Below are 56,661 nucleotides of genomic sequence, written 5' to 3'. Positions count from 1 at the left end.
ATCGGTGCGGCTTCTCCCAGCAGCGCGACCCGCTCATGGGCTCGCGGTACCTCCCGGCGTAGTCGGTCACGATCGCGTTCGATGGAGCGTTGCTCGGCGAAGTGTGAGTCGGCCTCGGATTGGAGCTCTTGGAGTTGAGAGTCCAGTTCGATTTGCCGGATGTACCGATCATCGCCCGTGGCGAGGGCTTTGGTCATCGCCGAGTTCTCCGCGAGGGAGTCCGAGTCGAGGTCGACCACCCGGCGCATCGTGCGGTCGGCCTTCTTGAGCTGTTCGATGAAGTGCGCCTTGCGGTGCACCGTCTGCCACATGACGGTGTCGAACGTCTTCTCCGCGACGTAGTTGAACACCTTGACGTGGGCGTTCTGGTTGCCCTGCCGGATGATTCGACCTTCGCGCTGTTCCAGGTCCGCCGGTCGCCACGGCACGTCGACGTGGTGCAGCGCGACGGCGCGATCCTGAATGTTGGTGCCGGTCCCCATCTTCTCGGTGGACCCGAACACCACCGACACCCGCCCGGTGCGGCACATCTCGAACAGTCGCGCCTTCTCCGACGGCTTCGGGTAGTCGTGGACGTACGCGATTCCGGCGGGGTCCATGCCGCCGGCGATCAGCTCCTCGCGGATGCCGTCGTAGATCGACCAGGAACCGTCCGCTTTCGGGGTGGAGCGGTCGCAGAACACGATCTGCAACGCCCCCGGTGTCGGGTGCGGTTCCCCACCGGAGTCGAGGTAGGTGTTCTCACGGGTGTCGTTGTGCACGGCGAGGATCCGCTCGGCGACGATGTGGGCACGAGAATTGGCCGGGGGAGCAGCGTCCAGGTGCGCCACCCTGGGGTCGAGGGTGGCGTTGCGGCCGTCGTTGGCGACCTTGAGGGCGTTGTCGAGGTCAGGCCGTTTGACGTCGGCGTTGTCGGCGCGGTACCCGAGGTCGGCGATGAAGTCCTGCACTTCCAGGGCCGGGGTGAACGTGACGTCGGTGTTGCGGCCGCCGTCCTTGACCGGCAGGTTCGCCGGCACCTGATCGCGTGTCACGGCGTCGGTGTAGACGCTGGTCATGCCGATCAGATCGCCGACGTTGGTGAACTCACCGACCCGGGTGACGGCCCGCAGCCGCGATCCGGACGAGTTCAATTCGACGCGTTCGACAGTGTCGGTGAACGTCGATCCCCAGTCGTTGATCTGCCCGACACCGGCGTCGTCGAGCAGGTCCGGGCGCAGGTAGTGCTGCATCACCCACAGCTCGGCGAGGGAGTTCGCGACCGGGGTGCCGGTGGCGAATGTGGCCACGCGCTCGGTGTACTCCTCGGGCGGGATTCCTTTGGTGATTGCTTCCTCGCGCCGCATCGCCCGCAGGTAGTTGAGTTTGAGGTCCATGTCGGTGGCCCGGTGCGATCCCTCGTTCGCGAGCTCGGTCACTCCGGACGCGCGGGCGAGGTTCTTGAACTCGTGGGCCTCGTCGATGAACAGGTAGTCGCACCCCGACGCCTCGAACGTCAGTCCGCGGTCTTTCCCGGCTTGTTCGAGCGCGGTTTCGAGCTTTTCCTCGAGCTTGGCCTTCATCGCTTCGAGGCGTTTGCCGGTCTCGCGGCTGTCGACTTTCTCGAGCTCCGCGTCGAGTGCTGCGACCTGGGTACGCATGTACTCGGCTTTCGTGCCGGGATCGACGCCGATGGAGGAGAACGCCGAGCGGGGCACGATGACGCAATCCCAGTCCTGCGACGCGGACTGCGCGACGAGCAGCCGGCGGCCGTCGGCGTCGGTCGCCGCGGACCCGGAGAGGATCCGCGCACCGGGATACCACTGGCCGGCCTCGCGGACGACCTGGTCGATGATGTGGTTGGGCACCACGATCCACGGCTTGTCGGCCAACCCGAGGCGCTTGAGCTCCATCGCCCCCATGAGGATGGTGCCGGTCTTGCCGGCCCCGACCACATGATCGAGCAGCACCGTCGGCTCGGAGACGATCCGGGCGGCGGCGTTGCGCTGGTACGGATACGGCGCGTACTTCTCACCCAGGCCGGGGAAGCTCATGTGCTCACCCGAGTGGACGGGTGCGACGAGCGAGTTGAACTTGTCGTTGTAGATGTCGAGCAGCAGCTCGCGGCGTTCCTCGTCCGCGTGCAGCGCCCACTGACCGAACTCCTGCGCCACCCGTCGGGCCTTCGATTGCGCGGCGCGGGTCGCCGCATCATGGACCGCCGGTGCGCCGGCGGATTCCTTGAACTCCTTCGAGCTGGCGATCTCGACGGGGTCGTTGTTGAGCAGATCGGTCAGTAGTTCCGGCCAGTCGTAGTCGCCGGCGCGCATACCAGCGTTGCTGATGCCGCGGTCCTCGGCAGGGCGGTGCTCGAAGTTGAAGCTCGTCGACCACTGCCCTTTCTTGGGCACCAGCGCCCACTTCAGGTTCTGATCGCGCATCCCCTCGTAGCTGCCGACGGAAAGCGACCACCGTCCCGACGCCCGCTCGATCTTGACCTGCACGTTGTCGGGCACCTCGAAGGTCTCTCGGACGAACTGGGTGTAGACCTCGATCGGCACCCACGGGGCACCGAGGGAGACATCGACGTCGGTCTTGCGCGGCGGGATCACCGCGGTCAGCGCCTCGGCGTTGGCCTGATAGCGCGGGTCCAGCGCGGCGAGCTCCTCGGCGTCGGCGAGCTTGCGGCGCACGTTCCCCGAGAGGTAGCTCGACGCCGACACCCACCGCGTCGGGTCGCTGAGGGTGCGGAACGCGCGGCCCTCCATCGCGGTTTCGGCGTGCTCGGGGGTGGTCCCGAGCAGCTCGGCGATCCGTCCGACATCCAGGCGGGCCTGTTCGTCGAGGCTGATGGCCATCGCCTCGTCGACGGTGTCGGCGCGGCTGCGGAGCTCGCGCGAGTGCAGCACATCGGTGTGGAAGATCGCCGCCTTGCGAGCCGTCCGGGTCTCGTCGTCGAAGTGCTCCAACGCGAGGACGGGTGCGAATGTGGGATCGGTGCGCAGTGCCTTTCCGAGGTGGCTCTGGAGCTTCGTCGGCGACTTGGGGTTGATCCACGCGTCGTCGGAGAGTCTGTCGTAGACGTCTTCGGGTATCTCCCCGGCGTAGGGGTCGCCGGCGACGCCTTCATCCTTGCGCCAGGTGTCGACCAGCTTGTCCAGAGCCTTCTCATGCTGGGCGTCGGTGAGGTCTTTGGGCACAGTCATGGTGAAGCGGTTGATCGCGCCGTAGCGGGCGACGTAGGCGTCGTACTGCTCGCCCAGGATCTCCCGTAGCGCCTGTCGCTGACCGGTGCTGGTGCGGCCGTCGCGCTGAGCGGTGATGAGCGCGTGTGTCGTGTCCCGCAACGAGAGGAGCTGACCCCATTCGGCAACCTGCTTCGCACCGCGGGTGTTCACCGGCTCCCAGGTCAGCGAGTCCCAGCGTTCGATGATTCCGGCTTGTTCGTCGTGGCGCAGCGTCCCCACCGCCAGCTCGTCGTCCAGGGCGCGGCCGACCGCGAGGAGGCCACGCTCGAAGTCCTCGCGGGTGGGACCGAGGGTGTCCCGCCAGGAAGCGGTGTGACCGAGACCCGCGTCCTTCGCGGTGTCGACGATCGCGGCGAGGGTGTCCTCGACCAGCGTCGGCAGGTCGGCCCCGGCGCGGGCGGCGACGGACAGAGTGTCCTCGTTGTACATGCCGTGCCCGACCCGCAGCTCGCCGAGCACCCACTCGGGGTGGTCGGTGTAGACGGCGTTGATCGGCACGCCCTTGTCCTCGCCGGCGTCGTCGAGGGCGGTGGCGTTCTCGAGGCCGAGGAACCGGTCGGTCAGCGGAGCGGGTTTCTTGCCGTCCTCGCGGCGGCGAAGCACGAGAATGTCGGTGACGACCTCCGTCCCGGCGACTCGCCGGAACGCGTTCGACGGCAGCCGAACCGCGCCGACCAGGTCGCCGAGGGCGGCGATGTCGCGTCGCGCCCGCTGGTTCTGCGCGTCGAGGGTATAGCGGGAGGTCAGGACCGTGACGTACCCGCCGGGGGCGGTCAGTGCCAGCGATTTGACGATGAAGTGGTTGTGGATCGAGTGCTTGGCCTGGTTGTGGACCGGGTCGTAGAGCCGGTAGTCACCGAACGGCACGTTGCCGATCGCAGCGGTGAACGAGTTCTGCGGGACGTTGGTCTTCTCGAATCCTTCGGCGCGGATCTGCGCCGACGGGGACAGCGCCGCTGCGATCGAGGCGGTGGTGGCGTCGAGTTCGACGCCGACCATCTGCGCCGATGCCGGGGCGTGGGCGATGAACGTGCCCGCGCCGCAACCCGGTTCGAGCACCCGGCCGCCGGAGAACCCGGCGCGGATCGTGGCGTTCCACATCGCGGCCGCGATCGCCGGGTCGGTGTAGTGGGCGTTGAGGATGGTGCGTTGCGCCTGCCCCCACGCGGTGTCGTCGAGGAGGTCGCGAATCTGCTCGCGTTCGGTCGCCCAGTCGGGCCGTCGGGGGTCGAACACCTGCGGGGTCGCGCCCCAGCTCGACCAGCGTGCCAGCACCGCCTGTTCGGCCTCGGTGGCGTAGCGGTCCTGCGCGGTGATCGCGCCCAACGTGCGCAGAGCGTCGATGTTCGCCCGCACCCGCGCCTTCGTTCCGGACGGCACCAACACCTCGGTACCGGGTCGCAAGTCGACAGGCTCGACGTTCCACACCGCTGCGACCGGATCGGGCGCAGCGGTATCGGATTCGGTGGTGATCGGGCCGACGGTGGCGGTCTCCACTCTCTCAACCGGGGCGGCAACCGTCTCCTCAGCAAGGCTCGCAACCTGTTCCACCGCAACGGGTTCCGACGTAACCTGTTCGGGTGCGACCTCGACGCGCTGCGCCACCTGCGGCGGTGCGCTCAGGAGTTGATCGACGCGGCGGCCGTCGATGGACAGCAGGTGCCGGTTCTGGTTCCCGAACGTCACCGCGGCTGGGTGATCCTCGCGTTCGAGTGTTTTCTGGTTCTCCTCCGGGATCAGGGAGATGTCGCCGTCGCGGCGCATCCCGAGCAGCGCGTCGGTGATCTGGTCGTCGGTCAGGGTGCCGGCGAGGTCGGCGCGGATACGCACCAGCCGCACCGACGCCTCGTCCTCCCGCGCCAGTCGCCCGTAGGCGTCGCGTACCAGCTCGGCCGGTGTCGGCGCGGCGAGCGGTGTCGGGACAACGGCCGGAACCGGGGAAGGCGAGGCGGCGGCTTCGGCGATGAGCTCGGCGGGGTCGCGTGGGGTGGGTAGCGCTGACCCTCCGACGTCCGTGGATGCCGGGTCGATCGGTGCGGCCCCGTCGGCGTCGACCGCGAAGAGGTCCAGTTGGGCGTCGTTCTCGCTGCGGCGGTTTACTTTCCGCTTGCTGCGCGTTCGGCCACTCTCTCGTCGAGCAGGTTCGTGAACGATGGATACAGCGGGTGCTGACGGGACGTCGGGTACGGCTGGCTGTCCTCGATCCTCGCCGCGATCAGGTGCGCTGCGAAGTAGCGGAAGTGCATCGGCCTCTCCTCCCAAAGAAGCTCCGTCAGGTCGCCCGCTTCCTTGTCCGGGTCCGCGCAGTTCAGCGGATTCCGCCAGCGTTCCGGGTCGCTCCTGTGGACCTGAATCCGCGCTCGATCCCGCTCCGCTTCCGCTTCCGAGCTCTCCTGATCCGGTGGGTACGCCTCCATCTCCTCTGGGAGCTGGTTGTAGATCTCCTCGTTGATCACGAAGTCCGTCGCCTGCTGCCACGCCTGATTGATCAGACCCACCTGCTCCAGGTACGGAGCCGGGTGCCCGTTCTCCCGCACGTACCGCGTCAACACCTGGTCCTGCATGTGGACCTTCATGTTGTCGATCCGCTCCGCGATCCGCTCGCTCTCCCGCTCGAGAAACTCCTGCTGATCCTCCGGGCTCAACTCCGTCGGCAACCCCACGTGCTCCAGGTAGAGCTTCATCACGTCCTGCGTTATCGGGTCGATCATGGGTGTCACTGTCCTCTCCATCGGCGAACATATCGAGCTGGTTGTCATCGGATTTCTTGGCCACGAGATCGCGCTCCTAGTCGGCGGTACGTCACCGGCCGCAGCCACCGTGCACGGTGGGGGCCGTTATCGTCGTCGGCGGGCCGGAGCGCGATCTCCGGCCCGCTACAGCCCTGGTGGGTCTAGCCGGACCCACCAGGGCCCATGTGGTGCTTGTGTCAGGTATCGGGACGGGTCAGTCGAGACCGTCGAACCACCCCGGCGGCGGCGGGAGCAAGCTCGCTCTCAGCGGCCTGGTGTCGGTGTGTTTGTCCTTGCTGCACAGATACATCGGCCCGTTCTCCGGATCGAGCAGCACGCGCAGGTGCGGGTCGGCGTCGTGCACCCACCATGCCGACGGCGCACCAGGGTTCTCGCTCGCCTCGGCCCCTTCCCACGCCAGCCATAGGTCGCGCAGCCGTCGGACGACCTCGTCGTGCCGCCACCACTGTGGGCAGAAGATGCGTCCGCTCTTGCCGGCTGTCCCGGACAGTCGGCGGGCGATGGTGGGGGAGTACCAGCGGTCGAACCACTCGAACATCGAGGAGTACTTGCGTTCCGGCGGCTCGGCAGCGGCGGCCTCGTCGTCGGTGTTGTCGTCGACGCTCACAGAAACGCCCCCACGCCGTCGGTCTTCTCAGTGCCCGTGCCGACGGTGTCGTCCGAGTCGGTCCCGGTGTCGATGTCGGTGTCGGTGACGCCGAATCGGGCGAGGGATGCGCGGATGCCGTCGGCGTTGGGTCCGTCGGACCAGTAGACCTTTTCCACCAGCACCGGCCGGTTGCCCGAGATCTGTACCAGTGCTCGTGTTTTGGGGATCGCGGCGAGGTCGTCGACGGTGAGGATCGGTTCCTTCGACCAGGACTGCGACCGTGAGGTCGATCCGGAGGCGAACATGCCGCCGTTACGCGAGTTCGACCAGCGTTCGACGTCGTGGTCACCGACGAGCGCGGACAGCTCGGAGAGGGTGGTCTTGTCCTTGAGGCCGCCGCCGTACCAGAGGAAGTTGGCGGCATCGAGGAGCTGCTTGACTCCGTCTTGCCCCCACACCCGTTGGGCTTGAGAGAGGTTCTGCACCACCGTCATCACGCAGATGCCCTGCGATCCGAGGTGTGAGTACCAAGCGGGCAACTCCGGCAGGCGGCACACGTTCGCGGCCTCGTCGAGGACAGCAAGCATCGGCACCCGCAGCCGCCCGAACGGGCTCAGCCGGGCGGTGCGTTGGGCGGCGTCGATGATCGACCCGATCAGCGCGGTCGTCAGCGCGGAGGACGAGTCGGGGCCTTCCTTCGACAGTGCGTAGAGGGTGTCGGTGCCGGCGACGAAGTCCTCGACGACGAACTCGTCGAGGCTGTGCGGGTAGCGCACGGTGCGGCCGATGGCGGTGTCGATGTAGCCGCCGTGGGAAAGATCCACCCGTGTCGGGGGCAGCACGCTCATCGCGTAGGACTTCTCCTCCAACAGCCCGATGAAGCGGCGCGCCATGTCGTACAGGCCGTCGCGCTGGCGCGGGTTCAATCCGCGCACCGATTCCAGGCGCATCGCCACGATCTGATCCCCGTGCAGCTCCAAAAGTCGCTGGGGGAGTTCGTTCTCCTCGTCGGAGAGCCACCCGTAGACGTGCAGCAGGTCGCCGCCGCCGGATGCGGCGGCGAACATCATCTGCGCGAGCAGCTCCTGCGCGCCGCCGTCGAAGTAGGCGTCGACACGGGCGGAGTCGTCGCGGGACGCAGCGGCGAAGTAGGAGGCGAGCTTGCGGGCTTTGACGATGGAGTCGACCGAGCGCAGCGGATTCCACCAGAACCCGTCACCGCCGGTGGCCGGCCCCTCGGCGATCGCCTGGAGGTCGTAGCGCCACACCCGGCCCAGTTCCTCCCGGACTCCGCGGGTGTGGTCGTGGCCGTCGCGCTTGTTCGAGGTGAACAATGCCGCCCCGGGTGCCCCGCAGAGCGCGTCGATCGCCAACGCCGCCGTCTTGCCCATGCGGGGTCCGGCGAGGGCGAACAGCATGTCCTCCCAGGACATGAACACCTTCTCCCGGCCGCGCACGGTGCGACCCACCACGGCGCCGGTGTCGCTGTCGGACAGCGTCTTTCTTGCGGCGAGGTCGGGGCGGAGCTGGCGCGCGCGGGTGCGGGCCTGGTTGCCGGTGACGCCGGTTAGCTCCGACGGCGAGGCCATCAGCTTGGCCTTGCCGTCGACCGCCGTGGTCCCACGCCCACGGCGCAGCACCGCAACACCGAGCACCGCTGCGAATGCTGCCGCCGCGGCGAGGACCAGGACGACCGTGGACAGAGTCGGCCACGTGAGGGAACCGGCCGCGACCTCGATCAGCGCCTGGACCGGATTGCCCGGCACCAGTGCCCCGGTGCCGGCGGCGGCGTGACCTGCCCACAGTGACCCGTAGGACACCAACACGACGGCGATCAAAGCCAAGACTGCGACCAGCGGGATCATCGACGACTGCGTGCCCGCACCGCGGGCGGTCGCGGCGTTCTTGGCCATCACAGATCCACCCCATCGTCCAGGTTCAGGGACCAGGTGCGGCTGCGTTCGACGATGTCGGCGACGTCATCACCGTTGTCGAGGTACTGACCCGCCCCGGCCAAGCCGGTAGGCGGAGCCGCCAGCTCGGCGCGGGAAACCGGCTCCCATGTCGGTTCGACGACGGCGTCGAGGGCGTCCTCGGCGACGGTCTCGAACTCCGCCGCGAGCAGCATCTCGAGCGCGGCGCTGCCGTCGGGGTCCGGTGTGAAGGTGGTCGCGGAGTCGAAGTCCGCACGCAGGCCGTCGACGTCGACCCCGAAGTCGACGAGTCGCTCGTGCCAGGCCGACTCGTATGCGTCTGCACGCATCGACGCCATCAGCGCGTCCTCCGACGGTGCGGTGTCCATCTCTGCGCGGGCGGTCGCGGAGACCACAGCTGCGGCGCCGGCGCACGCGGCAAGCCTGCCGATCGAGACGTTCATGGCCGCCGGGGCGAGCGCGGACGCACCTGACCGTTCGCGCCGTTGCGAGCGCTCGGTGCGGGTGGTGCGTTCGTCGAGACCGCGACGGGTCACGGCCTCGACGGCTGCGGCGCGGGCACGCACGTACGCCTCGCGGGCGATCCGATTGTGGTTCGAGTTGCTACTGCGAATGTTCGACATGAGGGGCCTCACTGGGAGCGTCGGCCAGCTCACGATCCGGTCGTCCCGTGCGATGCAAACGCGCAGAAACGACGGTCGTGCTGGATGGACGCTCGACCGTGACCCTCATCGACGGTCGAACAGGAATCAGCATAGGGCACCCGACCCGCTGCCGTGAAGTGTTGCTGACCCGGCGCGGCTCAGTTTCATGTGTGGACGGGCCTTCGAGCGGATGCGACATCGCGCATCCGCTCGACTGTCCAACCGTCGCAGGGCTCCAAGGGTTCCTCGAACCGCCACATCTGGGACAAGGCCGTCAGCGTGTTCGGCAAGGAGAAGATCATCGAGGTGTTAATCAAGAAGTTGACCTGAGATTGTCGCGGCAGGCCGCTCCGCTTGGCGTCGTGAGGTCGGTGACCTGCGAATTCCGGTACCGATTCGGTAACGGCAATCTACTCGCTCAGCGTGTACATCGCTGGTGATCGCCAGCCGTTCCTGCCCGTGAGCCCCACCGTGGGCGATAAGTGATCCGTATCTGTCACCGTCGCGCCCTACGCTTTTGTTCAGCACCAGGTGAACCCAACCTCCAAGTCAGATCACCCGGTGCCGACCACACGAAGTCTCACGAAAGGAGACACATGGCAGAGGGTAGCGAGTTGCACCGACGCCCGGTAACCCCCGCAGGTCGATTGGTGATCGTTATGGCGCTGATCGCGGCCGTAGCGCTGGCTGTGCAGGTTCCCGGTATGACCACAGCGATCGTCGTGACCACGCTCGGGCTTGCCGGGGCGGTGATCAGCAGCCGATGAACGAAGCGCAGAAGCCCGCACCCTTGATGGATGCGGGCTTCTGTGTTCACTACAGGTCTGACACGAGGCGCCTATCAGGCATTATGTCATAATCTCAATTATCGGCAATGAATATCGTTGTCGGGTGCTGGTCGTACATGGACGCGGAAACTAACTCGACAGGGTTGCGCGGAGCGTTTCTAACTAGGCGTGGCCCGAACACGTACAACGTCTGTTCCAATAGGTACCTAAAGGTTCCTTCGCTGAGGTCGAGTAAAGCGAAAAAATGTAGTAGTCGCCGTCGGACACTAGGGGACTCCCCAAGTGCGGTCAGAGGCGGCCGCGTGTGCCGCGATGTCGAGGCGGTATCCCGGATGTTGCCGGTTCAGTACGACGAGTTCAGTGGCCTCGGCGACATCGAGGAAGCAGCGGACCGCTTCGGCGTTGACCGGGTCGAGCCTGGCCGTGGCCCGTGTCGGTGTGGTGACACCGGCACTCAGGTCGAAGGTGCTCGATACGGTGGGTTCGACGATGGTCGGCCAATCCGCAGTCGTGTGTCCGAAGAACCTGGTCACGATCGACCACTCCTTCGGAGTCGACGACCCGGCAGCGATCATGGCCAGCGACACCACCCTCACCAGCCTTGCACTACCCCGTCCCCGATTTCAGGCAGATGTGCGGGTACTTTCGACGCAACCGCTTGATCGAGGAGACCGCAAAACTGATGGCCACGACCAACGCAGCCCTGATCTGGAGCATCGCGAACTTGATGCGCGGACCGTTCCAACCGAACCAGTACGGGGACGTGATTCTGCCGCTGACGATCTTGCGCCGATTGGACTGCATCCTCGACCCGACCAAAGCGGAGGTGCTCACCGAGTTCGGTAGGCGTAAGCAGTCTGGTGTTGCGCTTAAGCCGTTCTTGACCGCGAAAACCGGTTATTCATTCTACAACACTTCCAGGTGGGACTTCCGAAAGCTGGTCGCAGACCCGGAAGGGTTGGCCGACAATCTGGTCGACTACATCGCGGGCTTCTCCTCAAACGTCGGGGATGTCTTCGACGGCTTCGGTATGGACTCGTTGATTGCGGATTTGGACAAGAAGAACCTTCTATTCTTGATTGTCAAAGAGTTCGCGAACGTCGACCTGCACCCCAACGTCGTCTCCGCCCACGACATGGGATACATCTTCGAGGAACTGATCCGTAGGTTCGCTGAGTCGAACAACGCGCAAGCCGGTGACCACTTCACCCCACGTGAGGTGATCCGGTTGATGGTCGAGCTGCTCTTTCAGAACGATGATGAAGTGCTAACCAAAGCTGGCATCGTCCGCACTATCTACGACCCCGCAGCCGGCACCGGCGGCATGCTTTCCGTCGCCGACGAGCACCTGCACGACATGAACCCCAAAGCCCGACTCGTCATGTACGGCCAAGAAATCAACGCCCGCTCCTACGCGATGTGCAAGTCCGATATGATCATCAAGGGCCAAGACATCGACAACATCTACCTCGGCAATACCCTCACCGACGATGCACACGGCGGCAACACCTTCGACTACCTACTTTCCAATCCACCCTTCGGCGTTGAATGGAAATCGGCACAAAAAGCAGTGACCAACGAGCATATCCAGCGAGGACATGCCGGACGCTTCGGGCCGGGCCTGCCCCGAGTGTCCGACGGATCTTTACTGTTCTTGATGCACCTGATCTCCAAGATGCGCGCACCTCGTGACGGCGGCAGCCGGTTGGCGATGGTCCTCAACGGTTCGCCATTGTTCTCAGGCGGGGCCGGGTCGGGAGAATCAAATATTCGCCGCTGGATCATTGAGAACGACTTGCTCGACGCGATCGTCGCGCTTCCGGTTGACATGTTTTTCAACACCCCTATCAGCACTTACATCTGGATCCTGGACAACGACAAACCCGCCGATCGCAAGGGCAAAGTCCAGTTGATCGATGGGGCGACAAAGTTTGGAAAAATGCGCAAATCGCTCGGCTCCAAGCGTAAAGAGCTTCGACCGGACGACATCGCAGCCATCGCCCAGCTGTACATCGACCAAGTCGATGAACAAGGAAGCGCCGATGCGCCGTCACTGTCCAAGGTGTTCAACGGTGCAGACTTCGGCTACTCGACCATCACGGTAGAACGCCCCCTGCAGCTGCGATTCGAAGTCACTGCGGGCAAGGTCGACGAAGTGCTCGCTCAAAAATCAATCGAAAAGCTGAGGGGCGAGGAACAGGCCGCGATTCGCGCAGCATTGACTTCGCTGATCGGTCGGGAGTGGAGCGACCGCGACGCTTTCGCGAACGAACTGAGGAACGTGCTTCGCAAGGCCGGCATTACAAAGCCCGGCGCACCGTTGGTCAAGACGGTCTGGTCGATAGTAGGCGAACACGACGGCAATGCGGTCGTCTGTACTGACTCCAAAGGCAGGCCCGAACCGGACCCGTCTCTCCGAGACACCGAAAACGTGCCGCTGACCGACGACGTCGAAGAGTACTTCGCCCGCGAGGTCCTGCCGCACGTGCCGGACGCGTGGATCGACCACGAGAAGACCAAAGTCGGCTACGAGATTCCCTTCACGCGCCACTTCTACCAGTACATCCCGCCCCGCGACCTGACCGACATTAAAGCGGACCTCCAAATTCTTGTGAAAGACATTACCGAACTGCTCGCCGAGGTCGGAAAGTGAACATGCCCGCCTATCCAGTCTATAAAGACTCAGGTGTGCGATGGCTCGGACGCGTTCCATCGAGTTGGTCCGTGCAGCCGATAAACCGTCGTTACCAAATTTCGCTCGGTAAGATGCTTAACGGCAACATTTCGGTGACTGACGGAGACATGTTCCCGTACCTCCGCGCGGGTAACGTACAGCCGCGCGGATTAGACTTGACAGAGGTAAAGCACATTCATCTAGACACGCTCGAACGGAAATCGTTTACCCTACTCCGAGGTGATCTTGTTGTGGTCGAGGGTGGCGCGGGGTACGGCCGATCCGCTGTGCTTACTGAGGATCTTACCGGTTGGGGATTTCAAAATCACATCATGAGAGTCCGACCGAGGGGCGGGGATTCAACCCGTTTTCTCGACTACGTGATAAAAACCCTAAGCGGAAATGGGCATATTTCGACGCTAAGCAATCATGCGACTATTCCCAGTCTGTCATCGGAACAACTTGGACGTATTGTTATCCCGTTGCCGGAGGAGGCTGAGCAGGACGCAATAGCCAACTTTCTGGACCGCGAAACCACCAAGATTCATGCTCTGATGGACAAGCAAAACCAGCTGATCGCCACCTTGCGCGAGGATCGCAGCGCCACCATTGCACACGCTGTCACCAAAGGTCTGAACCCTGAAACTGAAATGAAAGACTCCGGTGTCGAGTGGCTTGGAGCGGTTCCGGCTCATTGGATAACGTTGCCGCTAAAGCGACTCTTAGCTCAGCCAATCACAGATGGGCCACATGAAACGCCAGAGTTTTTAGATGAAGGAATCGAGTTCATCTCTGCAGAGGCGGTGTCGACAGGCAAAGTAATATTCGACAAGCGCCGTGGGTTCATCTCCCACTCAGACCACCTCAGATACTCGGCAAAGTATTCGCCCCGGTTGCACGATATTTTCGTAATCAAGTCAGGTGCAACTACAGGGGTTGCCGCGATCGTCACCGATGAGAAGGTCTTCGACATTTGGTCACCGCTTGCAGCAATTCGGCCCACCGATCAGCACGACCCATTCTTCGTACTCAACTTCATCAGATCCGACCCGTTTCAGCGGGCGATTGCCTTAAGCTGGACATACGGTACACAGCAGAATCTCGGTATGGGTACGCTCGGAAACTTGCATGTCGCTGTCCCGCCGTTTAACGAACAACGCCAGATTGCCTCATTGTTGGAGGTCGCAGTTGGCAAGATTGACGCGCTGATCGACAAGGCCACTGAGATGATCTCCACATTGCGCGAGTACCAGTCGGCGCTGATAAGCGCTGTGGTTACCGGCAAAATCGACGTTCGAGAGGCTGCGTAGTAAATGGCTCAGCACAATGAGATTGAGTTCGAGCGGGAGATCTGTGAGCATCTCGCCGCTCACGGTTGGTTGTATTCGACCAACGATTCGGGTTACGACCGCGAGCTGGCGTTGTTCCCCGACGATGTATTCGGCTGGCTCGCAGAAACCCAGCCTGAGCAGCTCGCAAAGCACCTCAAACCAGGTATGACTGCTTCGCAGCTGCAGACTGCAAAGCAGGGTGCGTTGAAGGCGTTGGCTAAGACTCTCGACGCTGATCCGGTCAAGGATGGCGGCACCCTGTCGGTGCTTCGGCGGGGGTTCAAGCACATCAATGCCCAGTTTTCGATGTGCCAGTTCTCACCGAACAGCGCACTGAACGCGACCGCTGCCGAGAAGTACGCAAAAGTGCGGCTGCGGGTGATGCGACAGGTGCACTACTCGACGAGCTGCAACAACAGCATCGATCTGGTGTTCTTCGTCAACGGACTGCCCGTCGCCACCGCAGAACTCAAAACCGACTTCACCCAGAACGTTACCGACGCGGTCCTGCAGTACAAACGCAACAGGTTGCCGAAGGGCGAGCCCCTCCTTGCCTTCGGATCACGCGCATTGGTGCACTTCGCGGTCTCCAACAGCGAGGTGGAGATGACCACCAAGCTCGCCGGGCCGAACACGGTGTTCCTGCCGTTCAACCGCGGCAACCAGCATCACAAAGGCAACCGGGCGAACCCCGAAGGCTCCCCCACCGCGTACCTGTGGGAGACAATTCTGCAGCGCGACACGTGGCTGGACATCCTCGGCCGGTTCATGCATTTGGAGATTCGCGACAGCGTCGACCCGATCACGGGAAAGAAGTCGCGCAAGAAGACGATGCTGTTTCCGCGGTATCACCAGTGGGAGGTCGTTACCCGCCTCGTCGAGGCCGCTCGCGCCGAGGGGCCGGGCCACAAGTATCTGATCCAGCATTCAGCAGGATCCGGCAAGACCAACTCCATATCGTGGCTGGCGCACCGGCTGTCGGGGCTGCACAACATTGCCGACGAGAAGGTGTTCGACTCGGTCATCGTCGTCACCGACCGCACCGTCCTCGACTCGCAGCTGCAGGAGGCGATCAAGCAGATCGACAAGGTGCACGGCGTCGTCGCCCACATCGACGGGCTCGGCGGCTCGAAATCGCAGCTGCTCGCCGATGCCCTCGCGGCACGGACACCGATCATCATCGTCACCATCCAGACATTCCCCTATGCGCTGGAGGCGATCGCCGACCGCGCCGAACTGGCATCACGGTCGTTCGCGATCATCGCCGACGAAGCGCACTCTTCCCAGGCCGGCGAAGCATCGAAGCGACTCAAGGACGTGCTCTCCCCGGGCGATCTGGCCGATCTGGCCGACGGCGGCAGCATCGATGCCGAGGACGTCATGGCTGCGCAGATGACCGCGAGGGCGTCGACACCCAACGTCTCGTTTTTCGCGTTCACGGCCACCCCGAAGGGCAAAACACTGGAGCTGTTCGGCCGGCCCGGCCCGGACGGGCTACCGACTCCGTTTCACTTGTACTCGATGCAGCAGGCTATCGAGGAGGGCTTCATCCTCGATGTGCTCACCAACTACACCCCATACAAGACTGCGTTCCGTCTCACCCACAACGGCCGGGCGTACGAGAGCGATACCGACCGCACAGGCGGGACCGTCGCGGTCAAGACCGACGGGCCGGCGGACCAGAACCTGGTCGACAAGTCCGCCGCGATCAGCTCGGTGATGAATTGGGTGAAGCTGCACCCGACCAACATCTCCCAGAAGGTACAGATCATCGTCGAGCACTTCCGGGCCAATATCGCCTGGCGTCTCGACGGTAAGGCCAAGGCGATGGTGGTCACTTCCTCCCGCAAAGCTGCTGTCCGGTACAAGGTTGCTTTCGACAAGTACGTCGCCGAGCACGGCTATACCGACGTGGCCGCACTGGTCGCCTTTTCCGGGGAGGTCATCGACGCCGAGTCCGGGCCGGACAAGCTGACCGAAACGTCGATGAACCCGGGGCTCAAGGGCCGGGATCTGCGCGACGCGTTCGACACCGATGACTACCAGGTGATGTTGGTGGCGAACAAGTTCCAGACCGGGTTCGATCAGCCGCTGCTGGTGGCGATGTACGTGGACAAGAAGCTCTCCGGTGTGGCGGCGGTGCAGACGCTGTCCCGGTTGAATCGAACACTGCCACCGAAAAAGGATCAGACGTTCGTCCTCGATTTCGCCAACGATCCGAAGGACATCGTCGACGCGTTCGAGCCGTACTACGAAGCCACCACCCTGTCCGGGGTGACCGACCCGAACATCATTCACACCCTGGCCAGCAAACTGGACATGGCCGCGATCTACGCCGACAGCGAGGTCACCGGCTTCGCGGATGCGTTCGTGGCAACTAAGGGAAACAATGCCTTGACCCGGTGGATCACCCCGGCCAAGCAACGGTTCCGCGACGGCGAGAATCAGGCAGCCGGCAACAACGATCAGACTGCACGCGACGAGCTGGACATGTTCCGCAAGGACGTCTCGACCTACATCAAGCTCTACGACTTCCTGTCCCAGATCGTCGATTACGAAGACCCTCAGCTCGAAGCCCGATCACGGTTCCTCAAGCATCTTGCCCCGACGATCACGAGCGAGCAGATCAACCACGAGATCGACCTGTCGACAGTCCAGTTCGATTACATCGACCAGCACAAACAAGCCACCGCCGCAGCGAAGCTGACCGGGGACGCCACTGTCGATCCGATGCGCGAGGCCGGCAGCGGCGTCGTGCGCGATCCCGAGCTGGTGCGGTTGGAGGAGATCATCGCCAAGATCAACGACCTCTTCTCCGGCGAGCACACCGAGGCGGACGCCAGAGCCGTGGTAACCCACATCCGGGACAAGCTGACCGAGAGCGAGACGCTGCAAGAACAGGCGCGGGCGAACTCGCTGGCGCAATTCTCGGCGAGCCCGGACATCAAGACCGTATTCACCGGCGCAGTGATCGAGTCCATGAAGGCTTCCGAGGATCTGTCGGGGCAGATCCTGTCGAGCGAGAGCATTGCTCAAGCTCTGCTCGACGGGCTGCTGCCCGAGATCTACCGTGCATTCCAGGGCGCGTCTCAGAGCAGTGATCGAGTTCAGGCGCCTCCGTTTTGACATCGAGAGCCCTTATCGGTCGAGTCCGAGTCAACCCGGGGTGGTCGTACCCGGCACCTACCGGGTGACCGTGATGCCCAGCTCGTGCCGCAGGTAATCTGCGGCACAGGCGACGTCGGAGCGAAGGTCTTGAGTGGCGGCGTCCGTGCCGACGCCAGGGCGTAGGACCCTTACCGCGGTGGTGGCGGCGGACTCGGTGATGTCGATCGACAGTGCGGCCTGTAGCTCACCGAGCGTGCGTTCCGCCGTGCTGCAGGTGGTGTCCGGGTGAAGCGGGCTCGGGTCGTCGCCGAGTTCGCGCCTACCGAGATTCGTCACGGCCACGGCCGCGGCGGCGTCCAGTAGCGTCCGCGTGTTTCCAGTTCGGGCCTCACCATCAGGATTGGGCGACATCACGGCCGGCTGGTTCCGGACAGGGGGAAGATGGTCGAACGCGATGTCGGCGAGCGGGATTCCGTAGTCCCAGCTTGCATCGCCCAGTGCATTCCACGCCTCGATCTCGGCGTGGGCCTGCTGCAGGTGGGTCTGAGTCGTGGGGGCGGTGGCGTAGAGCTGCAGGTGGTCGTTCATTTGGTCGGCGCTGCGCAGGACCGGCCATGCAGACATGATGCTGCCGCGGCCGTGCAGGTGCATCGCGTCGAGAACTGTGGTCAGCACCTGCTGTGTGCGGTACACGGCGACGGCAAGGAAGTACTCGTACCCGACGAACCAAGCCTCGTCGTCTCGGCCGGGCACGTCGGGCACGGCGTCGCGGCACTCGACGTCGAGGCGGGCGAGGACGGTCGATGCGAACGCCGACACCATCCGCGCCCGCATGAGATCGGAGCACTTCTCGCTCACAGGAAAGGCGCGGTGGTAGTCGCGGACGGCGGCAGCGATCGCGGGTCGGGTGGGCCTGAGGCCGGTCATTGCTCTCACCGCCCCTGACGTGGGGTGGTGCAGCGCAAGAAGTCGGCGCGGTCCAGATAGTGGCACCACAGGCCACGGTTCGGCACCCATGGGCCACCGCGTTGGCATTCCCATCGTGCCACCTCGGTGTGCGTCTGATCCTTGCGCTCAAGCGCCCACTCGAGCGCCGGTGTGAGGTCACTGTCCCCGGTAGCCAGCACGACGGCGTTGTTCTTGCCGGAGAGGTGCGCCTGCATGAAGTTCAGGGTGACCATGGTGTCGATGCCCTTCTCTTTGTTGGTTCCGGTGCGTGCGTCGTACCGAAGTGGGCGTGTGTCGACTCGGACCCGCCGATCTCGCCGCCACCGCGTGACCATCGCCATCTCCTGGTCGTGCCGGTAGCGGTCCACCGACCGGTCGCACACCCCGATCGCCACCGTGACACTCGTGAGAACCGAGGGGCGACGGCGCTTGCCGACAATGACCTCGGCCAGCCTCCCCACTTCGAGGTCGCGGGTGCTCTCGGCTCCCCACCCCTGCATTTCCTTCATCGAGTACAGGATGTTCGCCCCGTCGATGACCACATGGACCCTCTCGGGGGCAATCAAGTTCTCGGCGCGAACGCTGTGGCTCATAGGTGAAAGTGACATTGTTTCCTCCTGATAGGAATTGTAAATTGAATTACGGTAAACACGCTGAGTGTTCGTCGTGGCCATTGTCTACACCCGCACTGGGGGGATGTCAAGAACGAGTTTCGGGCACGGCGAATATGCACTCTGAGCTGCACATACGGTATTCGGTATCTATTGGTATTGCGAATTTTTATAATGGCAGCAATAACCTGCTAGCTAGACAAGAAATGAATACATCAATTACGTTGCGAGGCTATTTTATGTAGGTTTGACACAGCGACAACAAACCCTTGAGTAGGTTGCGTCGATAGGCGGGGCCGAGGAGGACACTGGAGACGAATGGCGGAGGGAGCGACGTCGAGGGCTCGCCTGAAAGCGGGCCGGAGGATATGGCAGTTGCTCGAACCCGGTCACACGTAGGTTGGCTGGATGGACCAGCGTCTCGACGATGACACATCGATGTCCCGTGTGCCGGCCGATCTGGACGACCTGCTTCACCGTCCATTCGCGCCGCAGAAAGCGTTCCGGTACCCCGCGGCGCGGTGGTCGAAATGGGTGGGCCACCTCGATGGAGTGTCCGACGTGCTGGAAACGCTCCCGTCGGAGCTCGATCGTGCCCTCGCTGCCCGGCGGATTGACGAGCTGCTCGCCGACAACGTCGCGGGAGCCTTTGTCGTCGCGATGATCTGGGGACACGGATCCTCCGGGTACGGGCCCTACCGCACAGCGCGCATCCTCACCGACTCCACCGCACCCGCCAGTTCGCCGCTCTCCGAAGGCGTAATCGAAAAGCTCACCCGATCCGTCAGCGTCGCGCAGGACGGTGATGCGGTGCTCGGCTACAGATTCCTGACCCATGCCTCGCCTGTCAGGGGCCTGGGCCCGGCGTTCTTCACGAAGTGGCTGTACTTCGTCACCGCACGAGGCAATCCGACATCCCCGCTCGCCGCACCCATCCTCGACGCCCTTGTCATCAACTGGATGCGCAAGCACGCAGGAGTCCGCATCCGGGCGGGATACACCATCGACTACCGCGTCTACCTGGATCACCTCACGGCGTGGGGCGCGGCGACCGATCACACACCAGTCGAAGTGGAAGAACGCATCTTTCGCTTGATGCGGGACGACGGAGCAGTCCCCGCCGACCCCTCCCCCGGTGTCGAACGGACGCACCCATGACCAATCCCGTGCAACTACGACCAATTCCACGACCAGGTGACATCCGGACCCGGTCGGCTCCCGCCGCGGTCAGGAACATCAACGAAACCGAGTGACGAGCGCCCTCGAACTCGACGTTCCCGCTAACGACGCGTGCGTTGTTGACCTCGCCTACCCACGGCTAGGTGAGACTCCCGAGGGCACAAGCTGTCCATATTCACTCAGTCACGCCTAAGGTTCAGACTGTGGCAAAACGCATGATTGTGGAACTGACCGACGACATCGACGGTAATGGCATCGCGGAGGGAACCGGGGAGACCATCGAATTCTCCGTCAACGGCGTCGACTACTCGATCGATCTCAAAGACAAGAACGCCAGCGAATTTCACCGCAAACTCGACTACTACATCGAACACGCGGAGCGTGTCGGCGGACGTAAGCGTCGTACCACTCCCAGCACTGAAATTTCAGCAGGTACGGAAACCGCGCCAGCGAGGCGAGACCCCGCACAAACCCGAGCAATCCGAGAATGGGCAAACTCGAACGGCCACGATGTCAGTGACCGAGGCCGGATACCCGCCTCCATCATCGCCGCATTCGACGCCGCCCACTAGCCCTCACAGGCTGCTGCTGGTGATCCGGTAGTTGCTGACCTTCCACTCGCCCGCGTCGTCGGTCAGGGTGATGGTGGCGGTGTAGGTGGTGTACGGGGTGGCCTGCCCGGACTGGTGCTGCACGGTTTGCGCAATGGTGATTGGCACTGTGGCGGTGTCGCCGTCGACGGCCGTGTCCCCGTCGGGCCGCACGACGGCGGTGAGGGTGTCGCCGCTGCGTGCCCACGCCGCCCACTCGGAGATGGGTTTCGGGGCCGGTGAGGGCGGTTGTGCGGCGGCGGTGGCTATCGGGCCGGTGAGGTGCCCGGTCTGGGTGTGCAGGGCGTCCCAGGTCGAGTCCTGCACTGCTGGTTGCCAGGTGAACACGCCGGCCATGACGACGGTGGCGACGTCGACCGGGTCGGTGCCGACGGGGTCGATGGTGAATCCGGCGTCGGTGCCACCGTCAGCGGGGGTGTCGTCGGCGTCGCCGGTGACCCACAGCGCGACGGCGGTGCCGACGGCGACGATCAGAACGACGGCCAGGGCGGCGAGCACGGTGGTGGCGATGGGGCCTCGGCGGTGGTGGGTGTCGAACACGGGTGCTCCTTGTCGGGTCATCGGGGTCGGGTCATCGGGCGAGGTCGTAGTCGCCGGCGGTGGCGGTGATGGTGGTGACGTAGTTCTGCGTTTCCGCGTACGGGGGGATGCCGCCGAACTGCTGGACGGCGCCGGGTCCGGCGTTGTACCCGGCGAGCATCAGTTCCACCGGATCACCGGTGATGGCACCGGATTCCATTCCCGGGCGCAGGTCGTCGAGGACGGCGCAGTTGTACCGTCCTTGCGCCATGACTGCATCCCCGACGTCGTCCGGGTCTCCGGCTCCGGCGGGTCCGGTGACCTCGCCGGTCTCGTCGTCGACGGGGAATCCGTAGGACGCCCAGGTGCCGGGCAGGAACTGGGTGTAGCCGCGTGCCCCGGCGGGGCTGGTCCGGCCGGCCTGGAACCCGGACTCCTGCTTGATCTGTGCGGCGAGGACGGCCGGGGAGAGTTCGCGGCACTGCGCGGCGGAGAGCGGCAGCCACTTCTCGAACTCCGGTGGGATCTGACCGGCAGCGAGGTCGGCGTGGTCGCCGATGCCCGCGCCGGGTGCGGTGGTGCAGGTGCCGTTCGCTTTCGGTGCCGATCCCGCTCCACCCGGTACCGCCCCGTATCTCTGGCCGGGTGCGGGCGGTCCGTGGCCGATGGTGGTGACGTGGACGTGGTCGAAGTGATTCTGGGTCGGTGATCCCCTGTCCTCCATGATGTTCGGCTCACCGTCGGCGGGGATGTACTGCTGTCGCCAGATCATGTACTCGATCTGCAACACCTCACGGTTGGCCCAGAGATAGTCCTTGACCTGATCGCCGAGTGCTGTGCCTTCCTCGGAAGACCAGTTGTCGATCATGATGTCCGCAGCCCGACCGGAGGGGTGGTCGTCGAAGCCGCCGCCGTCGGCTCGCCACCCTCCGATGGTCGTGATCTGCGGGAACTTGGCGTGGACGGCGCGGGCGACGCGGACGGTGTCGACCTGGAAGTGCTCCTCGGACCCGACCGATGCCGGGAGTGCTGCCATCTCCGCGCCGCTCGCCGAGACGGCGACGTCCGGCGCGGCCGGGACCGGCGATGTGGTCGACGGTGAGTTGCCCGGCGCTCCGGAACCGGTTGCCCCGGAACCGGGCTCGGCGGCCGCGGCGTAGAACGGTGCCGGGTCGACGGCGTTGCCGGGCGCCCACCCGCCGGGGTGGTACTCGAAGTGCAGGTGCGCTCCGGTGGTGTCGCCGTTATTACCCTCGTTCGCGATGTGCTGTCCGGCGGTGACCCGGTCCCCCACTTTCACGAGAACACCGTCGGGGAACATGTGCCCGTAGACGGTGGAGACGACCTGTCCGCCGATGTTGTGGTCGAGCACGATCCACTGCCCGAATCCCTGCGCGTCACCGGCCTTGGAGACGATGCCGTCGGCGTAGGCGTAGATGGGGGTGCCGATCGGTCCGGCGAGGTCGATGCCGTTGTGTTGTGTTCCCCACCGAGGGCCGAAGCCGCTGGTGAGCTGCGCTTCCCCGGTCTTCATGGGTTTGGCGAACGACCCGGCCGGGACGCCCCCGGCCGATGGCACGGAAGTGCCCGACGGCAAGCAGTCCTCGTCGTCACTGGGGCTCAGAGTGGTCACGAACAGGACCACGAACAGAGCCGCCGCGAGAACCGCGACGAGAGCGACGATCCCGCCCTTCTTCACCGCCGAGCCCCGCTCATGACCGACTCGGCGGCCACCGAGCGCGGTGCGGCGGCGGCGAGCCGGTCGGTGAGGGTCCGGTTGACGGCGAGCAGTCGCTCGATCTCGGCTTCGGCGGCCCGCAGCTTCGCCACGACCTCGTCGGCGGCAGGGGCGCGGGAGGGCCCGAACTCGGTCTTGATCCACCGGTTCACGGTGTTGACGTGCGCGCCGATCTGTTCGGCGATGGCGGTGACGCACTGGTCGCGGGAGGCGTAGTTGGGGCGCGAGGACCGGTAGGTGGTCAGCGCCCAGTTCCGGACGTCCGCCTCGTAGCGGGGTCGCATCAGAAGTCCCCTGTCCCGGTGTGGGCGGCGACGAGGTCGCTGCGGTTGCCTTGGAAGTACTCCGCGAAGCGGGCGTTGGTGTCGTGGACTCCGGTGTCGAGCTCGACGTCGGTGAACACCGTCTGGATGGGGACGCCCGGGGTGTTGTCCTTGGCGACCTTGATCAGAAACTTGCCTCGCCCGATGGGTGCGCGTGCGGTGCGCCGTTCCGCCGAGCGCAGCGGGGCCCCGCGGGACCAGGAGGTCACCATGCTCGCTTCGGCGGGGGTGAACTTGAGCTCGCCGGAGAGTCGTTCGACCTCGCCGATGGGCAGGCCGCCGCACACGACCATGCCGGCGCGGTCGATGAACCCTTTGGCGGTCTTGATGTCGGCTTCGGTGGGCAGGGTCTCGAGGTCGCGGCCGGTGTGGGTGATCATCAGCAGACCGGCACCGTCGGTGCGGTTGAGTCGGGAGATTTCGTTGACGCGGGCGACCATGCCGGGGCCGGCGCCGATGACCTGCCACAGCTCGTCGAGAGCGAGCAGGAACAGCCGTTGGCGGTCCAGTCCGGCGTCGGCGAGCAGGTGCGCGGCCTCGACGGTGCCGTAGGCGTCGGCCCAGCAGGAGAGCATCACGGCCGCTTTGAGGGTGGTGTCGCCGCGGTCGAGGGAGGAGACGTCGATGACGATCATCGGTGCGTCGAGGTCGAGCGGTTCGGAGGTGTGGTCGGCGAAGATGTCACCGAGCGGGCCGGAGATGAGCGCGCCGAGCGCCTGCATCAGTTCCGTGATCTGTTCCCTGTATCCCTCGCGCGTCGTCTGGTACGCCGCGCGCTGCATCGCCGCGGATCCGGCGTCGATGCGCTGGTACAGATCGACCAGCAGCGGTGGCCGGTCGTAGCTGAAACCGCCGTCGGAGTAGAGCTCGTCGAGGGCGGTGCCGATGAGGGAGTTCTCGAACGCCTTCACCGAGTGGGTGTCGTAGCGGATCAGCTCCACCAGGGCGCACACCGCGTTGACCTGCCGGGTCCGCACGGTCAGCTCCGCCGTGCCGATCAGGTCGTCGAGCTGGGCGACCCTGGCGCGGTCCCCGGTGCCCGCGGCGTCGACGCGGGCGCGGCGGATGCGGGCGACGGCTTGCCCGAGCGTGCCGGCGGCGAGTGGGTTGAGGTGCCCGCCGCCGTAGCCGAGGGTGACGACCTGGCCGCCGACGAGTCGAGCGAGCTTGACGTATTCGGCCTTGATGTCGCCGGCGACGATGGGCGTCTGCCCCCACGCGATCGCACCGAGCAGGATCTTGCGGATCAGCGAGGACTTGCCGAGCCCTGGCAGGGAGAGGACGAACATCGACGGGTTGGCGATGTGGTTGTCGCGGAAGTAGGCGAACGGGTCGCACGAGACGGCCTCGCCGGTGATGGCGTGCTGCCCGACGATGGTCCCCGAGGCCGGTGCTGCGGCGCCGATGGACCACGGGTTGAACCCGCACACCTGCACCGACGACGCCTCGTACTCGATGGGCGCGGGCACGGCGAGCATCCGGCCCCCGCCCGGGCCGGTGTAGCCGCGGGAGGCGGCCCGCTTGGCTCCGCGCCACCAGGGATCACCGGTCAGTTCCTCGGCCGCGTCGCCGTGAGTGTTGCGCCACCGGGCCAACCCGAGGCCGGTGCGGGTCCACCAAGCCGGGTCGTCCTCGTCGCCGTCGGCGATACGCTGCGCCAACTCCTCGTAGTCGACGTCGGCGATCAACCAGCGCACCCCGCGAGGGAGCATCTGCAGTTCGACCTCCGCACCGTCGTTCGGGTCGAGATCGTGGCGAGGACTGGTGGCGATGCTCATGGGGGACCTTCCGGTGGGACGGCGACGGGCGGGGCGGGGTCAGCGAGAGGTGGGTGGTGCGGCCGGCTCAGCTGTGCCGCACCAGCGCCGAGGTGGTGACGTGGTCGGGCAGCAGGAACCCGACGCCCAGGCCGGCGGCGAACGCGGCGTCCTGGAAGCCGTGGGCGCGGCGCAGTTTGAGAAGGGCGCGGGTGCCGAGCGATTCGATGACCGCGGCGGCGTCCGCGACGTTGGCGGGATCGGCGACGGTGATCGTCACGAGAGCCGAGTAGCGCAGTTGTCCGGCCCCGGCGACCATCTCCTTGCGGGTCTGCGAGGTGATCTCGAGGCGCTTGTCCGCTTCGGCCGAGCTGATCTTCGCTCCGCGGGAGTTGATGGCGTGCAGGGCGTCCCGGTGCTGCTTCTCGACCTTCCTGGTCGCGTCGCCGGCGGAGAACGGCCGGTAGGTCAGGGTGAGCCGCTTGCGGAGCAGGTCGTCGTGGGGCTGGAGCAGCGGCTTGAGGACGGTGTCGGTGAACACCGATTCCGGCGGCGCGGCCATCTCGTAGACGACGGAGACGACACCGTCGTGCCGGTACTGCCCCCACACCGAGGAGGCGCGGCCGGGACCGGCGTCCTCCCACGCCACCCCGTGATCGAGGTAGGCGATGTCGAGTTCCTCGAAGTCGTTCTCCGTCGACGGGTTGTACGAGCGGTGCACCGCGGCGGTGATCTCCGCGGCGGTCATCGGCTGCGCGTCGATGCCAGCCCCGGCGAGGTTGCCGTAGAGGTCCGGCAGTCGGCGGGCGATCTCGGCTGCCATCTCCTCCGGATCGTTCTGTCGTTCCTTGGTGGTGGCGCGGAAGGTGATCGACAACCGGGCCAGGGTGCGGTGTCGGCCGGACGGCATCCGCACCGACGACTGCCGCACGAACGCCGTGGACAGCTCCGGTGCGTGCGGGACGACCTCACGCTCGACCAGGCGTGAGAGGCGCAGCCCGGTCGCGGGGATGTTCTCCACGACCACCTCGGCGCCGACGATGTCGCCCGGCAGTCCGAGGTCGGCGAGGTAGACACCCCACTCGGCGGTGTAGAGGTCCTTCTCTCCGCGGGCGACGGCTTCGTCGCCGCCGGGGAGGCAGTCGATGACGACGGTGTATCGCTGCTTCTTGGGGTGGTGGATCATCCCGAACTCATTGCCGTGCCGGTCGATTCCGACGTAGAGCTTGGTGTGCGCCAACCATCCGGGCAGCCGGTAGCGGCCGCCGGGGATCCGCGAGTGCGGTCCGGCGTGGTACTCGGCGGAGCGGCTGACGCGGCTGCGGAAGAACTGCATTCTCAGGTGGCCTTTCTCGTAGAGGGAGCGCCCGCCCGGTGCGATCGCCAGCGGAGCGAGGAGGACTGCGCCGATCGCCATGAGAGCGAGGCCGGCGGGGACGTTGCCCCAGATCATGACTGTGAACGCGACCGCGAAGAAGCCGCTCGCGTAGGCGATGACCTTGTTGGACAGCCCGAACGCGAAGGTGCTTTTGGGGCGCGTTCCGGCGGAGTAGATCGCCGGTTCCTCGTGGACTGCCGCAGTGGAGGAGAACGCGTGTGCGGTCATCGCTGAATTCGTCCGTGGTAGTTGCCGACTGCGCCGTCGGCGGCGGCGCCGAGACTCCCTGCGATCTGCGCGGCCCCCCGGGCGCCGGATCCGGCGGTGCGCACAGCGCCTGCGGCGCCGGCCAGGGCGCCACCCGTCGCCCGTCGTCCTCCGGAGGCCGCTCTCGACAGCGCGCCCGTGGGTCCGGACCGTCCCGACGAGCTGGCCGAGGCCGACCCTCCCGTGTAGCGGCCCTGCATCCCGGGAACCGGTTTCGCGCCGGTACCCGCAGCGCCCATCCCGCCGCCTCCCCCGCCGGACGACGGCGGTGAGATGGTGCGGGCCTTACCGCCCAGGGCGCGAGCACCGGTCGCGGCGGCCCCGCCCGCCAACGCGCCACCGGCGGCGGCGAGGCCCGCGGCCTGCGCTCCGCCGGCGGCGATGGTCTCCGCGGCCGGGGCGATGATTCGCACCAGCGTGGGCAGGGCGAATCCGACGATCGCCAGCAGCACCGATCCGATGATGACGGAGGACACCGCGTCTCCGGACGTCGCGGACTGCGCCCAGAACGCGAACAGGTACAGCAGGGTCGCGACGGGCTTGAACAGCAACGCACCGATGGTGAAGGCGATCATCGACTTGTAGGACGAGCGGCCGGTGGCGGTCGCCGACGATGCTGCGGCGAGCGGGATGACGGCGACGACGACGCAGAGCACCGCCTCGCGGATGAGCAGGGCGATGAGCTGGGCGACGGAGCCGAGGAAGGCGAATCCGGCGCACGCGAGGGCGAACACCGGTCCCAGGCCGGTTTTTTCGTCGAACGCGGTGATGGCGGTGATCTTCTCGTTCAGGTCCGCCCCCACGAACTCCTTCAGTGCGAACGCCGATGCGGCATCCCCGCCTTGGTGGAGCATGAGCACCAGCACCGGCAGGAGTGAGACGGTGAAAACGGTGCGCACCAACATGTTCGCTGTCTCCGTCGCCCCTTCCATCACGGCTTGTTTGCGGGCGATCGCGAGTTTGGTCATGGCGATGACGATGGAGGCGAACAGCGCCGCGACGGTGAATCCCGAGACGATGTTGCGCAGTCCCGACATCGCCGTCTCGGCTCCGAGTCCCGGGATGCCGGTGGTCATCCAGAACGTCATCACGGTGCGGAACGCTTGAGCGTTGCCTTCCATGACGGCTTTGGCGAAGTCGCCGACGGAGTCGCCCCAGAACACCGAAGCGGCGGACGACACTGCGGTGGACACAGCCGCTCCGGGGTTGTCCTCGAACGCATTGAGCAGGCAAAAGGTTTCCGGTACGAGGTCTCCGGTTGCACCGTTGATCAGGTCACCGATCCAGGGTGCGTCGGTCTCTGCCAGGCACTCGCGCCGATCCTGCTGAAATGCGTTGCCCTCATCGGCGATCCCGGTGATCGGGGCGACCGGGGGCGGGGTGGTCTCTTGGGCGACCGCGGTGCCGGCGCCGAGACCGAGCAGGACCAGGAGCAGAATCACCGCCGCGGCGATGCGCTTCACGAGAGTGCCCACGGGGTGAATCCGGCGATGTTCGTGACGTCGGGTGTCGCGGAGACCGAACGGTTGTCGAGTCGAGCGCGCCATTCGCCGCTGTCGTGGAACAGCGCAGCTCGCATCACGGTCCAGACGGGTGTGGTGCGCCGCTGGCCGTTGTCGTCGATGGGAATGTTGATCGCGTACTCGACGGAGGCGAAGTCGTCGGTGCAACTGACGATCCGGAACGCGTCGGGCGCGGGAAACGAGGAACCGCTGAGTCCTTCACCGTCCCAGGACTGGCCGGCCGACTTCTGCGCCAGCTCGTCGGTGGCGACGGTCAGTTTCTCGTAGGCGTCCTTCGCCACCGGGCCGGGTCCGTACACGCGGCCGATCCAGTTCCACCCGGCCAATGCCGCGCCCTGTGGGGTGCGGGAGTACCCGGTGAGAATGTTGCCATCGACACGGGTGGGGCCGTCGCTGGTGGAGACCAGCGTCGGCAGTCCGACGGTCTGCTGGATCTGCACGCCCGTGGGCGACGAGAGCGGTCCGGCAGTGTCGCACCCGCTGCGGTCGCCTTCCGGTTCCTGCGGGAGTGGTGCTCCGACCGGGTTGTTCGGCACGGTGACCTTGCGGCCGAGGACGTCCACGACGGGGGTGCCGAACCCGGTGCGGCCGTTGTCGACCGATCCGGGAGCAGAGGGGGCCGGTGCCGGTGCGGACGTCGTCGACGGGTCGGCGGTATCGGTGGCCGCATCGTCGTCCCCGAGGTTCGGGACGACGAAGACCAGGCCGCCGATCACGGCCAGGACGACGAGGACGGCGGCCGCGATCAGCAGGCGGCGGACGAGGGTGCTCATGAGGCAGCTTTCAGTTCGGTGTAGCCGGCGAGGTCGTCGAGCTCGGCGGCGTCGATGTTCTCCTCGGGAGTGGGGAGCACGATCCGCCAGTCGTCGCCGACCCACTGCAGGGCGACGGGGTAGCTGTAGAGCTGGGAGTCCTCGCCGATTGTTTGTGCCACCGACACTGCGGCGGTCGCCGTGTCGGGCTCGTAGGCGGTGACGTCGAAGCCGACGAACCGCGGCGCGGACGTCTCCGGCACGGTCCCGGCGACGGTGACGGCGGCGCGGGCGACCGCGAACGCGTCGCGTCCGGGGCCCGGTGCGGTGACGGTGTTGACCACTTCGGGCCAGGTGCGGTCGTCGGCGACGGCGAGTGCGGTCTGCCCGTTGATCGCGGCCAGAACGGCTCCCTGCGGGCTCTTGTCGTAGCCGTGGCGGGTGACTCCGTTCCCCGTCGACGGTCCGGCACTGGGCGAGCTGGGCACGGTGACGCCCCCGACGGTGCGCCACTCGAGGTCGGCCGGTGCGGAGGCGGTGTCGATCTGCCCTTCGGCAGGGACGGCGGTGTCGCTCGACTCCGATCCGCAGGCTGCGGCGATCAGGACGACGGCGATAGCGGGGCCTAGATGTGCGGATCGGGACAGCGTCACCGGGAGTACACCTTTTGTTGGGGGAGCGCAGCAAGGGCTTTCACGCCATGACTGCTTGGGCGAGTCCCGACGAGGAACCGATGACGGTGGCGCAGAGGAGGATGCGAGCGAGGGTGGCAGTCTCGACGATCTGCACCCCGGTGGACTTGCGCTGGTTGACAAGGATTGCCCCGCAGGTGATCAGGGCGGCCACGCAGACGATGATGCCGATCCACAACAACCATGACAGCGCCGTCATCAACGGGTTCCAAACCTCGGCGGGGAACTCCACCGGCTCGGTCGGTGGCTGCGCAAGAATGCTCATGGCGCTGTGCCGGGGACGACGGTGTCGGGAATCAAAACGCGAGGCCGTTGATCAGACCCGATGCGGCGCCTACGACCACGGCGCCGATGAGGTTCCACAGGAGCGCCGATCCGCCGTCGGAGCCTCCGTGCTTTTTCGACACTCCGAGTGTCGCGGCGGCATAGACAAGTGCACCGACCAGGTAGATGATGGCGCCCCACATCAACCACCCGAGCAGCATGGACACTTTGTCGCCGATCTCGCCGGTGGGTACCTGCGGGGTGACGTCGCCGATGTTCTGGGAGAGGAACAGGGTCGCGGTGGTGGTGAGCATGAGGTCCTCCGATGTCGGTAGCGAAAGGTGTCAGTGCGCGGTGGCGGTGGCGGTGGCGGTGGCGAGTCGAGCGGCGGCGAAGGCGGTATGACCGACGGCGACGAGGTCGGGGTGCGGGGCGGCCGCGGAGGTCACCGTGCGCATCCGGCCGGGCGGTGGTGGGTCCGGTTCGGCCGGTGACCACACCGCCAGATCCGAATAGGTGTGCACGCGCAGATCCGGCACCCACGGCAGGTGCCACGCCGCGGGTGCCGCGGACGCGACGACTTCGGCGTTGCGCCGCAGCGTCTTCGGCAATTTGCCCGGTGCGTCCGGGACCAGTGCCAGACCGAGGACCGTGCATCCGCCGGTGAGACCGGCGGCCGACTGGAGCAGCAGGTCGTGGGCGGCGGCGAGGCCGGTGCGGTGGGTGCGGGCGACGATGATCACCGACCTGTATCGGTCGTGAGCCGGCCACCCTCCGCGCGCGTCGGCGGCGGGTGCCCAGATTCGAGAGAGGGTGGAAACGCCCGCTCCCCCGTGCGCGCCGAGCAGCCACATCACCGGCGGTCGCCCGACACCGGCGACCGGTTCGGTGTGGATCGGTGCCTGCCGCTCGACCGGTGGGATGCGCAGACCGGCTGGGACGACGGGGGCCGATCCCGAGGTGTCGTCGCTGTAGAGCTCGTGATTGTCGATCGGTTGTGCGGCCATGTCGACGTCTCCTTCTGCGGGCGAGTCGGTCACCTGGCGGCGGTCGGGGTAGCCCCGGCCGTCGTCGTAGCTGCGGACGTGGTGGCGCTGCCGGTGGTCGTGGCCCGGCTGCTGGTCGGTGCAGCGCCGACGGCGGTACGCGCACCCGCGGTGAGGATCTGGCCTGCGCTGCGGACGGTGTCGGGGGTGGCGAGGAGCTGGGCGCTGCGGCCGAGGACGGCTCCGACCTTGTCGGCGAGGGTGCTGTCGCCGGTGAGGTCGGCGGCGAGCGCGACGATCCACCGCACCGTCAACTGCACCGGTGTCTCGCCGCGGTTGCCGACCGGGACGCTGTCGTAGGAGCCGTGTTTGACGGCGGTGTTCCAGTACGAGGTGTCGGTGACGAGCTGCGCGAGACCGGCGTTGTCGTCGATGGTGCGGGTGACTTCCTCGAACGCGACGTTCACCGCGGAGTCGATCGTTGCCGGGGGCACGAGCTTGACCGCGGCGGTGCCGACCTTCGCGGCGAGGATGCCCAGTGCGGCAGGAGGGTTGGTCAAGCCGACAGCGGCGAGCTGGCCGATGGTCTCCGGGGTGATGACGTCCTTGGCGACGGTGATGGCAGCGCCGATCGCCATGCCGGCGATCTTGGTGACCGCGCTGACCGCTTCGTCGTCGTCGACGGCCGTCGGGTCGGAATACTTGGCCATCTTCCCGAGCACGGTGTCGGGGGCGCTGGTGACCTCGAACTGACCGCGGTCGGTGTCGAAGTCGAGGTTGTCGTTGACCACCGAGGCGCCGGTGAGCAGTGCCGAGCGTCCGACGGCGGTGGAGACGTCGGTGAGGATGCGCACCGGGTCGCGGGTGTCCATCGAGGACTGTCCGGCGATGTTGGCGACCATCTTCGCGGCAGGGGTGTTCGCGGGGGTGTCGCACGCGAGATCGCCTGCGGTGCAGTAGGAGGCGACACGGTCGGCGACTGCGCCGAAGTCTGCCTCGGCCGGGTCGGGTGCGATGCCGCCTCCGGCGGGTGGTGTCGAGGCGACGGCCGGTGCGAGCTGCACGGACTGCACCGCTGCGCCGTCGGTGCCCGGGGCCGGAGCTGGGGTGCTGTCGCCGCCGCCGAGGATCGGTTCGCCCTGTCCGCGGGTGGGGTCGGAGAACAGTGCGCCGCCGGCGAATCGGTCGGCGTCGATGGGCCCGTTGCCGGCGCCGATCTCGCGAATGACCTCGGAGGCGATCTGACCGCCCTGGGAGTACCCGGAAACGAATACTCGCGTGCCGGGGCACTTCGCCGCAATGTCGCCGATCATGGTGGTGGCGTTGTCGATACCGGTCTGCACGGACGTTGCGTAGGTGTCGGAGGACCGGTCGCCGGGCTTGCCGCCGAACGACGCCGGGTAGGGAACGTAGCTGCGGTCGAGGGCGGGTTCGGAGCCGGAGTTGGCGTCTCGCATCGCCGGGACGGTAAGCCGGGAGAAGAAGCCGGAATCGTCGTCGGGCGAGCTTTTCTCGTCGATCTCGGTGGTGCCGGGGACGACGACCAGGTGCAGCGGTGCGCACCCGTCGGCGGCGGCTGGTGTCGTTGTAGTCGGTGCGGCGTGTGCCGTGGCGGCGGCGAGGAGGGTCGCGGCGACGGCGGTGGCCGCGACGGCGGTGCGGGCGACGGTTCGCCGGTGATGGTGGTGTGCGGTGCTCATGGGTGGTGCCTCTCGTCGAGCTCGGATCAGCGGCGGGTGATGGCGGTGATGGAGGTGGTGCCGCCGGACTCGGCGGTGGTGAAGCGTTGAGAGGAGGTGCGGGGGTCGATGCCGGGTCCGCGTTCGAGAACGGTCACGTCGTAGATGCCGGGTGAGTCGGGGTCGGCGAGGACGCAGAACTCGACCGCGGGTTCGAGTGCGTCGATACCCAGACGCAGGCGCTCGGCCGAGGCCATGACGGCTTCCGGTGCACCGACGGCGCGGGCAGCGACCGGGTCTCGGTCGTAGTAGAACGCCTTTTCGAACCGCCAGATCGCGCTCAGGCCGGGATCGGTGTTGTCCTCGGTGACGGGCTCTCCCGCACCTTGTCCGATGCACCAGGTGAAGTCGGCAGCGGCAGCGCCGCCCGCGGCCGGTTTTGCCGCGACGGGCGGAGCCACACTTGTGGCCGGCAACAAGGGGGCCGAATCTGTGGTGACCGTATCCTCTGTCGCACCGGTGAGGAACAGAGCCGCCGCACCGACGGCGCCGAGCAGCACCAGAAGCGATGCGCCGACGGCGACGGCGGATCGATGTCGGTGCCACCAGGACCGCTGAACGGCCGGTTCTGCGGTACCGCTTCGCAACGTCCGGGTTTGGACGTCGAAGGACGGCGACGGGTCGCTCAGCCACCCGTCGTCGGTGTCGGGATTACGGTCCGCGAGAACAGTGAGACGCCGTTTGGATGTGGTGCTCGCTGATGTAGCCGAGGTGCAATCTTCGGCCGGGGCGGGCGAGCTGTCCCCCGTCGATAGTGTCGCGTCCGCGAACCAATCGTCGTCGGTCGCAGTGTCGTCGGGGTGAACCATAGCGAAATCTCCTCGGTCGGAAGGGGGCAGCGTCGGGTGCGAACGAGCGGTGCCGGCCGCACCCGACATCGGTCAGGCCGCGATGTTCAGTGCGGACAGTGCGCCGGTCAGGGCTGCGGCACCGTGATCGAGGTCGGGGGCGTTCTCGCCGATCGCGGTGTCGACAGCGGCCAGAACGTCCGCACCGCCGGGCAGGTTGGTGACCGCCTGGCGGGCTTGCTGGACAACGGCGGGAGCGGTGTCGGTGACCTGCTGCACGTCCTGCGGCGGCGCCCACACCGGCGCGGCCGGGGCTACCGGTGCCGCGGCGACCGGTGTCGGTGCGGGGACAGGCGCGGGCTCCTCGATGATCTGCTGTTCGCCGCCGAGGACGGTCGCGCCGAGGATGCCGCCGATAGTCGCGCCCGTGATGGTTAGACCGAGGACGATCGGTGCGGACAGGGCAGCGCCGGCGGCCCCACCTGCGAGTGCGGCCGCGCCGGGAATGAATACCCACCCGACGGGGCCGCCCCAGACGATCGCACCGCTGCCGGTGGTTGCTGCGACACCGAGCGCTCCGCCAAGGCCTGCTCCGGTGGCGGTGCTGACTGTCGCGGGGACGAGTGAGGTCAGGAACCCTGCGGTGCCGCCGGCGACGATGCCGGTGGCGACGCCTGCGGAGATGCGGTCGGCGCGGGGTGCGTCGGCGAATCTGTTGTCGACGAGTAAGTTTCCGCCGTCGGCTTGCAGTGCCTGACTGGTGTTGTTGAACTGTTCCACCAGGTTGCTGTCGACGAGGTTCTGGTCGTACGGCACGATTTCGCCGCCGACGCCAATGTATCCGTAGGGGATGTCGATGGGCGCGATGACCTTGCGTTGCACAGTCGGTGCGGGCGCTAGGGGTTGCGGGGCACTTTGCAGTGCGGGCGGTCCCTGCTGAGCGGGTGCCTGTTCGTAGTACGAGGACTGCTGGTTGCCGGACCGGTAGTCCTCGTAGCTGCGCCATTCGGTCTGTTGCACGCGGGGCGACGCCTGGTAGCCGGGAAGGAAATGGCGCTGCGCGGTGGGCGCCGGTGTCAACGGAGTCGTTCCGGTGGTTCCGGACTGGGCGGTGTCGGGGGCGGTGACGAAGTCCTGTGGCGCAGCATTCGCTAGTCCCTGACTGAACGTGAGCGCCAGCAGCAGAGGTATCGCAGTGCATGTGCCTGCACGGGGTCTATGAACGTTGTGTTTACCGGCCTTCTGCATCGCGAAGCTCCTTGCTTAGTTGGTTTGTGGCACAACCACATCGGCATACGAGCGTGCCCGCCCGGGTCTGAGGGTCGAACTCGGGACGACACGATGGCCTGCCGTTGTGTTCAGCGTTCGGTTGTTTCGATCGCGGCTCTCATCTCGCCGCGAGATCCGGCTCGCACAGGGTCAGGGGTCGTGGTGCGACCCACCGCGCGACGACGAGTCCGTCGTCCGACCACGATTCGTGCTCGCGGTCGAGGTGTTCGAGCAACGAGCAGCGGAAGCGGTCGCCCGTGACCACGTCGACGACAGTCTCCGAACATCCAGGCTTGGTCGCTGTATCGCTATCTGTTGCCATGTCGCTCGCCCCCGTCGTAGTAACTCGGCAAATATAGCAATAAAAACGCAAAGAAAACCATAGAAACGACACACTCAGTCCGGTAGAAGAGATCTTGTGAGATCTCCAGGCAGTGGGGTTGGTCTTGGTTTTTCTTGCCGGTGCAGGCTGAGACCCCCTACTGTTCTGGGCGTGGACGGTTATGGACGTTTGGCCGAGTACGCGTGGAAGCGCCGTACGCAGCTGGGTCTGTCGCGTCCGCAGGTTCGCGAGCGGGGCGGCCCATCAGTGCCGACTCTCAAGGACATCGAGGAGGGGAGTGGGCGGACCGTGTCAGCCGGAACTCTCGGCAAGCTGGACACTGGTCTCGAGTGGCAGCCAGGAAGCGCCGCCGATGTCCTTCGAGGTGGCGAGCCGCGGAGCAAGTCGTCGGCGGAAGTGGACGCCGTTCTGGGCCCTGACACGGTGGTCGTGTCCGTGCGAGTCGTTCTCGACCTGTTGTCGATCTCCCGAGAACTCGACGCTATGGCGCGTGACCGTCAAGATCTGGCCGAGCTGACTGCTCTGTCCCGTCGCATGGGAGTCGCTCTGCGTCCGATCTACGGCGAGTACGTCACGCGCTTGTTCGAGGAGAACAGACGCCAGAACGGTTCGCTGTCGCCGATCTACGCAATGTTCGGGCAACTACTCGATGAGCCGGTTGAGTCCACCGATGAGGGGGAGCGGGAGGAACGTCTTTACAGACGATGGCTCGCTGGTCGTGACGTCGATGTGCCCGCTGAAACGGTGGCTCGGTTCGAAGCGCGTCTAGACGGGGGGAAGAAGTGACGGGAACTGCGGCGCAAGAGGCGGTGCCGGTCCACGTACGACTGGACCTCCTTTTCAAGATCTGGCGAATGAAGGAGGGCTCGGAACGAAGTCCTGAGTCTGTGGCATCGGAGGTCAGTACGGTTCTGGGCCGACACGTCACCGCTCAGGAGATCTCCGGTCTGCGTGAGGGGACGCGTACCGCCGCACGAGACATGCTCGAGGCGATCGCGACCGTGTTCCCGTCAAGCAGCAGTTACCTGCTCGACGATTCGGCAGCGCCGAATATTCACAGTCAGCTCCGGTTGATCGAAGAGGTGCTCCATGGAGGGATCACCGGCATGAGGCTCCGGACAGGTGACGAACGTATGCGTATCGAGCACCTGACCGGTCTCCTGAGCGACTTGCGCCGCGCGCGCGATGCCGGTCCGTAACAAACTTCTGGTTATCAATTCCTGGGGGGGAAATGACGTTCTCAGCACATGATGTGATCGCGGCCGCCCGCGCCATCGAAAAGTTGGTCCCGAGTCCGTGGGATAGAACGGCCTTCCTGCAAGCCCTGTCCGAACACAGAGGCCGGCCGATCGCACTGGTTCCCATCGACGCGGTGACGCTACAGGGATTGCCATGCGGACTGTGGCTGCAGTTTCACGATCACGACGAAATCGTCTGTCACGCTGACTCATCGAGCTACCACGTCGACCAGACAATCATGCATGAAGTCGGACACATGGTTCTGGGTCACGGGGGATCGACAGCTGCCGACACCACGTTGCGCGAACTCTGCCCCGATATCGACCTCGATGCGCTCGAATCGGTCATGAAAAGGTCGAACTTCGATGATGACCAGGAAGGCGAAGCCGAGACGTTCGCTGATCTGCTCATGTCGGCAGCAGTGTCGCGCTACAGGCGTTCCCTTGCGATGCACGACTTCTTGGGTCTGACGTGACGTCCTCGGTCCCGATGCTGGTGTCGTACCCGCTGCTGCTATGGAGCCTCGCCATCCTCCTCGCCAGGCTCGTACTCGTCAGCCGAACGGTCACCTCGCGTCTCGTCAACCTTGCTCTGACGCTAGGAATTACGTCTGGTCTCGCGCGCGAAGGGTCGATCCAATCGGCGGTGGCGACAGCGACCGGCGACGTGATCGACGTGCCGTTGATGCAGCAACTCGGGACTGTGGCGCTACTACTGGCGCTCGCACCGCTGATCGCTATTGCCCTCCGGTGGCGACGACCCGACAGACACGCGGCGACGACAACAGTGGTGATGATGCTTGCGATCGTCAGCGGAGCGCTCATGATCGTCGTCGGTTCGTCGGCACGGGCCTCCGGTGCGTATATCGATGTCCAACCGGGCTGGCGGACCGCGGTGTACTTCGCACTATTCTCTGCGTGGGCTGCTTTCATGCCTTGCCTCTACCTGCGTGCTTCTGTGGGAGAGCTCCGCCGCGGTCAGCTGCCGGCACACGTGTCCGTGGTCTTCGTGTTGTTCGCAATCGTGTCCGTGTGGGGCTTGGAGGAAGCCTTCTCGATCTTGCTGATGGGAGCGTTCGCAGCGGCCGGTCTCGCACGGGACTTCGTGGCATTGCGGGTGACGCTGAACGAGGTGAGCTTCATTTATATGCTGGCCTTAGCGACGCTGTGCGCAGCGTTACCCCTCTGGCAAGCGGTCACAGAATCGCTGGGCGTCGACCGCTGGACCCGGTCGATCCACTCTCTGACACCCATGTGGTCGGACCTGATTCGGACCTGCCCGGAGGTCGTGCTCCGTCACCCGGTCCCGCAGTCGTCGCAACTGCACCGAGCTCATCGCATGTGCGTGGAGATCAGAGATTCGCTCAGCTTGCTGGGGCGCTACGTCGAGGATCTCTCAGACCAGGTGTCGGTCGACAACAGGTCAGCCGCGGAAGCCTTCTACCTGGCAGCACGCAGACGACGCGACGACGAGCCGGCCGGAGCGTTCACGAAGGTGCCGATCGAGCCGTCGGTCGACCTGAAGCAAGAAGTTCGAGTACTTGCCGCCATTGGACGGTACTGGCCAACCGAGCCGGAACATAGCGCGACGACGCAGGGGGAGCAGCAATGATCGATCACACCGTAGGACCTATTCGAGCGTCCGACCGCGTTCTGCCTCACCCACCGCGGCGACTACCGGTGGTCGGCGACGTCCTGGACCTACACGTCACCGAATCAAGCCAATGGGCGATGAGGGATGCGCAGAAGTACGGTTCGATCTACGAACGCAACGTATTCGGGACCCGCGTGACGTACGTCTCGGGGCCCGTCGAGGCCGCTGCCGTCAACGACGAGACAACATGGGCCAAGTTTCTCGGTGTACCCATGGGCAATTTACGACAAGTGGCCGGCGACGGACTGTTCACCGCATACAACTCCGAACCGTCCTGGGCTGCTGCCCACGCAGTTCTGGCACCCGCGTTCACCCAGTCGTCGATGCGGCGATATCACGACACGATGGTGGGGAAGACGGAGCAGCTGTTGTCCTCGTGGACCAGTCGTGGACCGGAAGCGTTGGTCGACGTGCCGGCGGATATGAACAAGCTTGCGCTCGGAGTGATCGGGGAGGTGGCCTTCGGCTATGACTTCGGGTCGTTCGGCGACGCTGCACCGCACGAGTTGGTGGTGCGGATCTCTCGGGCTCTGAAGTACATCAACCGAGCGGCGTACTCTCACCCCGCTATCGAAGCGACAGTGTTCAGGCGTTCACGAGACCAACACCGAGCCGACATTCACGTGGCGCAACGACTCGTAGACGACATCGTCGCGACGCGGCGTCAGCGAGACGCGCCCGGTACCGGTGATCTGCTCGATCTCATGCTGCGCACCGCGGACCCGGCAACCGGGGAGCGACTATCCGATCAGAACATCCGCAACCAGATTCTCACCTTCCTCGTTGCTGGCCAGGAAACATCAGCCGGGGTGATGGCGTTCGCTCTGCACTTCTTGTCGACCCATCCGGAGGTGGTCGAGCGAATCCGAGTGGAGCTCGCGTCGGTCTGCCCTGACGGTGATCTCCAGTTCGACCACGTGGGCAAGCTGCGATACCTGCGGCGTGTGGTCGACGAGACGTTGCGCCTGTGGCCGGTGGCGCCCGGTTACTACCGCAAAGCTCGTCGAGACACGATGGTGGGGGAGCACCCCTTCGAGAAGGGGGAGTGGGTATTTGTGGTGTTGCTGCAATTGCACCGCGACGCGGCGTGGGGCGCCGACCCAGAGCGGTTCGACCCGGATCGCTTCGAGCGTGGTCGTGTTCCGGCGAACCTTGCTGATCTGTACAAACCGTTCGGGACCGGACTACGCGGCTGCATCGGCCGACAGTTTGCCTACCACGAAGTGCTCGTCGCTCTTGCACTCATTGTGGGTCGAGTCGACTTAATCGATGACCCCGAGTACTCACTAAAGGTAGACGAGACAGTCACTCTAAAGCCCCGAGATCTCTCCCTGCAGATCCGTATACGATCCGATCCGGCTGCGTAACTCCCAAAGGCTTTGTCGGCACGGAGGCGCAGCGCTACTTACTTCTCAAGCAGCCGGCACAGGCTGGCTCACCATCGACGACGACACGATGCCGGTGACACCGGGCCAGCGCATTTCTGTCGATACCACCACCACCACCACCACGCCTACAAGTAGGGACGTCCCAAGGGTGGAACGTGACATCGAGGCGAACAACGGGCAGGGCACCGTCACATACATCGACGACCGCAACGGAACGTCCATCACCGTGCCGGCGGGTTCGGAAATAGTAATCCGCGACGACCCGTTCCGGTCAGTTATCGACGCGTTCACCGCACCCCTCGATCAGGAAGGCATCGACACCCTCAAGATCGACTCGACACAGTCCGCGGTCGATCCCGAGGTCATCGGATCCGCGAGGAGGACCGGCCTGCGTACCGCTTCGAGAACGTCGAGCGACTCCTCGACAGCTCTTTTCGGACCGCCACGGTTCACGTCGAGACCATGCAGCTCAGCGAGAACAACAGCCGCAAGTGGTGGTTCTCCGAGCAGGGCGAGACATTTACTGCACGGGTCACGGACGACCGCTTCCTGCTCGGTGTGCGAAGTGGGTTCCGACCGGTGGGGGCCGCCGACAGACTTCGAGTTGAGATGGAGGAGCGGACGATGCGTCGGCCCAGAGGCGGGGTCCGCGTCGAGCGAACGATGCTGCGCGTAACAAGCATCGAGCGCGCACCGGTTCAGGACGAGTTGCGGTACGAGTTCGGCGACGACGCCTCCGACTGACGCGTGGTGAGGAACCGGATGCGTTCCGGACCGAAGTCCCACCCGACCCCGCACCCACAAAGTAGCCACACCAACCGACAACAAGCGCCCCTAACCCACCCCCGGCTGAGGGGCGCTTCGTCGTTCCCTTACCTATTCTCGGCGTACCAGGCGAACGCGAACTCATCCATCGACGCCGGCGTTAAAACCTTCCCCGTGCACGACTGCCGCTGTGGACTGTTCGGCTGGCTGCCCATGCACCCCAGCCACCCCGCCAACTTCACCTGCGTCTCCTGCAGCGCCGCACTCGTCTTCGGATAGCTGGCGCCGAGGCCGTCTTGCACGTCGGCGAGCGTCGCACCGATGTCCGGGATCGCCGACGCGCACGCGGACGAGAACAACGCCGCCGCGCCGCCCTTCGTCATGTCGCACGGCTCGAACTGGGCAGTGACGATCCGCTGGTACGAATCAATGGTGCTGTTCGTCATCGGCTCGGCCGCAGTAGTCGTTGCGGCCACCGTGGTGGTGGGTGGCGTCGTCGCCGCTGGCACAGCGTCGTTGCTCTGTGAGGAGCAGCCCGCGAGGGACAACACGATGGCGACCGACGTGGTAATTGTCCGCTTCATGCCGCAATCTGTACCAGACCGCTTGGTACTAGAAGGCGAAAGTCTATTGCCGCCTGCGGCCGTTGCAACGCCTACCGATCGAATCCCAACGTCAGTGCAAACCCGCGATCCTCGGTGTTCTCATGGCTGACCACCGCTTCCGGCGATCCTTGGAGCGAAACGATGTACTCCGAGGATCTGCGTTCTATGTCGACCGTCACTGGAAACACGCATGCTTGAGCCGCATCGAGGTAGCCCGCATCGATCTGACTCGACCCGAGGATGCTCACGCCATCACTGTCCTTGACGGTGAGGATGGCGCCCTCTCGAACCGCAGCAAGCGGACCTGATCCAACGCACACGTCTTGCGCGTACAAGAAAATGTTCACGTACTGCGGAGCGATTTCGACGGTTGTTCGCCATTTCCAAGGCACGTCACGGGCGGGTTGCGCGGTCCCAGCCATGGGGCTCGAACACCCGGCCAAGGCAAGAGTCAGCAAGACGAGGGCATAGGCGACGCGCATGCGCAGATGTTAGGCGACCGCCCGGTTTGGGTCGAGCGTCCGGATCGCCGCGTTGACACCGGCGTCGGTATATCTGGCGCGGTCAGCGGGACCGACGCAATAGGGCAGGAAGACGCGTTGCTGAACAGTCTTCTCGCGCGTCTGGATACCGTCCGCCTTATGACCAGGAAATCTAAGATGACGCTGAAGGAACTCCTGGGGCTGCCAGTGGCCGTCGACCTTGTTACCGCGTCCAGAGCACTCGGAATCGCGCGCACGACCGGGTACGAACTCGCGCAGCGAGACCAGTACCCGGTCCGGCTCATCCGCGCGTGTCAGCGGTACACAGTTCCTACGATCGAAATCCTCCGAGTGCTCGGTGTAGATGGGGAGTACCTGAGAGCCGCGCTAGGCGAAGCGTGATCGCCGCCGAACCGAGCGGTCTCGGCGCGCGTCGAGCAGCTAGCGGATGCTGTGGTACTCGTCGATGAAGATCTGCAACTTGTCCCGGCTCAGACCGGACTTCTCGATCGCGAACAAGACGTTCGCGCTCACGACTTCCTTACCTTCCAGGTGCTTACGGACATCGTCGTCAGTGACCTGGACGGTGGTCGAATCAGTGTCGCCGAATTTCAGATTGCGGTACGCGTAGGGCAATGGCATCACGCCAACCTAGCGCGTCGGTGCCACGCATAACGCGAGGTTCACCAACCACCCACCCCGACGTCCGGGTGAGACAGTCAAGTGATGACGCAAGAACTCGGCACCTGCGATGCAACGGGCTGTGGTCGACCAGCATCAACACGCATTGCCTCCACTGACGGCGTGATTGCGATTGGTGGAATCGAGCTGCTGCCGAAACCCGATGGTCGACGAATCACCTACACCCAGTACACCGACCTCTGCGAGGCGCACACGCCCAAGGATGTGACGCCAGAATAACGAACGTTTGAGTGCGGCGGGGGGCGGCGGTCGACTTGCTGGCCGCTCGGTATGGCGTCGCGCCGTTGGACGGCGATCTCGATTTGATCCCCAGGTAATCTGCGAATCCGCCGAACCGGTGGCTACACCATCATCGACTCTCGTGGAGGTGACCCGTATAGCCTCGTGGGTCACACGCCTTGCGCACCTGCGCCGGAGTATCGACGGGAGCACCCAGCGGTGACGAGCTATGGCTTCAAGTTGTTCAAACTCGAATTGGTGAAACGGGATGGTCGCACCGCCCAGCCTTGGACGTACGAAGGCCCCAAGAAGACCGAGAAGCTGGTACTCGACGATCTTGAGGCACTAATTCGCAAGCACATTGCCAAGCCGGAACGCGGGCTCCCCCTGGGCGCCGACGCACGCCCCCTCAGCGCGGCGGAACGTAAGGCACGCCCGGTCTTTCAGATAGAAGACGTCGACCGAGTCGGGACGCACGCACTCTTCCTGAAACTCAGATATGGCCGACACAGGGACGAAGACCTGGGTCTACCTGCGTCCGAACTGGCCACAACCACCCAGGTCGATTTAACCGAGATCGCCCCTACCCGCAGCTACCGCATCGGCATCCTGGCCCCGTCGTCTGGCAAGACCGGGATGATGGTGGTCGAGGCTATCGCCGGCGCTTGCCCGAGCAAGTATTTCATGAAGTGGATGCGCCGCTGGGCTGTTGATGCGGCCACAAAGGCAGATAAAGTCGACGAGTCGTGGCAGAAACTAACAGCCCACGCGGCCATGGATCCCGTCTTGCTTCGGCGCTACGTGAACCAGGCAAACGCTGACTCGGTGGTTTTGGTACAGCGCTCGACCGGAAGCTCGCGATTGCGTAGAGATGAGCGCTTCCGCGTGGAGGCTGCTGTCTTCAGTAATCAATCTAGGAAGGTCATGGAGCTGGCGGAGACCGCCATCGTCTCTGACAATACCGAGGAGCAGACCGACGCCGAGTACGCGAAGGAACTCGCCGAACTCCTCGGCAAAGACGACCTGTCCGACCTCGACTTCGACGACGGTTGGGTGGTCGTCGACACAGCATCGGGCAAACAGCAGATCAGCCCGTCCCGAGTGCCGGAGATTTTCGTGTACCCGATCGACAACAGACAACCGACCGACCGCAACTTCCGGGTCGAGACGAAGAAAGAAGTTGTCCGCGTTCGGCGCACCGTCGGAGCTACACTCGACCTGTCGGGCTGGTAGCGAGAGCTCAGCCTGAAAACCGGGAGGTGTCCGTGTCGCTGGAGCGTTTCTCGCTGACAAATGTGTTTGCCGCTCACTGGAAAGGCTTGTCCAAGCCCGCAGTCGGAGACGCTTTGCCTGAGCGAGACAAGGCAGCTCAGCTGGTGCTGGCCCTCGGGCCTGTATTGGCGGGTGTAGCCGTCGCTGGCCTTGGCGTCCAGTTGTCGTCCCCGGGCATCATCGTCGCGGCATTGTCCCTCCTGACCGGCTCACTCCTGACGGTGTTCACCCAACTTTCGACACTCCGTCTGAAGCTCACCGAGTGGTACGACGCAGATGAAGTCGAGCACCGTTCAGACAAGGACGCGATCGACGAGAGTGTCGCGCACGTCCTCACGGCGGCACTGCTCTCTCTTGTCGCAACCATGGTGGCCGTCGCCGCCGTCGTCGTCGCAGACACGCAGCTTCCTGTGCTGCAAGGCGGAGTGGCCGCAGTTCTTGTGGCGGTGGTCGCCTACGTACTACTGCTACTCATTATGCTGATACCGCGTCTGTACGGCGCCTACGTCTCCGTGCATGACATCGACGACAACCTTAACGGCCAGGTTCGAGACCGGTCCCGCAAGACCATGCGTCGTATGAGATTCGACGACTGACACGACCAGGCCTAAGGAAGCGAGCCGTGCAGAGGGAAGAGTCTCGGGTCATCGCGACCGGTTCTCATCCAGCGAACGCCGCGCGAGTCGACGAACACAATCGATTGCTTCCACTTTGACGAATCGGGAAAAGTTGTGCCCTCGCCTGGCGCTACATCTCGATACAAGAACCGCCACCGTTTCGGCGCTTCCGAGCCAGCTTTCAACACCTCAAGACGGGATGGCCTATCGCTAGTTGGGCTGCTTTCCGCCGTCCACTCGGACTCTTCTTCGGTGTGGCGGGGAGTTCCAATCCGCAGATCCAGGATCGGTTGGTCGCTGTTGTTCGAGACGATCGTGCGCATCTCCGAACCCCAGTGCTCTGTTCTCAGGGTGATGAGGCGTGCCTGGTCCGCCCGCCTGTCAGTGTCTTCATCTCGGCGAGTCTGTTCTTCACGGGCGAAGCGGCGACTATCACGGATAGCGACAAACAGCGCGACCCCCACTCCGAGCGTGGTGAATATTGCCCCGAGGGGCGCAACGATCGCGGCCAGGAGCTGTAGCCCGTCGGGGACAACTCGGTCCGGACCGCGGCTTCCTGCGGCGAGCGACAGCGGCAGTGCGATAACAACAAGCGCGCCAACTACGACGCCAATCCACCAAAATCGTCCTAGTCGCTTGAACAAGCTCATTCCTGTGCTCCTCCTGCGAGTTAGAATGCACCGCGGTACGGGCCTCGATGGAATGTTCAGTTGGTCTCCGATGGTGGCCGGCCATCCCGCCGCGTCGCTAGCCACCAGTCCCGGAGTGGCCCGTCGTTAGTCACGAGGTGCCGATGCGTGCGCAGGAGCTCTGTAACCTGTTCAGGCGTCAACGGTTCAACGGATTCAGTCATGAACGGTTGGACGCAAACCGATGCTGATCGGTTCCGTCAGATTCCGGTGCCGCTGCTGAGGTCGAAGCTGCCCCATGACGGTGTGGCTTTCGGCTCGGCGGCGAGCGCGACCTTCACGGCCCGTTCGAGCTTCGGCTTCGGGACGGTATGACAGTAGGCCGCGGCGTCGCACTAGGCGGCGAGACGATAGTACGCGGGGTCCATGCGCTGTCTGGTGCCGGTGTCGGCTGTGAGCCCGTGGGCCTGGGCGTGACGCGCACCCGACTCGCCGCCTGCGTCCAGTCCATCTCCCGCCTCCTGAGATCGGCGCGGGGCCGAATGCTTCCCAAGTGAACCAACTGATGCCGGCCACCACCACTCGACCCCGCACACTCACGATAGCGAACACATGTTCGAACGGCAAAGTTGTCCGTCGGCTGAAGGGTGGGTCATCTCGTTCGTTCTCAGGCCTCTGCGGTGGCCTTCCTGGGTGGCGCCCACTGGTAGATGGTTTCGGGCAGTCAGCCGTTCCAGACGTGGCCTTCGAGTCCGATCTAGGCTGGCGATCTACCTTGTGACCGCCGTTTTCCTCCGGCGCCACCGCGACGACATCGACCGACCCAGACGGGTGCAGGTCATCGCGATCTGCTCCGGGCTGGCAGCCCTGGCCATCGCCAGTGAATGGGTCGCATCCTTCGTCAGGCAGGAGCCGACGGGGTCAGACACTCCCGATCACTACTTCGACCTCCAAGTTGCCGTGGTTCCGTGCGCCCTCACCGTCGCAGTCTTGATGGTCACTGTCGGCTCCGGTCGAAAACTGAGCATGTAATCCGGTCGAAAAGTGAGCCCTCATTTCGACGATGGAGGAGTGATCACTGTGGAGGACTGGGCGTTGATTCGTCGGTTGCACGGCTCGGAGGGGATCTCGCAAGCACAGATCGCCCGCCAGTTGGGGTTGTCACGGAACACGGTGGCCAGGGCGGTGAACTCTTCGGGGCCGCCGCAGTACGAGCCCGGAACATGAGCAGCGACTAGACCGGACAGCAGCGCATCGGTGTCGTGTGCAATCCGGTCGTCGAGATGCCGGAGTCGAGTTCACGGCGTCTCGTCGACGTCGGGGAAGGGTGCCTGTCACTACCCGGCGCGTACACCGATCTGGCACGACCTGAGTACGCGACCTGCCGTGGGCAGGATCAGTACGGCGACCCGATCGAACTCACCGCCGGCTGCACCCTCGGACGCTGCTTCCAACACGAGAGCGATCACATCGACCGCACAGTGTTCGGCGACCGACTCTTGAGGCGCAGACGCAAGCAGCTCTACCGTGACCATGAGCCCGTCTCTGATCGATACGGAGCCGATCGGCCCGCGGAGTAAGGCCGGCAGTTCAGCGGACGGTCGTGGACTTGTATGAATCCGCTCCGCTCTCGATGACACGGGAGTGACACAGCTCGGTACCGACGACCATGAATCCCGATGGATCCGGTTGGACTGTTTCCGCAGATGAGAGGTCCTTTCGTGGACTGCGGCGGACCCTCCTGAACTGCTTTCGTCGTTCTCGTAATGAAAAGGTCAAGAGTTCGATTCTCTTAGGCGGCTCCACACAGTTCAGAAAAGCGGCCACGCGATACGCGTGGCCGCTTTTCCGGTCTCTGATCCCCTGTCCTAGCCGTTGACATCCATCTCTGCGGGAGCCTGTCGCACCGAGAACAGATTGCCGAACGGATCGAGCAGCTGGCACAGACGTTCACCGGTGAAGACCGTCTTGGGTCCCCGGTGTGCAACCGCTCCGTGGGCTGTCCAGTCCGCGACGATCGCATCCACGTCGGTCACGGTCCAGTAGGCGGAGACTCCTGCCGGCCCGGACGAGTTGTAGTCGTCGTTCTCGTGCAGCGTGAGCCGCACCCCGTCGATGTCGTAGACCACCAGTGCCCCGCCCCGCTGGATCGGTGTGCGACCCAGCCGGGCGGAGTACCACTCGACTGCGGCCTCGAGATCGTCGACGAAGTAGAAGACGTTGCCGACGGGCCCGAGGGCGAGGGGGGTGGTCATCGGGCGAGGAAGTCGAGAATGTCTGCGTCCAGGGCCTTCTGGTAGTCGCCGTAGATGCCGTGCGGTGCGCCCGGGTACACCTTCAACGTGCCGTCCCGGACGAGGTCGATGGACTTCAGGGCCGCCGCCGCGATGGGGACGATCTGGTCGTCGTCACCCTCGGCGATGAAGATCGGGACCGTCAGCGCCTTCAGATCTTCGGTGAAGTCGGTCTCGGAGAACGCCGTCACGCAGTCGTAGGCGGCAGCGAGGTTGACGTGGTCACGGCGGCGTGAGGACCGAATCCACTGCATGCTGGAGAATGGCGGTCGCTCGGTGCAGCGTGGCGGGATCGGTGGGCATCGCCCGGTCCCAGAACAGGCCGTCGAGAACCGTGTTGAGGAACGCGGCGTTCAGCGACTGATCACCCTGTGGCGCTGCACCTTCGGCGGCGAGAATGTCGAGCCACTGCTCGACTCTCCGTTGCGCTTCCTCGGCGAAGGACGCGTAGGCGGCTCGGATGTCTGCGGTGGGTTCGGGTACTGCGAACGCCTCGACGGTGCTGATCAACGCGCGCCGCGCCTGCGCACCGACGGCAGGCACCAGAACCTGCTCGAGGCAGCGCACGAGGCGATCCCGAGCTGGTATCGATCGGTCGTGGATGACGTCGGCGTCCGGTGTCACCACGTCGTAGATCGTGGCGAGAACGGCCTCGCGCAGTGCGCGCTGGGTGGGGAAGTGATGACGGAGAGATCCCATGCTCACTCCGGCGCGCGCGGCGACCGATCGCACGCTGAGTGTCGACGCCGGGTCCTCACCGATCATCTCGCAGGCAGCGATGAGTATCCGCGCCCGCGTGTCCGGGCCGGGTTCGTCCGGTGTCGGCATCGCGTCCCCTCTGTTCCTCTGCGCACGTTCCTGCTCTGAGCAGGACCGATCACTCGACCAGCACAATGTGCTAGCACGGTGTGCTAGCGTCGTGGCCATCGTTCGCAACAGTACAGCGTGCTAGTGGCACGGCCGGCGGAAGAGGAGCGAATCATGTTCGATCGAGTCAGGCGCCGCCGCGCGGCTCGTCGGGTGCGACCCGGCGACGGGCGAGCACTGCAGCCGTTCCGATGGTGGCAGTTGCTGGGACGTGCGCTGTTTCATCTCCCACCGTCGGGCCCCCATGAGCCGGAATGGTCCGTCGACATCAGGCACTGGCAGGACCAGGCCTCCGGTTCTGTCACGGCCGATCTGTACAGAGACGGTCTGTGCGAAGCACGGTCGGCACTGCCCGCCGCGTTCCCCGTCGAGGACGGCCGCATCGAGGTCGCGATGAGTGGTTTCGGTGTCAAGCGGTGCCATCTCGTCTCCGCTGACGGGAGCGAGCGGCAGCTGAGCCCCGACCCTCGCTCGGCCGAAGGGCGCCGGGCCCGATTCGACAGGCGGCACCCCGCGGCGAGTGCGGTCATCGGTGTCGTCTCGATCGCCCTCGTTCTCAGCGGAGTCCTGTCGCTCGCGGTGTACCTCGTGGAGACGGTGTCCCGGATTCCGCCGATCGCCGAGTCGATCGGGGTCGTCGCCGTACCGATCGATCTGCCGACATGGTCGACGGTCGCCTCCACCGTCGGTGCGGCCGTGGGCAGCACGGAACGTGCTCTGCGACTGCGTTATCACTGGCTCGACGCCGCCGGCAACTGATCTGCCGTCGTCCACCCCTGCTACCGAAGGGACATCCCGTGAACCGACACCACACGCGTACCGCTGCGGCGGCCGCGATCTGCCTCGTTCTCGTCGGCTGCTCGACGACCTCGACCACGTCGAAGCCCGATATCGAAGTGCAGCAACCACAGTCGATGCCCGACCTGAACTGGTCCGCATGTCCCGTCGGCGTCGGTGGCCCAGCCGAGGCACCGTCTCGCCTGCAGTGCGCGTCGGTGCCCGTGCCGGTGGACTACGACGACCCCGACGGTGAACAGATCGACCTCGAGATCTCTCGGCTGCCCTCCCAGAAGCCGGAGGAACGGCGAGGCGTGCTGTTGCTCAACCCGGGCGGCCCCGGCGGTGCGGGGCTCGACCAACCGACGTTCCTGGTGAATCAGGGCATGCCGCAGTCCGTGCTGGACAGTTACGACCTCATCGGTATGGACACCCGGGGGGTGGGCCATTCCAGTCCCATCAGCTGCGGTTTCACCGACGACCTGCACTACTACGGCGCAGTCCCGCCGTACGCGTACGACCAGGCTGCCTTCGACGAGCAGGTTCGCACTGCGAGAGAGGTCGCGCGTCGGTGCGCCGAAGAGGACGACGGCCTGCTGCGCCACGTGAGCACCGCGAACATGGCGCGGGACCTCGACCGCGTGCGAGCTGCTCTCGGTGAGGACACCGCGAGCTTCCTCGGATACTCCTACGGCTCGGCACTGGGCGCGGCCTATGCGTCGATGTTCCCCGAGAGCACCGATCGAATCGTGTTGGACAGCAACATCGGTGACACCCATCTCGATCGAGCCGGGATGCGGCGCTATTCCCGAGGAATGGAGGACACCTTCCCGGATCTCGCCCGGTGGATCGCAGAGCATCACGATCGATACGGCCTCGGTGCGACCGAGGACGAGGTACGGGCGACGTACTTCGACATCGCCTCCGGACTCGATGCCACGCCCGTGAACGGGGTGGACGGTCGCTCGTTCCGTCTCGCCACCTTCGTCACGCTGTACAACCCGGCGACGTACGAGACGGCGGCCGATGCATGGGTCTCGTACCGGGACGGTCTCGCGGCGGGTCAGGGTGGGGACCTGCCGCAGGCGGCTCCGGTGCCGTCGGCCGGCGACAACTCGTGGTCCGTCTTCCTGGCCGTCACCTGCAACGACGTCGAGTGGCCGCACGACGTGACGACATACGAGAACGCCGTCGCTGCCGACAGGGTCGACTACCCGCTCTTCGGCGCAGCGGCGGCGAACATCATGCCGTGCGCGTTCTGGGCCCATGCGCCGGCCGAGCCCCCGGTCGCGATCGGCACCGACGGACCGACGAACATCCTCATCGCGCAGCATCGACGTGATCCGGTCACGCCCTTGCGCGGGGGTGAACTGCTCGACGAGCGCTTCGGCGACCGCTCCCGGCTGCTCACCGTCGACGGCAGTGGACACGGTGTCTTCGCACTCGGAACCAACCCCTGCGCGCAAGAGGTGGTCGCCGAGTATCTCGTCGACGGCGCCCTGCCCGAGAAGGGCGCCCAGTGTCCTCGAGCGACGCAGTGAGCACCGGCCGACGCCGTGACATCTGTCATGACCGGCCGATGACAGTGTCACCGTATCCGGTGCACGCAGGCACTGGCAGCGGTCGGTCCTCTCGACGACTCTGGTTGTCGATGAACATCATTCGACCGGATCGACCGACGCGCGAGGAGGGCGACATGACGAACCCGCTGCACGACAGCACGCAGGACGCACCCACCACCGATGCCACCGCGAGGGTGGTGGACAGTCTGGGTGGCACCAGCGGCATGGTCCGCACCGCGATACCGGTGGTCGTGTTCGTCGTCGCCAACGCCGTCTGGACTCTGCCGGTCGCGATCGGCGCCGCGGTGATCGTCGCACTGGGACTGACCATCCATCGCGTCCGAGGTGGTGAGTCGATCGCCGGGGCGAGCGGCGGTCTCGTCGGCGTTCTCGCCGCCGGCGCCGTCGCGGCGATGACTGGTAGTGCGAGCGGCTACTTCCTCCTCGGCATCTGGACCAGCCTGGTGGTCGGCGTCGTGGTACTCGCATCGGTGGTGATCCGCAGGCCGGTGACCGGCCTGCTGTGGAACGCGCTGCACGGCAATCGATACGCGTGGCGACGGGACTCCTCGGTGCGCCGCGCCCACGACATCGCCACTCTCACTTTCGCGGTGCTCTTCGGTGCCCGGTACCTCGTACAGGACTGGCTGTACGACACCGACGCCACCGGCTGGCTCGCCGTCGCGAAGATCGCGATGGGTGCGCCGTTGTTCGCGGTCGCGGTGCTGGTCACCGTCTGGGCGTTCCGTCGTTCGACCACCCACTTCGTCCGCTGACAGACACCACTGACACACAGCTCTGCCCGCCCCACCAGAGGAAGGACCTCCCATGACCACTGCACCCGATCTGATCGCGATCGACGACCTCTTCGGCCCGCCCGCTGCGGTCGGTGCCCGAATCTCTCCGCAAGGCAACCGAATCGCCTTCCTCGCACCGTGGAGGAACAGGCTCAACGTCTGGGTGCAGGACATCGCCCCGGATCTCTCCGCGGTGGGTGATGCCCGATGCGTGAGCGCTGACGAGACCCGCAGCGTCATGAACTTCCAGTGGACCGATGACCCCCGGTGGCTGCTGTACCTGCAGGACAGCGGAGGCGACGAGAACCACCACGTGTTCCGTGTCGATCTCGACGATCCCCGCAGTCCCGCTGTCGATCTCACACCGTTCCCCGGCGCTCGGGCGATCGAACTCCTGCCCGTGCGCGGGAGTGCAGGCAGCTACACGGTGATGCTCAACGCGCGGAACCCTGCCGAGTTCGACCTCCACAGGATCGACATCGCGACGGGTGAGATCACCATGATCGGACGCAGCGCCGGGACGGACCGGTTGCTCATGCTCGCGGAGGGCGACACGGTCGTCGAGCAGGAGATGACCGACGACGGCAACCTGGTCCTGTCCCGAGTCGCTCCGTCGGGAACACGGAACCCGATCGTGTCGATCGACGCGACGGACTACCCGATCGGGATCACCCCGACTCAGATGACCCCGGACGGTACAGGCTTGTGGATGGGCTCGACCCGCGGCCGCGATCTGACGCACCTCGTGCGCGTCGACCTCGACACCGGCGAGGAGACCGTCGTCGACTCGCACCCGACGTTGGAACTCGACGCAGCCCGCCGCGCTGTCGAACAGACATCGTCGCCCTTGATCTGCGACGCCGAGACCGGCGGCCTGCTCGGGGTGCGATACCTGGGCGAGCGCCAGGAGATCCGGGTCCTCGACGAGCGCTTCGGAGAGGTTTTGGCAGCACTCGAACTGCTCTCGGACGGCGATGTCGGCGAACTGTCCTCGGACCGGAGCGGACTGCGCTGGACCGTCAGTTTCGTGCACGATCGGGATCCCGCCGTCACCTATCTCTACGACCACACCACGGGTGCGAGCCGCCAGTTGTTCCGTCCGTATCCGCATCTCGAGCCGACCGCGATGGCGCCGATGGAACCGGTGACCATCGAGGCGCGCGACGGGCGTGCGCTGCCGTCCTTCCTGACGTTGCCTCTCGGCGTCGACCCGACCGCGCTGCCGATGGTGCTGTTCGTCCACGGCGGCCCCTGGTATCGCGACTCGTGGGGTTTCGATCCCGCCGTGCAGATGCTCGCCAACCGCGGATATGCGGTGCTGCAGGTCAACTTCCGCGGTTCCACCGGCTACGGGAAGGCTCACACCAACGCCGCGGTGGGGGAACTCGCGGGCGCGATGCACGACGACCTGGTCGACGCGGTGGAGTGGGCCGTACAGCAGGGGTACGCCGATCGTGAGCGCGTCGCGATCATGGGCGGCTCGTACGGCGGGTACGCCGCGTTGGTCGGCGCGACCTTCACCCCCGACGTGTTCACCGCGGCGGTCGATCTGGTCGGCATCTCGGACCTCGCCAACTTCATGAGGACACAACCGTCCTTTCTCCGGGCCAGCCTGGTCAACAACTGGTACCGGTTCGTCGGCGACCCGAGTGACCCGGAGCAGGAAGCGGACATGCTCGCGCGGTCCCCGATCAGCCGTCTCGACGCGTCCACGGCGCCCCTGCTCATCGCGCAGGGAGCCAACGACCCTCGTGTCACCAGAGCCGAGTCCGACAACGTCGTCGCCACCCTCCGCTCGTGTGGGGTCCACGTCGACTACCTCGTCTTCGACGACGAAGGACACGGGTTCGTCAACCCCGAGAACACCATCGCGTTCTACCGCGAGGTCGAGCGGTTCCTCGCCCAGCACCTGGGTGGGCGCGAGCATTCCGCGAGTCCCTCGTCCGTCCACGCACCGAGCGGGTCGCTGTCGTGAGCCGCAGGACGGCAGGAGTCACCGTGGCAGTCACTGCGCTGGTGCTCGCCGGGTGTGCGCAACCGCGGACCGAGCCGGATCTGAGCAGTGTTCACGACCAGGACGTGGCCTTCGAATCGTGCGACGGGTACGCGGTGACATCGGCTGATGCCACTGCGTTCGCCGCCGACCCGACCTTCGAGTGCGCTCACGTGACCGTGCCGTTGGACTACGACGATCCCGACGGTCGGACGGCGCAGATCGCCCTGCTGAAGGCACCCGCGCGGGGTGAGCGAATCGGGTCACTGCTGCTCAATCCGGGTGGGCCCGGTGGGCCGGGAATGAGCATGGCCGCCGCGGGTGCGACGACCTTGGCGGACAGTCGCGTGACCGAACACTTCGACCTGATCGGCTTCGATCCTCGCGGGGTCGGTGCGTCGACACCGGCGATCGACTGTTTCACCGATGCCGAGAACGACGCCGGCGAGGCGTACACCACGGTGCTGACCGGCTCGAGAACGCTGACGGAGGACGACTCGCGTCGCCTGGTCGAACGCTGCGCCGAGCGCTCGGGCGGCGACGACGTCCTCTCGGCGGTCGGAACTCGAGATGCCGCGCGGGACATGGACATTCTGCGAGAGGTGCTCGGCGACGAGAAACTGAGCTACCTCGGTCAGAGTTACGGAACGAGACTGGGAGCGGTGTACGCCGAGATGTTCCCTCAGAACGTGCGCGCCATGGTCCTGGACGGCGCCATCGACCCCGCTCAGAGCACGGCCGACCGCAGAGTCGACCAGTTCACCGGCTTCCAGCGCTCGTTCGACGAGATGGCCGCGTCCTGTGCGGCGTCTCCGGACTGTCCGCTGGGCCCCGATCCGAGCAGGGCGGTCGAGAGGTTCCAGGACATCGTCAGGCCTCTCGTCGAGAATCCCATCGTCACCGAGAGCGGTCGGCGCCTCGACTTCGACGCTGCATACGGAGCGGTGGTCGCGGGACTCTACGACTCGACGGTGTGGCCTGTCATCATCCGAGGGATAGCCGAGGTCCCTGCGGGACAGGGAGACACGTTGCTGAAGATCCTCGACGTGTTCGGCGGCCGCGACGAGGACGGCACCCACCCCAACTTCAGCGAAGCGCTCTACGCCGTCAATTGCATGGACGAGGACCGCAACACACCGGAGGAGGAAGTCGAGCTCAAACGGAGAATTCAGGAGATCGCGCCGTTCACGGACGCGGGACTCGGTCCGGAGGGGGCTCGTGATCCGTGCGAGTTCTGGCCGGCCGAGCCGACACTCGGAATTCCCTACGCACAGGATGTCGAGGGCGTTCCCGACACTCTGACGATCTCGATCACGGGTGATCCGTCCACGCCCTACGAAGGGGGTGTGAACCTCGCGGACACTCTGGGCGGAACGCTGCTCCCCGTGGACGGCGAGCAGCACACCGTCGCGATCTCCGGTGCGAATGCCTGTGTGAACGACATCGTGGCCGACTATCTGGTCGAGTTGACCACACCTCCGGAAGGGGCTCGCTGCTCCCTCTGAGCGTTCGCTCACGCGGTGCGTGCGAGGTGAAGTCGCAAGCGCAGCACGGCGTCTCGTACCCGGGTCTTGACGGTGGCATGAGGCACGCCGAGTAGTTCGGCCGCCTCGCGGCAGGACAGGCCCTGGAAGTAGACCAGGTCGACAGCGCTCCTCTGCAGACTGGTCAGTTCGATCAGCGCCTTCGTCAGCAGATCGTTGTCGGCGTTCGTCCACACCGCTTCCCAGACGCCGTCGTGATCGCGATCGAAGTGCGATGCGGTGTATGTCGTGTCCCGCCTCGCTGACGCCGTGTCGGAGCGCGAACGGTCGATCGCTCGTCGGCGCGCGAGAGTCGCCAACCAGGCATGTGGTGTTCCTCGGTCGGAGTCGAACGTTCCGGCCGAGGTCCACACCTGAAAATACGTCTCCTGAGCCGTGTCCTCGGCGCGCGCACGGTCTCCGAGAACTCGCAACGCTGCTGCGAACACCACGGGTCGAGTGACCAGCATCAGTTCGACCATCGCGCGGTCGTCCCCGGAGGCGATCAGGCCGAGCAGGACACCGCATCGGTCGCGAAGGTCTCGGTCCAGCGCAGCGGCCTTCGCCTCGGTCGCTGCACGATCGGACCGATCGACATCGAGAAATGGTGGGCGCGCTCGTCGCGGAGATGCGTACTCCGCCGTGGTCATGGGCTGATTCTGCATCATGCGGGCCCCGACGCTCGCATGAACGGACACCGCGTATCTCGCGTCGTGCGCCGTGCGGTCCGTTTCCTGAGCAGCGGGCGACCAGGAGTTCGTGAATCGCGCCAGTCTCGGTGTCAGGAAGTGTTCGAGGGTCGGTAACCCGTGAGAAGCGCCGTGAGATCGGATGTGTCGTTGCTCTCCCGGGTTCCCGTCCGACTCCGACTGATCGGCGTCGGGTGACTCACGGATGGTCGACAGGCCGGGGCAGTGTCCCGTGTCGGATCAACTGGTCGTAGATGCCCTCGAACATCGTCGACATCTCCTGCACCTGAGGGGGAGTGAGGGCATCGAAGAAGACGGACCGCACGAAGTCGATGTGTCGCGGCGAGACATCGGCGAGGGTGTCGTTACCTCTGTCGGACAGTGCAACTCGGGTCACTCGACGGTCGTCGGGGTCGGTCGCCAGGGTCACGAGTCCCCGTGCGCTCAGGCTGCGGAGCTGATGCGAGACCCTGCTGCGCTCGGAGCCGATACGGGTGGCGAGGTCGGACACCGAGAGCGTGCGCTCGGGATCGCTGACCAGCGCCACCAGTACGTCGTAGTCGGCCAGGGAGATGCCGTGATCGCCGCGCAGCTGGTGATCCATCTCGTAGCGCAGCCGCAGGTGCACCTTCATGTAGGCGTACCAGGCCCGTGTCTCCTCCTCGCCGAGAAAGGCGTAAGGAGACTCGGATGCCACGTCGTACTCGGTCATCGTCCTGTTGTACCCGGCCGACGACGGACGGCCCGCATCGAGGCGGCCACCGACCTCAGGTGAGGATGACGGTGTAGACCTGTGCCAGGAGGCCGTCGCGAACGATGCCGACATCGGCTCCGCGGACGACGGGATCGGAGCCCTCGGGTCCGAGTGCCCACGCCAGGTAGCCGGCGTCCTGCATGAGGTGAACGCTGCCGTCCGCGGTGAACACGAATCCCGGTGCGTCGTCGAGGATCGCCTGCACCTTGGCATCGAGTGCGTCGTGGCCCTGCACCCGAGCCTCGGCATCGGAGAAGACGACGTCCTCCGTGTACGTCCGAGCGATGGCGGCCCGCCTCGCCGCGGGGTCCCGTTCGCCGAAGACCTGCAGGAGGTTGGCGTGCATCAGCTGCTCGATCGACTCTGCCATCGCTGGGCTCCAGTTCCATATGGGTGAAGGTTCACCCAAATTAGGCGCGGCCGGTCTCCACGTCAACCGCGTCGCGAGAGGGTGGCGCCACAATGGAACGGGTCAATGGACCGTCCGTGGGGGATCTGCCATTCATGCCCGAGTCGACCTCCGGTGATGGATCCTGATCGTGGAGATCGAGAGTGTGGTGTGACCTGCCGGGTCACCCTCGCGGTCAGAGCTGAGTCGGGCGATGAACTATGCGGAAATGTCCACCGATCTGTTGCAGGAACGGTACGAGCGGCTGGTGACGGACCGCCGTTCCGCCATTGCCCGCGACGCGCCACCGGACGACGTCGTGTCGGTCTCCAACGAGTGCACCCGGGTGCGCCGCGAGTTGGACCGTCGCGCCCGTCGAGTTCTGTGATCGACGAAACCCGTGGGCTCGATCTTCCGCCCCCTGCGGCGGTGCTGAGAGACGATGGGGGTGTGCTCGACGACGATCGAATTCCCCGTGATCCCCCGACCCCCGACGTCCCGACGCGGTTGCGGCGCGCCGGAGCCGGCGGAGTCGCCACGGTGGAGAAGACCCTCGCCGTGCTCGAGGTGGTGGCCGATCGCGGCGGCGCCACCGCCAAGGAGGTCTCCGAGGTGCTGGGCTTCCCGCTGCCCACGACCTACCGTCTGCTGCAGGTACTCGTCGGTTGCGACTACCTCGTTCATCTCCGAGCGCGACAGCGGTTCGAGCTG

The 56,661-nt window shown here is 65.4% G+C and carries 56 protein-coding genes and 2 pseudogenes (2 of these 58 only partly in view); 25 read left to right on the top strand and 33 right to left on the bottom strand.

Annotated features, from left to right (window positions below; genetic code table 11):
• The 5 genes from HQ308_RS14930 to HQ308_RS14910 all read right to left on the bottom strand — a co-directional run.
• A protein-coding gene (locus HQ308_RS14930) for a helicase-related protein (protein WP_222646953.1) crosses the window boundary here: on the bottom strand, positions 1 to 5,066 show its 5' portion. Its footprint begins 877 nt before the window's first position; the window shows 5,066 of its 5,943 coding nt (coding positions 1–5,066); it begins with the start codon at positions 5,064 to 5,066; the stop codon falls past the left edge of the window.
• Positions 5,067 to 5,323: 257 nt separating this feature from the next.
• Positions 5,324 to 5,986 carry a hypothetical protein gene (locus HQ308_RS14925; protein WP_222646952.1) on the bottom strand — a complete coding sequence of 221 codons (663 nt, stop codon included), beginning with the start codon at positions 5,984 to 5,986 and terminating at the stop codon, positions 5,324 to 5,326.
• Between the two features lie 187 nt (positions 5,987 to 6,173).
• Positions 6,174 to 6,587 carry a DUF4913 domain-containing protein gene (locus tag HQ308_RS14920; RefSeq protein ID WP_222646951.1) on the bottom strand — a complete coding sequence of 138 codons (414 nt, stop codon included), beginning with the start codon at positions 6,585 to 6,587 and terminating at the stop codon, positions 6,174 to 6,176.
• Complete coding sequence (locus tag HQ308_RS14915; RefSeq protein ID WP_222646950.1) at positions 6,584 to 8,482, bottom strand: type IV secretory system conjugative DNA transfer family protein; 1,899 nt, start codon at positions 8,480 to 8,482, stop codon at positions 6,584 to 6,586. Before HQ308_RS14915 ends, HQ308_RS14920 begins: the two co-directional genes overlap by 4 nt.
• On the bottom strand, positions 8,482 to 9,126 hold the full coding sequence (locus tag HQ308_RS14910) for a hypothetical protein (RefSeq protein WP_222646948.1): 645 nt from the start codon (positions 9,124 to 9,126) through the stop codon (positions 8,482 to 8,484). Before HQ308_RS14910 ends, HQ308_RS14915 begins: the two co-directional genes overlap by 1 nt.
• Before the next feature lie 617 nt (positions 9,127 to 9,743).
• Between HQ308_RS14910 and HQ308_RS14905 the strand changes: the two genes are divergently transcribed.
• Positions 9,744 to 9,914 carry a hypothetical protein gene (locus tag HQ308_RS14905; RefSeq protein WP_222646947.1) on the top strand — a complete coding sequence of 57 codons (171 nt, stop codon included), beginning with the start codon at positions 9,744 to 9,746 and terminating at the stop codon, positions 9,912 to 9,914.
• A 287-nt stretch (positions 9,915 to 10,201) separates the two neighbouring features.
• Here HQ308_RS14905 and HQ308_RS14900 read toward each other — a convergent pair whose 3' ends face one another.
• Positions 10,202 to 10,468 carry a DUF2716 domain-containing protein gene (locus HQ308_RS14900; RefSeq protein ID WP_222646946.1) on the bottom strand — a complete coding sequence of 89 codons (267 nt, stop codon included), beginning with the start codon at positions 10,466 to 10,468 and terminating at the stop codon, positions 10,202 to 10,204.
• 149 nt (positions 10,469 to 10,617) lie between these two features.
• Here HQ308_RS14900 and HQ308_RS14895 point away from each other — a divergent pair, with 149 nt between their 5' ends.
• From HQ308_RS14895 to HQ308_RS14885, 3 genes are read left to right on the top strand one after another with little or no spacing between them, the layout of a single operon-like run.
• Positions 10,618 to 12,588, top strand: a complete 1,971-nt coding sequence (locus tag HQ308_RS14895) for a class I SAM-dependent DNA methyltransferase (protein WP_222646978.1) — start codon at positions 10,618 to 10,620, stop codon at positions 12,586 to 12,588.
• Positions 12,589 to 12,590: 2 nt separating this feature from the next.
• Positions 12,591 to 13,919: a restriction endonuclease subunit S gene (locus HQ308_RS14890; RefSeq protein WP_261776158.1), complete on the top strand. Its 1,329-nt coding sequence runs from the start codon at positions 12,591 to 12,593 to the stop codon at positions 13,917 to 13,919.
• Between the two features lie 3 nt (positions 13,920 to 13,922).
• Positions 13,923 to 17,066 (top strand): type I restriction endonuclease subunit R, encoded by a 3,144-nt coding sequence (locus HQ308_RS14885; protein WP_222646944.1) that lies wholly within the window; start codon positions 13,923 to 13,925, stop codon positions 17,064 to 17,066.
• A 57-nt stretch (positions 17,067 to 17,123) separates the two neighbouring features.
• Here the strand turns inward: HQ308_RS14885 and HQ308_RS14880 are convergent, their stop codons facing one another.
• Positions 17,124 to 17,975 (bottom strand): hypothetical protein, encoded by an 852-nt coding sequence (locus tag HQ308_RS14880; protein WP_222646943.1) that lies wholly within the window; start codon positions 17,973 to 17,975, stop codon positions 17,124 to 17,126.
• 5 nt (positions 17,976 to 17,980) lie between these two features.
• Complete coding sequence (locus HQ308_RS14875; RefSeq protein ID WP_222646942.1) at positions 17,981 to 18,670, bottom strand: NYN domain-containing protein; 690 nt, start codon at positions 18,668 to 18,670, stop codon at positions 17,981 to 17,983.
• Between the two features lie 375 nt (positions 18,671 to 19,045).
• On the opposite strand from HQ308_RS14875, the gene HQ308_RS14870 reads away from it, so the two are divergent.
• Together HQ308_RS14870 and HQ308_RS14865 are read left to right on the top strand one after the other, a co-directional pair.
• Complete coding sequence (locus HQ308_RS14870) at positions 19,046 to 19,765, top strand: hypothetical protein (RefSeq protein WP_222646941.1); 720 nt, start codon at positions 19,046 to 19,048, stop codon at positions 19,763 to 19,765.
• A gap of 224 nt (positions 19,766 to 19,989) precedes the next feature.
• Positions 19,990 to 20,358 (top strand): Lsr2 family protein, encoded by a 369-nt coding sequence (locus HQ308_RS14865; RefSeq protein ID WP_222646939.1) that lies wholly within the window; start codon positions 19,990 to 19,992, stop codon positions 20,356 to 20,358.
• A 3-nt stretch (positions 20,359 to 20,361) separates the two neighbouring features.
• On the opposite strand, the gene HQ308_RS14860 is transcribed toward HQ308_RS14865, so the two are convergent.
• The 15 genes from HQ308_RS14860 to HQ308_RS14790 all read right to left on the bottom strand — a co-directional run bounded on the left by HQ308_RS14860 (position 20,362) and on the right by HQ308_RS14790 (position 34,657).
• Complete coding sequence (locus HQ308_RS14860) at positions 20,362 to 20,937, bottom strand: hypothetical protein (RefSeq protein WP_222646938.1); 576 nt, start codon at positions 20,935 to 20,937, stop codon at positions 20,362 to 20,364.
• Positions 20,938 to 20,968: 31 nt separating this feature from the next.
• Complete coding sequence (locus HQ308_RS14855; RefSeq protein WP_222646936.1) at positions 20,969 to 22,615, bottom strand: peptidoglycan DD-metalloendopeptidase family protein; 1,647 nt, start codon at positions 22,613 to 22,615, stop codon at positions 20,969 to 20,971.
• Positions 22,612 to 22,938: a transposase gene (locus HQ308_RS14850; protein WP_222646934.1), complete on the bottom strand. Its 327-nt coding sequence runs from the start codon at positions 22,936 to 22,938 to the stop codon at positions 22,612 to 22,614. Before HQ308_RS14850 ends, HQ308_RS14855 begins: the two co-directional genes overlap by 4 nt.
• Positions 22,938 to 24,755 (bottom strand): ATP/GTP-binding protein, encoded by a 1,818-nt coding sequence (locus HQ308_RS14845; RefSeq protein WP_261776128.1) that lies wholly within the window; start codon positions 24,753 to 24,755, stop codon positions 22,938 to 22,940. Before HQ308_RS14845 ends, HQ308_RS14850 begins: the two co-directional genes overlap by 1 nt.
• A 67-nt stretch (positions 24,756 to 24,822) precedes the next feature.
• Positions 24,823 to 26,340, bottom strand: coding sequence for an SCO6880 family protein (locus tag HQ308_RS14840; RefSeq protein ID WP_222646932.1), 1,518 nt, complete (start codon positions 26,338 to 26,340; stop codon positions 24,823 to 24,825).
• Complete coding sequence (locus HQ308_RS14835; RefSeq protein ID WP_222646930.1) at positions 26,337 to 27,854, bottom strand: hypothetical protein; 1,518 nt, start codon at positions 27,852 to 27,854, stop codon at positions 26,337 to 26,339. Before HQ308_RS14835 ends, HQ308_RS14840 begins: the two co-directional genes overlap by 4 nt.
• A complete protein-coding gene (locus HQ308_RS14830; RefSeq protein WP_222646928.1) occupies positions 27,839 to 28,675 on the bottom strand; it encodes a hypothetical protein in 837 nt (278 codons plus the stop codon). Before HQ308_RS14830 ends, HQ308_RS14835 begins: the two co-directional genes overlap by 16 nt.
• Positions 28,672 to 29,307 (bottom strand): hypothetical protein, encoded by a 636-nt coding sequence (locus HQ308_RS14825; protein WP_222646926.1) that lies wholly within the window; start codon positions 29,305 to 29,307, stop codon positions 28,672 to 28,674. The genes HQ308_RS14830 and HQ308_RS14825 overlap by 4 nt, the downstream gene beginning before the upstream one ends.
• Positions 29,308 to 29,347: 40 nt before the next feature.
• Positions 29,348 to 29,611 (bottom strand): hypothetical protein, encoded by a 264-nt coding sequence (locus HQ308_RS14820; RefSeq protein ID WP_222646924.1) that lies wholly within the window; start codon positions 29,609 to 29,611, stop codon positions 29,348 to 29,350.
• Positions 29,612 to 29,642: 31 nt separating this feature from the next.
• Positions 29,643 to 29,924, bottom strand: a complete 282-nt coding sequence (locus HQ308_RS14815; protein ID WP_222646923.1) for a hypothetical protein — start codon at positions 29,922 to 29,924, stop codon at positions 29,643 to 29,645.
• 30 nt (positions 29,925 to 29,954) lie between these two features.
• The gene (locus tag HQ308_RS14810; RefSeq protein WP_222646921.1) at positions 29,955 to 30,617 is read right to left on the bottom strand and encodes a DUF6668 family protein; all 663 of its coding nucleotides are present in this window, start codon (positions 30,615 to 30,617) and stop codon (positions 29,955 to 29,957) included.
• 29 nt (positions 30,618 to 30,646) lie between these two features.
• Positions 30,647 to 32,296, bottom strand: a complete 1,650-nt coding sequence (locus HQ308_RS14805) for a cutinase family protein (protein WP_222646919.1) — start codon at positions 32,294 to 32,296, stop codon at positions 30,647 to 30,649.
• A 26-nt stretch (positions 32,297 to 32,322) separates the two neighbouring features.
• Positions 32,323 to 32,736 (bottom strand): hypothetical protein, encoded by a 414-nt coding sequence (locus HQ308_RS14800; protein WP_222646917.1) that lies wholly within the window; start codon positions 32,734 to 32,736, stop codon positions 32,323 to 32,325.
• A gap of 480 nt (positions 32,737 to 33,216) precedes the next feature.
• Positions 33,217 to 34,203 carry a hypothetical protein gene (locus tag HQ308_RS14795; protein ID WP_222646915.1) on the bottom strand — a complete coding sequence of 329 codons (987 nt, stop codon included), beginning with the start codon at positions 34,201 to 34,203 and terminating at the stop codon, positions 33,217 to 33,219.
• A gap of 307 nt (positions 34,204 to 34,510) precedes the next feature.
• On the bottom strand, positions 34,511 to 34,657 hold the full coding sequence (locus HQ308_RS14790) for a hypothetical protein (RefSeq protein WP_222646914.1): 147 nt from the start codon (positions 34,655 to 34,657) through the stop codon (positions 34,511 to 34,513).
• A 228-nt stretch (positions 34,658 to 34,885) separates the two neighbouring features.
• On the opposite strand from HQ308_RS14790, the gene HQ308_RS14785 reads away from it, so the two are divergent.
• Genes HQ308_RS14785 through HQ308_RS14765 form a run of 5 tightly spaced genes read left to right on the top strand, consistent with a single transcriptional unit; the run spans position 34,886 to position 38,994 of the window.
• On the top strand, positions 34,886 to 35,521 hold the full coding sequence (locus HQ308_RS14785; protein WP_222646912.1) for an XRE family transcriptional regulator: 636 nt from the start codon (positions 34,886 to 34,888) through the stop codon (positions 35,519 to 35,521).
• Positions 35,518 to 35,934, top strand: coding sequence for a hypothetical protein (locus tag HQ308_RS14780; protein WP_222646911.1), 417 nt, complete (start codon positions 35,518 to 35,520; stop codon positions 35,932 to 35,934). Before HQ308_RS14785 ends, HQ308_RS14780 begins: the two co-directional genes overlap by 4 nt.
• 32 nt (positions 35,935 to 35,966) lie before the next feature.
• On the top strand, positions 35,967 to 36,449 hold the full coding sequence (locus tag HQ308_RS14775; protein ID WP_261776127.1) for a hypothetical protein: 483 nt from the start codon (positions 35,967 to 35,969) through the stop codon (positions 36,447 to 36,449).
• Positions 36,446 to 37,585, top strand: coding sequence for a DUF6545 domain-containing protein (locus tag HQ308_RS14770; RefSeq protein ID WP_222646910.1), 1,140 nt, complete (start codon positions 36,446 to 36,448; stop codon positions 37,583 to 37,585). The genes HQ308_RS14775 and HQ308_RS14770 overlap by 4 nt, the downstream gene beginning before the upstream one ends.
• Entirely contained in the window at positions 37,582 to 38,994 is a 1,413-nt protein-coding gene (locus tag HQ308_RS14765) for a cytochrome P450 (protein WP_222646909.1), read from the top strand. Before HQ308_RS14770 ends, HQ308_RS14765 begins: the two co-directional genes overlap by 4 nt.
• 45 nt (positions 38,995 to 39,039) lie before the next feature.
• Here the strand turns inward: HQ308_RS14765 and HQ308_RS14760 are convergent, their stop codons facing one another.
• Positions 39,040 to 39,306 carry a hypothetical protein gene (locus tag HQ308_RS14760; protein ID WP_222646908.1) on the bottom strand — a complete coding sequence of 89 codons (267 nt, stop codon included), beginning with the start codon at positions 39,304 to 39,306 and terminating at the stop codon, positions 39,040 to 39,042.
• Positions 39,307 to 39,477: 171 nt separating this feature from the next.
• Here HQ308_RS14760 and HQ308_RS14755 point away from each other — a divergent pair, with 171 nt between their 5' ends.
• Positions 39,478 to 39,759, top strand: coding sequence for a hypothetical protein (locus HQ308_RS14755; RefSeq protein ID WP_222646907.1), 282 nt, complete (start codon positions 39,478 to 39,480; stop codon positions 39,757 to 39,759).
• Between the two features lie 128 nt (positions 39,760 to 39,887).
• Here the strand turns inward: HQ308_RS14755 and HQ308_RS14750 are convergent, their stop codons facing one another.
• A complete protein-coding gene (locus tag HQ308_RS14750; protein WP_222646905.1) occupies positions 39,888 to 40,364 on the bottom strand; it encodes a hypothetical protein in 477 nt (158 codons plus the stop codon).
• Positions 40,365 to 40,435: 71 nt separating this feature from the next.
• Complete coding sequence (locus tag HQ308_RS14745; RefSeq protein WP_222646903.1) at positions 40,436 to 40,867, bottom strand: hypothetical protein; 432 nt, start codon at positions 40,865 to 40,867, stop codon at positions 40,436 to 40,438.
• Positions 40,868 to 41,026: 159 nt separating this feature from the next.
• Here HQ308_RS14745 and HQ308_RS14740 point away from each other — a divergent pair, with 159 nt between their 5' ends.
• The 4 genes from HQ308_RS14740 to HQ308_RS14725 all read left to right on the top strand — a co-directional run bounded on the left by HQ308_RS14740 (position 41,027) and on the right by HQ308_RS14725 (position 43,656).
• Entirely contained in the window at positions 41,027 to 41,269 is a 243-nt protein-coding gene (locus tag HQ308_RS14740; RefSeq protein ID WP_261776126.1) for a DNA-binding protein, read from the top strand.
• Positions 41,270 to 41,593: 324 nt separating this feature from the next.
• Positions 41,594 to 41,788, top strand: coding sequence for a hypothetical protein (locus HQ308_RS14735; protein ID WP_222646901.1), 195 nt, complete (start codon positions 41,594 to 41,596; stop codon positions 41,786 to 41,788).
• Between the two features lie 219 nt (positions 41,789 to 42,007).
• A complete protein-coding gene (locus tag HQ308_RS14730) occupies positions 42,008 to 43,021 on the top strand; it encodes a hypothetical protein (protein ID WP_222646899.1) in 1,014 nt (337 codons plus the stop codon).
• Between the two features lie 32 nt (positions 43,022 to 43,053).
• The gene (locus HQ308_RS14725; protein ID WP_222646898.1) at positions 43,054 to 43,656 is read left to right on the top strand and encodes a hypothetical protein; all 603 of its coding nucleotides are present in this window, start codon (positions 43,054 to 43,056) and stop codon (positions 43,654 to 43,656) included.
• Positions 43,657 to 43,667: 11 nt separating this feature from the next.
• Here the strand turns inward: HQ308_RS14725 and HQ308_RS14720 are convergent, their stop codons facing one another.
• On the bottom strand, positions 43,668 to 44,327 hold the full coding sequence (locus tag HQ308_RS14720; protein WP_222646896.1) for a hypothetical protein: 660 nt from the start codon (positions 44,325 to 44,327) through the stop codon (positions 43,668 to 43,670).
• Positions 44,328 to 45,386: 1,059 nt separating this feature from the next.
• Between HQ308_RS14720 and HQ308_RS14715 the strand changes: the two are divergent.
• Together HQ308_RS14715 and HQ308_RS14710 are read left to right on the top strand one after the other, a co-directional pair.
• A pseudogene (locus HQ308_RS14715) lies at positions 45,387 to 45,521 on the top strand (helix-turn-helix domain-containing protein); the annotation flags it as partial.
• A gap of 47 nt (positions 45,522 to 45,568) precedes the next feature.
• Positions 45,569 to 45,886, top strand: coding sequence for a peptide deformylase (locus HQ308_RS14710; RefSeq protein ID WP_308115786.1), 318 nt, complete (start codon positions 45,569 to 45,571; stop codon positions 45,884 to 45,886).
• Positions 45,887 to 46,174: 288 nt separating this feature from the next.
• Here the strand turns inward: HQ308_RS14710 and HQ308_RS14705 are convergent, their stop codons facing one another.
• From HQ308_RS14705 to HQ308_RS14695, 3 genes and pseudogenes are all read right to left on the bottom strand, one after another.
• Positions 46,175 to 46,561: a VOC family protein gene (locus HQ308_RS14705; protein WP_222646894.1), complete on the bottom strand. Its 387-nt coding sequence runs from the start codon at positions 46,559 to 46,561 to the stop codon at positions 46,175 to 46,177.
• Positions 46,558 to 46,818 (bottom strand): annotated as a pseudogene (locus HQ308_RS14700) (alpha/beta fold hydrolase); the annotation flags it as partial. The pseudogene HQ308_RS14700 and the gene HQ308_RS14705, both read right to left, overlap by 4 nt.
• A gap of 4 nt (positions 46,819 to 46,822) precedes the next feature.
• Complete coding sequence (locus HQ308_RS14695; protein WP_222646892.1) at positions 46,823 to 47,428, bottom strand: TetR/AcrR family transcriptional regulator; 606 nt, start codon at positions 47,426 to 47,428, stop codon at positions 46,823 to 46,825.
• 153 nt (positions 47,429 to 47,581) lie between these two features.
• Between HQ308_RS14695 and HQ308_RS14690 the strand changes: the two genes are divergently transcribed.
• The 5 genes from HQ308_RS14690 to HQ308_RS14670 all read left to right on the top strand — a co-directional run bounded on the left by HQ308_RS14690 (position 47,582) and on the right by HQ308_RS14670 (position 54,101).
• Positions 47,582 to 48,226 (top strand): hypothetical protein, encoded by a 645-nt coding sequence (locus HQ308_RS14690; protein ID WP_261776124.1) that lies wholly within the window; start codon positions 47,582 to 47,584, stop codon positions 48,224 to 48,226.
• 38 nt (positions 48,227 to 48,264) lie between these two features.
• A complete protein-coding gene (locus HQ308_RS14685) occupies positions 48,265 to 49,785 on the top strand; it encodes an alpha/beta hydrolase (RefSeq protein ID WP_308115785.1) in 1,521 nt (506 codons plus the stop codon).
• Positions 49,786 to 49,895: 110 nt separating this feature from the next.
• Positions 49,896 to 50,582 carry a DUF3159 domain-containing protein gene (locus HQ308_RS14680; protein ID WP_222646890.1) on the top strand — a complete coding sequence of 229 codons (687 nt, stop codon included), beginning with the start codon at positions 49,896 to 49,898 and terminating at the stop codon, positions 50,580 to 50,582.
• 52 nt (positions 50,583 to 50,634) lie between these two features.
• Positions 50,635 to 52,578 carry a S9 family peptidase gene (locus tag HQ308_RS14675; RefSeq protein WP_222646888.1) on the top strand — a complete coding sequence of 648 codons (1,944 nt, stop codon included), beginning with the start codon at positions 50,635 to 50,637 and terminating at the stop codon, positions 52,576 to 52,578.
• Between the two features lie 23 nt (positions 52,579 to 52,601).
• Positions 52,602 to 54,101, top strand: coding sequence for an alpha/beta hydrolase (locus tag HQ308_RS14670; RefSeq protein WP_308115784.1), 1,500 nt, complete (start codon positions 52,602 to 52,604; stop codon positions 54,099 to 54,101).
• A gap of 8 nt (positions 54,102 to 54,109) precedes the next feature.
• On the opposite strand, the gene HQ308_RS14665 is transcribed toward HQ308_RS14670, so the two are convergent.
• The 3 genes from HQ308_RS14665 to HQ308_RS14655 form a co-directional block, all read right to left on the bottom strand.
• Positions 54,110 to 54,769, bottom strand: a complete 660-nt coding sequence (locus tag HQ308_RS14665) for a sigma-70 family RNA polymerase sigma factor (RefSeq protein WP_222646884.1) — start codon at positions 54,767 to 54,769, stop codon at positions 54,110 to 54,112.
• Between the two features lie 238 nt (positions 54,770 to 55,007).
• Entirely contained in the window at positions 55,008 to 55,520 is a 513-nt protein-coding gene (locus tag HQ308_RS14660; protein WP_056443434.1) for a MarR family winged helix-turn-helix transcriptional regulator, read from the bottom strand.
• Positions 55,521 to 55,575: 55 nt separating this feature from the next.
• Complete coding sequence (locus tag HQ308_RS14655; protein WP_056443437.1) at positions 55,576 to 55,932, bottom strand: nuclear transport factor 2 family protein; 357 nt, start codon at positions 55,930 to 55,932, stop codon at positions 55,576 to 55,578.
• Between the two features lie 247 nt (positions 55,933 to 56,179).
• Here HQ308_RS14655 and HQ308_RS14650 point away from each other — a divergent pair, with 247 nt between their 5' ends.
• Complete coding sequence (locus HQ308_RS14650) at positions 56,180 to 56,338, top strand: hypothetical protein (protein WP_197027825.1); 159 nt, start codon at positions 56,180 to 56,182, stop codon at positions 56,336 to 56,338.
• Positions 56,339 to 56,400: 62 nt separating this feature from the next.
• Positions 56,401 to 56,661, top strand: partial view of an IclR family transcriptional regulator gene (locus HQ308_RS14645; RefSeq protein ID WP_197027824.1) — the 5' end (the start) only. Its footprint extends 567 nt past the window's final position; only the first 261 of its 828 coding nucleotides appear in the window; its start codon is at positions 56,401 to 56,403; its stop codon lies beyond the right edge, outside the window.

It is taken from the genome of Rhodococcus sp. BP-241 (assembly GCF_019836145.1).
Lineage (GTDB): Bacteria > Actinomycetota > Actinomycetes > Mycobacteriales > Mycobacteriaceae > Rhodococcoides.
Note: the sequence above shows the minus strand (reverse complement) of the source record. Positions and strands in the feature narration are given on the sequence as shown.

Bases quoted from the DNA above. Each gene is read 5' to 3' on its own strand.
- HQ308_RS14815 (WP_222646923.1), bottom strand. From the start codon at position 29,924: ATGCTCACCACCACCGCGACCCTGTTCCTCTCCCAGAACATCGGCGAC.
- HQ308_RS14925 (WP_222646952.1), bottom strand. From the start codon at position 5,986: ATGACAACCAGCTCGATATGTTCGCCGATGGAGAGGACAGTGACACCC.
- HQ308_RS14820 (WP_222646924.1), bottom strand. From the start codon at position 29,611: ATGAGCATTCTTGCGCAGCCACCGACCGAGCCGGTGGAGTTCCCCGCC.
- HQ308_RS14695 (WP_222646892.1), bottom strand. From the start codon at position 47,428: ATGCCGACACCGGACGAACCCGGCCCGGACACGCGGGCGCGGATACTC.
- HQ308_RS14675 (WP_222646888.1), top strand. From the start codon at position 50,635: ATGACCACTGCACCCGATCTGATCGCGATCGACGACCTCTTCGGCCCG.
- HQ308_RS14660 (WP_056443434.1), bottom strand. From the start codon at position 55,520: ATGACCGAGTACGACGTGGCATCCGAGTCTCCTTACGCCTTTCTCGGC.
- HQ308_RS14840 (WP_222646932.1), bottom strand. From the start codon at position 26,340: ATGACCGCACACGCGTTCTCCTCCACTGCGGCAGTCCACGAGGAACCG.
- HQ308_RS14805 (WP_222646919.1), bottom strand. From the start codon at position 32,296: ATGAGCACCGCACACCACCATCACCGGCGAACCGTCGCCCGCACCGCC.
- HQ308_RS14810 (WP_222646921.1), bottom strand. From the start codon at position 30,617: ATGGCCGCACAACCGATCGACAATCACGAGCTCTACAGCGACGACACC.
- HQ308_RS14705 (WP_222646894.1), bottom strand. From the start codon at position 46,561: ATGACCACCCCCCTCGCCCTCGGGCCCGTCGGCAACGTCTTCTACTTC.
- HQ308_RS14830 (WP_222646928.1), bottom strand. From the start codon at position 28,675: ATGAGCACCCTCGTCCGCCGCCTGCTGATCGCGGCCGCCGTCCTCGTC.
- HQ308_RS14755 (WP_222646907.1), top strand. From the start codon at position 39,478: ATGCAGCTCAGCGAGAACAACAGCCGCAAGTGGTGGTTCTCCGAGCAG.
- HQ308_RS14845 (WP_261776128.1), bottom strand. From the start codon at position 24,755: ATGAGCATCGCCACCAGTCCTCGCCACGATCTCGACCCGAACGACGGT.
- HQ308_RS14690 (WP_261776124.1), top strand. From the start codon at position 47,582: ATGTTCGATCGAGTCAGGCGCCGCCGCGCGGCTCGTCGGGTGCGACCC.
- HQ308_RS14870 (WP_222646941.1), top strand. From the start codon at position 19,046: ATGTCCCGTGTGCCGGCCGATCTGGACGACCTGCTTCACCGTCCATTC.
- HQ308_RS14740 (WP_261776126.1), top strand. From the start codon at position 41,027: ATGACCAGGAAATCTAAGATGACGCTGAAGGAACTCCTGGGGCTGCCA.
- HQ308_RS14735 (WP_222646901.1), top strand. From the start codon at position 41,594: ATGACGCAAGAACTCGGCACCTGCGATGCAACGGGCTGTGGTCGACCA.
- HQ308_RS14905 (WP_222646947.1), top strand. From the start codon at position 9,744: ATGGCAGAGGGTAGCGAGTTGCACCGACGCCCGGTAACCCCCGCAGGT.
- HQ308_RS14910 (WP_222646948.1), bottom strand. From the start codon at position 9,126: ATGTCGAACATTCGCAGTAGCAACTCGAACCACAATCGGATCGCCCGC.
- HQ308_RS14680 (WP_222646890.1), top strand. From the start codon at position 49,896: ATGAACATCATTCGACCGGATCGACCGACGCGCGAGGAGGGCGACATG.
- HQ308_RS14885 (WP_222646944.1), top strand. From the start codon at position 13,923: ATGGCTCAGCACAATGAGATTGAGTTCGAGCGGGAGATCTGTGAGCAT.
- HQ308_RS14895 (WP_222646978.1), top strand. From the start codon at position 10,618: ATGGCCACGACCAACGCAGCCCTGATCTGGAGCATCGCGAACTTGATG.
- HQ308_RS14650 (WP_197027825.1), top strand. From the start codon at position 56,180: ATGTCCACCGATCTGTTGCAGGAACGGTACGAGCGGCTGGTGACGGAC.
- HQ308_RS14765 (WP_222646909.1), top strand. From the start codon at position 37,582: ATGATCGATCACACCGTAGGACCTATTCGAGCGTCCGACCGCGTTCTG.
- HQ308_RS14890 (WP_261776158.1), top strand. From the start codon at position 12,591: ATGCCCGCCTATCCAGTCTATAAAGACTCAGGTGTGCGATGGCTCGGA.
- HQ308_RS14875 (WP_222646942.1), bottom strand. From the start codon at position 18,670: ATGGCCACGACGAACACTCAGCGTGTTTACCGTAATTCAATTTACAAT.
- HQ308_RS14850 (WP_222646934.1), bottom strand. From the start codon at position 22,938: ATGCGACCCCGCTACGAGGCGGACGTCCGGAACTGGGCGCTGACCACC.
- HQ308_RS14775 (WP_261776127.1), top strand. From the start codon at position 35,967: ATGACGTTCTCAGCACATGATGTGATCGCGGCCGCCCGCGCCATCGAA.
- HQ308_RS14720 (WP_222646896.1), bottom strand. From the start codon at position 44,327: ATGAGCTTGTTCAAGCGACTAGGACGATTTTGGTGGATTGGCGTCGTA.
- HQ308_RS14880 (WP_222646943.1), bottom strand. From the start codon at position 17,975: ATGACCGGCCTCAGGCCCACCCGACCCGCGATCGCTGCCGCCGTCCGC.
- HQ308_RS14745 (WP_222646903.1), bottom strand. From the start codon at position 40,867: ATGCGCGTCGCCTATGCCCTCGTCTTGCTGACTCTTGCCTTGGCCGGG.
- HQ308_RS14655 (WP_056443437.1), bottom strand. From the start codon at position 55,932: ATGGCAGAGTCGATCGAGCAGCTGATGCACGCCAACCTCCTGCAGGTC.
- HQ308_RS14915 (WP_222646950.1), bottom strand. From the start codon at position 8,482: ATGGCCAAGAACGCCGCGACCGCCCGCGGTGCGGGCACGCAGTCGTCG.
- HQ308_RS14750 (WP_222646905.1), bottom strand. From the start codon at position 40,364: ATGAAGCGGACAATTACCACGTCGGTCGCCATCGTGTTGTCCCTCGCG.
- HQ308_RS14665 (WP_222646884.1), bottom strand. From the start codon at position 54,769: ATGACCACGGCGGAGTACGCATCTCCGCGACGAGCGCGCCCACCATTT.